The 56668-nt window shown below is 45.1% G+C and carries 63 protein-coding genes and 3 tRNA genes (2 of these 66 running past the window's edge); 28 read left to right on the forward strand and 38 right to left on the reverse strand.

All coding sequences use genetic code 11. The annotated features are described in order from the left end of the window. A protein-coding gene (locus ICN15_RS08345) for a bifunctional aconitate hydratase 2/2-methylisocitrate dehydratase (RefSeq protein ID WP_216202242.1) crosses the window boundary here: on the reverse strand, positions 1–2211 show its 5' portion. The gene continues 375 nt to the left of window position 1, outside the view; the window shows 2211 of its 2586 coding nt (coding positions 1–2211); it begins with the start codon at positions 2209–2211; its stop codon lies beyond the left edge, outside the window. A 364-nt stretch (positions 2212–2575) separates the two neighbouring features. Here ICN15_RS08345 and ICN15_RS08350 point away from each other — a divergent pair, with 364 nt between their 5' ends. From ICN15_RS08350 to ftsB, 4 genes are read left to right on the forward strand one after another with little or no spacing between them, the layout of a single operon-like run. Beyond that, a complete protein-coding gene (locus tag ICN15_RS08350; RefSeq protein WP_216202243.1) occupies positions 2576–4237 on the forward strand; it encodes a CTP synthase in 1662 nt (553 codons plus the stop codon). A 9-nt stretch (positions 4238–4246) separates the two neighbouring features. Then, positions 4247–5110 carry a 3-deoxy-8-phosphooctulonate synthase gene (gene kdsA, locus ICN15_RS08355; RefSeq protein WP_216202244.1) on the forward strand — a complete coding sequence of 288 codons (864 nt, stop codon included), beginning with the start codon at positions 4247–4249 and terminating at the stop codon, positions 5108–5110. Between the two features lie 33 nt (positions 5111–5143). Continuing rightward, positions 5144–6430, forward strand: a complete 1287-nt coding sequence (eno, locus tag ICN15_RS08360) for a phosphopyruvate hydratase (RefSeq protein ID WP_216202245.1) — start codon at positions 5144–5146, stop codon at positions 6428–6430. Between the two features lie 21 nt (positions 6431–6451). Next, on the forward strand, positions 6452–6775 hold the full coding sequence (gene ftsB, locus ICN15_RS08365; RefSeq protein ID WP_216202246.1) for a cell division protein FtsB: 324 nt from the start codon (positions 6452–6454) through the stop codon (positions 6773–6775). A 36-nt stretch (positions 6776–6811) separates the two neighbouring features. Here ftsB and ICN15_RS08370 read toward each other — a convergent pair whose 3' ends face one another. Further along, on the reverse strand, positions 6812–7777 hold the full coding sequence (locus ICN15_RS08370; RefSeq protein WP_216202247.1) for an Hsp33 family molecular chaperone HslO: 966 nt from the start codon (positions 7775–7777) through the stop codon (positions 6812–6814). 68 nt (positions 7778–7845) lie between these two features. On the opposite strand from ICN15_RS08370, the gene gltX reads away from it, so the two are divergent. The 7 genes from gltX to ICN15_RS08405 all read left to right on the forward strand — a co-directional run bounded on the left by gltX (position 7846) and on the right by ICN15_RS08405 (position 12041). Further along, a complete protein-coding gene (gene gltX / locus ICN15_RS08375) occupies positions 7846–9249 on the forward strand; it encodes a glutamate--tRNA ligase (protein WP_216202248.1) in 1404 nt (467 codons plus the stop codon). Between the two features lie 81 nt (positions 9250–9330). Then, positions 9331–9406 (forward strand) — tRNA-Ala (locus ICN15_RS08380). Between the two features lie 38 nt (positions 9407–9444). Further along, positions 9445–9520: transfer RNA gene (locus tag ICN15_RS08385), tRNA-Glu, on the forward strand. Positions 9521–9577: 57 nt separating this feature from the next. Beyond that, positions 9578–9654: transfer RNA gene (locus tag ICN15_RS08390), tRNA-Asp, on the forward strand. A 212-nt stretch (positions 9655–9866) separates the two neighbouring features. Then, positions 9867–10199 carry a multidrug efflux SMR transporter gene (locus ICN15_RS08395; RefSeq protein WP_216202249.1) on the forward strand — a complete coding sequence of 111 codons (333 nt, stop codon included), beginning with the start codon at positions 9867–9869 and terminating at the stop codon, positions 10197–10199. Positions 10200–10318: 119 nt separating this feature from the next. Further along, positions 10319–11434 carry an SDR family oxidoreductase gene (locus tag ICN15_RS08400; protein ID WP_216202250.1) on the forward strand — a complete coding sequence of 372 codons (1116 nt, stop codon included), beginning with the start codon at positions 10319–10321 and terminating at the stop codon, positions 11432–11434. Positions 11435–11486: 52 nt separating this feature from the next. Further along, positions 11487–12041 carry an outer membrane protein gene (locus ICN15_RS08405; RefSeq protein ID WP_216202251.1) on the forward strand — a complete coding sequence of 185 codons (555 nt, stop codon included), beginning with the start codon at positions 11487–11489 and terminating at the stop codon, positions 12039–12041. A gap of 69 nt (positions 12042–12110) precedes the next feature. On the opposite strand, the gene ICN15_RS08410 is transcribed toward ICN15_RS08405, so the two are convergent. Both ICN15_RS08410 and ICN15_RS08415 read right to left on the reverse strand, forming a co-directional pair. After that, positions 12111–12950: a M48 family metallopeptidase gene (locus ICN15_RS08410; RefSeq protein WP_216202252.1), complete on the reverse strand. Its 840-nt coding sequence runs from the start codon at positions 12948–12950 to the stop codon at positions 12111–12113. Between the two features lie 21 nt (positions 12951–12971). Next, on the reverse strand, positions 12972–13571 hold the full coding sequence (locus ICN15_RS08415; protein WP_216202253.1) for a hypothetical protein: 600 nt from the start codon (positions 13569–13571) through the stop codon (positions 12972–12974). A gap of 148 nt (positions 13572–13719) precedes the next feature. Between ICN15_RS08415 and hyi the strand changes: the two genes are divergently transcribed. The 4 genes from hyi to ICN15_RS08435 all read left to right on the forward strand — a co-directional run bounded on the left by hyi (position 13720) and on the right by ICN15_RS08435 (position 17103). Continuing rightward, on the forward strand, positions 13720–14502 hold the full coding sequence (gene hyi, locus ICN15_RS08420; RefSeq protein WP_216202254.1) for a hydroxypyruvate isomerase: 783 nt from the start codon (positions 13720–13722) through the stop codon (positions 14500–14502). Positions 14503–14582: 80 nt separating this feature from the next. Then, positions 14583–15479, forward strand: coding sequence for a 2-hydroxy-3-oxopropionate reductase (gene glxR, locus ICN15_RS08425; RefSeq protein ID WP_216202255.1), 897 nt, complete (start codon positions 14583–14585; stop codon positions 15477–15479). Positions 15480–15488: 9 nt separating this feature from the next. Continuing rightward, positions 15489–16076: a YqiA/YcfP family alpha/beta fold hydrolase gene (locus tag ICN15_RS08430; protein ID WP_216202256.1), complete on the forward strand. Its 588-nt coding sequence runs from the start codon at positions 15489–15491 to the stop codon at positions 16074–16076. 34 nt (positions 16077–16110) lie between these two features. Continuing rightward, positions 16111–17103, forward strand: coding sequence for a DUF3108 domain-containing protein (locus tag ICN15_RS08435; RefSeq protein ID WP_216202257.1), 993 nt, complete (start codon positions 16111–16113; stop codon positions 17101–17103). A 24-nt stretch (positions 17104–17127) separates the two neighbouring features. Here the strand turns inward: ICN15_RS08435 and ICN15_RS08440 are convergent, their stop codons facing one another. The 6 genes from ICN15_RS08440 to mltG all read right to left on the reverse strand — a co-directional run bounded on the left by ICN15_RS08440 (position 17128) and on the right by mltG (position 22164). Next, positions 17128–17670 carry an ion channel gene (locus ICN15_RS08440; protein ID WP_216202258.1) on the reverse strand — a complete coding sequence of 181 codons (543 nt, stop codon included), beginning with the start codon at positions 17668–17670 and terminating at the stop codon, positions 17128–17130. An 84-nt stretch (positions 17671–17754) separates the two neighbouring features. Beyond that, positions 17755–18456, reverse strand: a complete 702-nt coding sequence (locus ICN15_RS08445; RefSeq protein ID WP_216202259.1) for an ankyrin repeat domain-containing protein — start codon at positions 18454–18456, stop codon at positions 17755–17757. Next, on the reverse strand, positions 18453–19241 hold the full coding sequence (locus tag ICN15_RS08450; protein WP_216202260.1) for a TatD family hydrolase: 789 nt from the start codon (positions 19239–19241) through the stop codon (positions 18453–18455). Before ICN15_RS08450 ends, ICN15_RS08445 begins: the two co-directional genes overlap by 4 nt. Before the next feature lie 33 nt (positions 19242–19274). Further along, a complete protein-coding gene (locus ICN15_RS08455; protein ID WP_216202261.1) occupies positions 19275–20420 on the reverse strand; it encodes a DNA polymerase III subunit delta' in 1146 nt (381 codons plus the stop codon). Further along, positions 20421–21083 (reverse strand): dTMP kinase, encoded by a 663-nt coding sequence (tmk, locus tag ICN15_RS08460; protein ID WP_216202262.1) that lies wholly within the window; start codon positions 21081–21083, stop codon positions 20421–20423. Positions 21084–21087: 4 nt separating this feature from the next. Continuing rightward, positions 21088–22164 (reverse strand): endolytic transglycosylase MltG, encoded by a 1077-nt coding sequence (gene mltG / locus ICN15_RS08465; protein ID WP_216202263.1) that lies wholly within the window; start codon positions 22162–22164, stop codon positions 21088–21090. A gap of 46 nt (positions 22165–22210) precedes the next feature. Here mltG and ICN15_RS08470 point away from each other — a divergent pair, with 46 nt between their 5' ends. Both ICN15_RS08470 and ICN15_RS08475 read left to right on the forward strand, forming a co-directional pair. Next, complete coding sequence (locus ICN15_RS08470; RefSeq protein WP_216202264.1) at positions 22211–23191, forward strand: folate-binding protein YgfZ; 981 nt, start codon at positions 22211–22213, stop codon at positions 23189–23191. A 26-nt stretch (positions 23192–23217) separates the two neighbouring features. Next, the gene (locus ICN15_RS08475) at positions 23218–24075 is read left to right on the forward strand and encodes an NRDE family protein (RefSeq protein ID WP_216202265.1); all 858 of its coding nucleotides are present in this window, start codon (positions 23218–23220) and stop codon (positions 24073–24075) included. A 15-nt stretch (positions 24076–24090) separates the two neighbouring features. On the opposite strand, the gene ICN15_RS08480 is transcribed toward ICN15_RS08475, so the two are convergent. Further along, a complete protein-coding gene (locus ICN15_RS08480) occupies positions 24091–24573 on the reverse strand; it encodes a PaaI family thioesterase (RefSeq protein WP_216202266.1) in 483 nt (160 codons plus the stop codon). 55 nt (positions 24574–24628) lie between these two features. Here ICN15_RS08480 and ICN15_RS08485 point away from each other — a divergent pair, with 55 nt between their 5' ends. The 8 genes from ICN15_RS08485 to ICN15_RS08520 all read left to right on the forward strand — a co-directional run bounded on the left by ICN15_RS08485 (position 24629) and on the right by ICN15_RS08520 (position 30144). Next, entirely contained in the window at positions 24629–26095 is a 1467-nt protein-coding gene (locus tag ICN15_RS08485; RefSeq protein ID WP_216202267.1) for a YdiU family protein, read from the forward strand. Between the two features lie 18 nt (positions 26096–26113). After that, complete coding sequence (gene msrB, locus ICN15_RS08490; RefSeq protein WP_370625434.1) at positions 26114–26527, forward strand: peptide-methionine (R)-S-oxide reductase MsrB; 414 nt, start codon at positions 26114–26116, stop codon at positions 26525–26527. Between the two features lie 26 nt (positions 26528–26553). Beyond that, complete coding sequence (locus tag ICN15_RS08495; RefSeq protein ID WP_216202269.1) at positions 26554–27102, forward strand: septation protein A; 549 nt, start codon at positions 26554–26556, stop codon at positions 27100–27102. Continuing rightward, on the forward strand, positions 27099–27386 hold the full coding sequence (locus ICN15_RS08500) for a BolA family transcriptional regulator (protein ID WP_216202270.1): 288 nt from the start codon (positions 27099–27101) through the stop codon (positions 27384–27386). The genes ICN15_RS08495 and ICN15_RS08500 overlap by 4 nt, the downstream gene beginning before the upstream one ends. Before the next feature lie 45 nt (positions 27387–27431). Next, positions 27432–28226 (forward strand): peptidylprolyl isomerase, encoded by a 795-nt coding sequence (locus ICN15_RS08505; protein WP_216202271.1) that lies wholly within the window; start codon positions 27432–27434, stop codon positions 28224–28226. 88 nt (positions 28227–28314) lie between these two features. Continuing rightward, a complete protein-coding gene (gloA, locus tag ICN15_RS08510) occupies positions 28315–28701 on the forward strand; it encodes a lactoylglutathione lyase (RefSeq protein ID WP_216202272.1) in 387 nt (128 codons plus the stop codon). 16 nt (positions 28702–28717) lie between these two features. After that, positions 28718–29890 (forward strand): GNAT family N-acetyltransferase, encoded by a 1173-nt coding sequence (locus ICN15_RS08515; protein ID WP_216202273.1) that lies wholly within the window; start codon positions 28718–28720, stop codon positions 29888–29890. Then, complete coding sequence (locus ICN15_RS08520; RefSeq protein WP_216202274.1) at positions 29887–30144, forward strand: DUF1289 domain-containing protein; 258 nt, start codon at positions 29887–29889, stop codon at positions 30142–30144. Before ICN15_RS08515 ends, ICN15_RS08520 begins: the two co-directional genes overlap by 4 nt. Here ICN15_RS08520 and ICN15_RS08525 read toward each other — a convergent pair. After that, a complete protein-coding gene (locus tag ICN15_RS08525) occupies positions 30141–31748 on the reverse strand; it encodes an ABC-F family ATPase (protein WP_216202275.1) in 1608 nt (535 codons plus the stop codon). The two genes, ICN15_RS08520 and ICN15_RS08525, sit on opposite strands and share 4 nt — an antisense overlap. Before the next feature lie 245 nt (positions 31749–31993). Here ICN15_RS08525 and ICN15_RS08530 point away from each other — a divergent pair, with 245 nt between their 5' ends. Next, positions 31994–33172 carry an acyl-CoA dehydrogenase gene (locus tag ICN15_RS08530; protein WP_216202276.1) on the forward strand — a complete coding sequence of 393 codons (1179 nt, stop codon included), beginning with the start codon at positions 31994–31996 and terminating at the stop codon, positions 33170–33172. Here the strand turns inward: ICN15_RS08530 and mnmH are convergent. From mnmH to ICN15_RS08615, 17 genes are all read right to left on the reverse strand, one after another. Then, a complete protein-coding gene (gene mnmH, locus ICN15_RS08535) occupies positions 33169–34242 on the reverse strand; it encodes a tRNA 2-selenouridine(34) synthase MnmH (protein ID WP_216202277.1) in 1074 nt (357 codons plus the stop codon). The genes ICN15_RS08530 and mnmH overlap by 4 nt on opposite strands. A gap of 8 nt (positions 34243–34250) precedes the next feature. After that, positions 34251–34670 (reverse strand): thioesterase family protein, encoded by a 420-nt coding sequence (locus tag ICN15_RS08540; RefSeq protein ID WP_216202278.1) that lies wholly within the window; start codon positions 34668–34670, stop codon positions 34251–34253. Positions 34671–34687: 17 nt separating this feature from the next. After that, a complete protein-coding gene (locus tag ICN15_RS08545) occupies positions 34688–35032 on the reverse strand; it encodes a TIGR01244 family sulfur transferase (protein WP_216202279.1) in 345 nt (114 codons plus the stop codon). Between the two features lie 52 nt (positions 35033–35084). Further along, positions 35085–35522 (reverse strand): YeeE/YedE family protein, encoded by a 438-nt coding sequence (locus ICN15_RS08550; protein WP_216202280.1) that lies wholly within the window; start codon positions 35520–35522, stop codon positions 35085–35087. Between the two features lie 3 nt (positions 35523–35525). Then, on the reverse strand, positions 35526–35963 hold the full coding sequence (locus ICN15_RS08555; protein WP_216202281.1) for a YeeE/YedE family protein: 438 nt from the start codon (positions 35961–35963) through the stop codon (positions 35526–35528). A gap of 17 nt (positions 35964–35980) precedes the next feature. Beyond that, positions 35981–37102 carry a YeeE/YedE family protein gene (locus tag ICN15_RS08560; RefSeq protein WP_216202282.1) on the reverse strand — a complete coding sequence of 374 codons (1122 nt, stop codon included), beginning with the start codon at positions 37100–37102 and terminating at the stop codon, positions 35981–35983. Positions 37103–37124: 22 nt separating this feature from the next. Continuing rightward, complete coding sequence (locus ICN15_RS08565) at positions 37125–37400, reverse strand: hypothetical protein (RefSeq protein ID WP_216202283.1); 276 nt, start codon at positions 37398–37400, stop codon at positions 37125–37127. A 99-nt stretch (positions 37401–37499) separates the two neighbouring features. Then, complete coding sequence (locus ICN15_RS08570) at positions 37500–38471, reverse strand: MBL fold metallo-hydrolase (protein WP_216202284.1); 972 nt, start codon at positions 38469–38471, stop codon at positions 37500–37502. Between the two features lie 15 nt (positions 38472–38486). Then, on the reverse strand, positions 38487–38888 hold the full coding sequence (locus tag ICN15_RS08575) for a DsrE family protein (RefSeq protein WP_255532946.1): 402 nt from the start codon (positions 38886–38888) through the stop codon (positions 38487–38489). A gap of 80 nt (positions 38889–38968) precedes the next feature. Next, positions 38969–40702 (reverse strand): thiosulfohydrolase SoxB, encoded by a 1734-nt coding sequence (gene soxB / locus ICN15_RS08580; RefSeq protein WP_216202286.1) that lies wholly within the window; start codon positions 40700–40702, stop codon positions 38969–38971. Positions 40703–40749: 47 nt separating this feature from the next. Then, positions 40750–41388, reverse strand: coding sequence for a sulfur oxidation c-type cytochrome SoxX (gene soxX / locus ICN15_RS08585; protein WP_216202287.1), 639 nt, complete (start codon positions 41386–41388; stop codon positions 40750–40752). A 19-nt stretch (positions 41389–41407) separates the two neighbouring features. Then, positions 41408–42223: a sulfur oxidation c-type cytochrome SoxA gene (gene soxA / locus ICN15_RS08590; protein WP_216202288.1), complete on the reverse strand. Its 816-nt coding sequence runs from the start codon at positions 42221–42223 to the stop codon at positions 41408–41410. Positions 42224–42275: 52 nt separating this feature from the next. After that, on the reverse strand, positions 42276–42584 hold the full coding sequence (gene soxZ, locus ICN15_RS08595; RefSeq protein WP_216202289.1) for a thiosulfate oxidation carrier complex protein SoxZ: 309 nt from the start codon (positions 42582–42584) through the stop codon (positions 42276–42278). Between the two features lie 55 nt (positions 42585–42639). Then, entirely contained in the window at positions 42640–43092 is a 453-nt protein-coding gene (gene soxY, locus ICN15_RS08600; RefSeq protein WP_216202290.1) for a thiosulfate oxidation carrier protein SoxY, read from the reverse strand. 84 nt (positions 43093–43176) lie between these two features. Beyond that, positions 43177–44262, reverse strand: a complete 1086-nt coding sequence (locus ICN15_RS08605; RefSeq protein ID WP_216202291.1) for a c-type cytochrome — start codon at positions 44260–44262, stop codon at positions 43177–43179. Continuing rightward, on the reverse strand, positions 44246–45601 hold the full coding sequence (soxC, locus tag ICN15_RS08610; RefSeq protein WP_370625437.1) for a sulfite dehydrogenase: 1356 nt from the start codon (positions 45599–45601) through the stop codon (positions 44246–44248). Before soxC ends, ICN15_RS08605 begins: the two co-directional genes overlap by 17 nt. 79 nt (positions 45602–45680) lie before the next feature. Next, complete coding sequence (locus ICN15_RS08615; protein ID WP_216202293.1) at positions 45681–46052, reverse strand: metalloregulator ArsR/SmtB family transcription factor; 372 nt, start codon at positions 46050–46052, stop codon at positions 45681–45683. Between the two features lie 72 nt (positions 46053–46124). Between ICN15_RS08615 and modB the strand changes: the two genes are divergently transcribed. Together modB and ICN15_RS08625 are read left to right on the forward strand one after the other, a co-directional pair. Then, positions 46125–46778 (forward strand): molybdate ABC transporter permease subunit, encoded by a 654-nt coding sequence (modB, locus tag ICN15_RS08620; protein ID WP_216202294.1) that lies wholly within the window; start codon positions 46125–46127, stop codon positions 46776–46778. Then, the gene (locus ICN15_RS08625; RefSeq protein ID WP_216202295.1) at positions 46778–47890 is read left to right on the forward strand and encodes an ABC transporter ATP-binding protein; all 1113 of its coding nucleotides are present in this window, start codon (positions 46778–46780) and stop codon (positions 47888–47890) included. Before modB ends, ICN15_RS08625 begins: the two co-directional genes overlap by 1 nt. A 5-nt stretch (positions 47891–47895) precedes the next feature. Here the strand turns inward: ICN15_RS08625 and ICN15_RS08630 are convergent, their stop codons facing one another. The 9 genes from ICN15_RS08630 to trpB form a co-directional block, all read right to left on the reverse strand. Continuing rightward, entirely contained in the window at positions 47896–48516 is a 621-nt protein-coding gene (locus ICN15_RS08630; protein ID WP_216202296.1) for a bifunctional 2-polyprenyl-6-hydroxyphenol methylase/3-demethylubiquinol 3-O-methyltransferase UbiG, read from the reverse strand. Further along, on the reverse strand, positions 48517–49725 hold the full coding sequence (locus ICN15_RS08635; protein ID WP_216202297.1) for an O-succinylhomoserine sulfhydrylase: 1209 nt from the start codon (positions 49723–49725) through the stop codon (positions 48517–48519). A gap of 69 nt (positions 49726–49794) precedes the next feature. Further along, the gene (purF, locus tag ICN15_RS08640; RefSeq protein ID WP_216202298.1) at positions 49795–51333 is read right to left on the reverse strand and encodes an amidophosphoribosyltransferase; all 1539 of its coding nucleotides are present in this window, start codon (positions 51331–51333) and stop codon (positions 49795–49797) included. 4 nt (positions 51334–51337) lie between these two features. After that, the gene (locus tag ICN15_RS08645; RefSeq protein ID WP_216202299.1) at positions 51338–51904 is read right to left on the reverse strand and encodes a CvpA family protein; all 567 of its coding nucleotides are present in this window, start codon (positions 51902–51904) and stop codon (positions 51338–51340) included. After that, complete coding sequence (locus ICN15_RS08650; protein WP_216202300.1) at positions 51904–52674, reverse strand: SPOR domain-containing protein; 771 nt, start codon at positions 52672–52674, stop codon at positions 51904–51906. Before ICN15_RS08650 ends, ICN15_RS08645 begins: the two co-directional genes overlap by 1 nt. 3 nt (positions 52675–52677) lie before the next feature. Continuing rightward, positions 52678–54003 (reverse strand): bifunctional tetrahydrofolate synthase/dihydrofolate synthase, encoded by a 1326-nt coding sequence (folC, locus tag ICN15_RS08655; protein WP_216202301.1) that lies wholly within the window; start codon positions 54001–54003, stop codon positions 52678–52680. Positions 54004–54008: 5 nt separating this feature from the next. Continuing rightward, entirely contained in the window at positions 54009–54896 is an 888-nt protein-coding gene (gene accD, locus ICN15_RS08660) for an acetyl-CoA carboxylase, carboxyltransferase subunit beta (protein WP_216202302.1), read from the reverse strand. 22 nt (positions 54897–54918) lie between these two features. Next, a complete protein-coding gene (trpA, locus tag ICN15_RS08665; RefSeq protein WP_216202303.1) occupies positions 54919–55716 on the reverse strand; it encodes a tryptophan synthase subunit alpha in 798 nt (265 codons plus the stop codon). A gap of 37 nt (positions 55717–55753) precedes the next feature. Further along, positions 55754–56668: the 3' portion of a tryptophan synthase subunit beta gene (gene trpB, locus ICN15_RS08670; protein WP_216202304.1), read on the reverse strand. 279 nt of this gene lie beyond the right edge of the window; only the last 915 of its 1194 coding nucleotides appear in the window; its start codon lies off the right edge, out of view; it ends in the stop codon at positions 55754–55756.

Below are 56668 nucleotides of genomic sequence, written 5' to 3' on the forward strand. Positions count from 1 at the left end.
AATCCACAGGCGAGTAGGCATATCCTTTTTACCTTGAAGTACTTGACCTGCTGCACGGAAGTGGCCAATGTTTGTCATGCAAGAGCCAATAAAGACTTCATCAATTTTTTCACCAGAAACTTCAGATAAGAACTTCACATCATCTGGATCGTTAGGGCAGGCTAAGATTGGTTCTTTAATATCAGTCATATCGATATCAATAATCTCTGCATAGTCTGCATTGGCATCTGGTTGGAGTAACTCCGGTTTAGCAATCCAAGCCTCCATTGCTTTGATACGACGGCCTAATGTACGTTTATCTTCATAGCCGTTTGCAATCATCCACTTCATCAAAGTAATATTGGAACGCATGTACTCAATGATGGGTTCTTTATTGAGGTGAACAGTACATCCGCCTGCAGAACGCTCTGCAGAGGCATCTGACAACTCAAATGCTTGTTCAACTTTAAGATCAGGCAGGCCTTCGATCTCGAGAATGCGACCTGAGAAGATATTTTTCTTGCCTTGTTTCTCTACAGTCAACAAACCTTTTTTAATTGCATACAAAGGAATCGCATTCACCAAGTCCCGCAAAGTAATACCGGGTTGCATCTTGCCTTTGAAGCGGATCAATACCGACTCAGGCATATCCAAGGGCATGACACCAGTTGCGGCAGCAAACGCAACTAATCCAGAGCCCGCAGGGAAAGAAATACCAATCGGAAAGCGCGTATGGCTATCGCCACCAGTGCCGCAGGTATCAGGAAGAAGTAAACGATTTAACCAGCTATGAATTACGCCATCCCCTGGACGCAATGACACACCTCCACGGTTCGTCATGAATGGTGGTAATTCGTGTTGAGTGCGAATATCAACAGGCTTTGGATAGGCTGATGTGTGGCAAAACGATTGCATCACCAGATCGGAAGAGAATCCAAGGCATGCTAAATCCTTTAATTCATCGCGTGTCATCGGGCCAGTGGTATCTTGGGATCCCACCGTTGTCATGCGTGGTTCGCAATAGGTGCCTGGACGAACGCCTTGACCTTCTGGCAAACCGCAAGCGCGACCCACCATTTTTTGAGCCAGACTAAAACCTTTTTTACTGTCAGGAGGGCTCACCGGCACGCGGAACTCAGTAGATGCTGGCAGGCCCAGTGCTGCACGGGCTTTAGCAGTTAAGCCACGACCAACGATGAGCGGAATGCGGCCACCAGCTCGGACCTCATCCAGAATGACGGGTGACTTCAGGGCAAAAGAGGCAATTTCTTTACCATCTTTGAATGCCTTGCCTTCATAGGGGCGTAATTCAATCACATCACCCATATGCATTTGTGAAACATCTAATTCAATTGGAAGGGCGCCAGAGTCTTCCATTGTATTAAAGAAGATGGGGGCAATATTGGTACCGAGACAAACGCCGCCAAATCGTTTATTGGGTACGAAGGGAATATCTTGACCCGTCCACCACAATACGGAGTTGGTGGCTGATTTACGTGAAGAGCCCGTACCTACAACATCGCCAACATAAGCAATTTGATTACCTTTTTTCTGCAGCGCTTCAATTTGCTTCATTGGGCCACGAACGCCCGTCTCGTCTGGCTCTATGCCTGGACGAGGGTTCTTCAACATAATCGTTGCATGCAAGGGGATATCTGGTCGGCTCCATGCATCAGGAGCTGGTGATAGATCATCCGTATTAGTTTCACCAGTGACTTTGAATACAGTGAGCTTCATGCTCTCTGGAACAGCAGTCCGACTAGTAAACCACTCTGCAGCTGCCCAACTTTGCAGAACTGCTTTTGCTTGAGCATTGCCTTTTTCGGCCAATTCTTGAACATCATGAAAGTAATCGAACATCAAGAGAGTTTTTTTCAGTGCAGCTGCTGCAGTATCTGCACATTCGGCATCAGAGAGTAATTCCACTAATGGCTTAATGTTGTAACCACCCAGCATGGTTCCTAAGAGATCGGTTGCTTGAATACGTGAAATTAATGGCGTTTTCTCGTTACCTTTGGCAACAGCATCTAAAAACTCTGCCTTAATTTTGGCTGCTTCATCAACCCCGGCAGGGACACGATTAGTAATAAGCTCAAGCAACTCGGCTTCGGTGCCTTTGGGAGGATTTTTCAGTAAACCGATTAGTTCAGCCGTTTGATCCTTGGTCAGGGGGAGGGCTGGAATTCCCAGCGCTGCGCGTTCGGCAACCTGGTGGTTGTAGGCTTCTAGCATGGTGTTTCCTATTGGGATAAAAATGGTCAATTCAAATGCTTGTAGAGAATTTTCTCCTGATTTACATGATTATAGTGGCAAATTTAAGTCTTATATAAGACTTTAAATCCGAAAGCTTGATTATTTGAAGGCATGTAGGCCTAAATTCGATTGAAAAGCACTTTTGACCCTGTGAATAGTCAAAAATTACTGAAAAAGAAGCGCTTTTATCTATGACACGATCAAGCGTGGATCCTGCCAAGAAAAAGTGACTAGATTGTGGCTGAGAATGGATTGCTAGCCAACTATTACAACGTTTTATGTCATTCCTGAATACTTGGTCGACGCTATCGTTATAATTGATATTTCCAACAGAGCTTAAGCGATGACCAAATACGTTTTTGTCACTGGTGGTGTGGTTTCTTCTCTAGGAAAAGGAATCGCAGCCGCCTCGCTTGCCGCGATTCTCGAATCCCGCGGCCTGAAAGTCACCCTCCTAAAATTAGACCCTTATATCAACGTCGATCCGGGGACTATGAGTCCCCTGCAGCATGGCGAAGTCTTTGTTACTGAGGATGGCGCGGAAACTGACCTTGACCTAGGTCACTACGAACGCTTTGTTTCTGCAAAAATGCGCAGAAGTAACAACTTCACGACTGGTCAAATTTATGAGTCAGTAATTAGTAAAGAACGGCGGGGCGAGTATCTTGGTAAAACTGTCCAGGTCATTCCTCATATTACGAATGAAATCCAGGCTTTTGTAGAGCGGGGTGCTAAGGCAAGCCACGATGGCCATGCTGATATTGCTATTTGTGAAATTGGTGGAACGGTCGGTGATATTGAATCCCTCCCGTTCTTAGAAGCGGCACGCCAAATGAGTATTCGCCTGCCCAAACATAGTTGTGCCTTCGTGCACTTGACCCTCGTACCTTATATTGCCAGCGCGGGAGAGCTTAAAACCAAGCCAACTCAGCATTCTGTCCAAAAGTTACGTGAAATCGGCATCATGCCAACGGTACTCTTGTGTCGAGCAGACCGCCCCATTCCAGATGATGAGCGAGCGAAGATCTCTCTGTTCTCTAACGTACGTGAAGAGGCTGTTATTTCGGTTTGGGATGTAGATACCATCTACAAAATTCCAGAGATGCTCCAGGCTCAAGGAATGGATGACTTAATTTGTCGCGAACTCGAGATTGAAGCGAAGCCGGCAGACTTATCTGTCTGGGCTAAATTAGTTTATGAATTAGCCAATCCGCAGCATGAAGTCACCATCGGCATGGTGGGTAAATATGTTGAGCTCACCGAATCTTATAAGTCGTTAATTGAGGCTTTGCGCCATGCGGGTATTCATAATCACACTAAGGTAAATATTAACTATATCGATTCAGAAGTGATTGAAAAAGACGGGATCGATTGCTTACAGAATTTAGATGCGATTTTGGTTCCGGGAGGCTTCGGTAAGCGTGGTACTGAGGGCAAAATTGCGGCTATTCGTTTTGCTCGTGAGAACCATATTCCTTATCTTGGAATTTGCCTGGGTATGCAATTGGCGGTGATTGAATTTGCGCGCCATGTTGCTAATATTGCTCATGCTAATAGTACCGAGTTTGATCCAGATACTGAGAGCCCTGTTGTTGCTCTCATTACCGAATGGGTTGATCGTGAAGGTCGCATTGAGAAGCGAAGCAATGAATCTGATCTTGGTGGCACCATGCGCCTCGGATCACAACGTTGTCCTGTAAAAGCAGGTACCTTAGCTCAAGAGATCTATGGCGCTGAAGTCAATGAGCGTCACCGCCATCGTTATGAAGTAAATAATATTTATGTACCCCGCCTTGAGAAATCCGGTTTAATAATTTCCGCTAGAACACCTAATGAGTCTTTACCTGAAATGATGGAGCTCCCCAAAGCAATGCATCCCTGGTTCTTTGGCGTACAGTTCCATCCAGAATTCACTTCGACCCCGCGTGATGGACACCCATTATTTTCCGCATTCATTAAAGCGTCATTGCTTCATCAAGCTGTCGCTGAAAAGCAAGTCGCCTAGGAGAGTGCTATGAGTGCATTTAAGTTATGTGGATTTGATGTGGGTTTACAGCACCGTTTCTTTTTGATTGCAGGAACTTGCGTGATTGAGTCAGAGCAATCAGCCTTAGACAATGCGGGTGCACTCAAAGAAATTACCAGTGCGCTTGGTATTCCATTCATTTATAAGTCCTCCTTTGATAAAGCCAACCGCTCTTCAGGCACCTCATTCCGGGGCTTGGGAATGGAGAAGGGTCTAGAGATTCTGGCTCGCGTCAAGCGTGAAATTGGCGTGCCAGTATTGACAGATATTCATGACATTAGCGAGATCGCACCCGTAGCCAAAGTAGTAGATGTTCTACAGACGCCCGCTTTTTTATGCAGACAAACCGACTTCATTCGAGCTTGCGCGCAAAGTGGTAAACCAGTGAATTTTAAGAAGGGTCAGTTTTTATCTCCCCATGAGATGCTCAATGTGATGGATAAGGCTCGCGCTGCGGCTAGCGAGGTAAATCTTCCGGATCAATTTATGGTTTGTGAGCGTGGTGCTTCATTTGGATACAACAACCTAGTTTCGGATATGCGCAGCTTAGCTATTTTGCGTGAGTCTCATGCTCCAGTCGTTTTTGATGCAACTCATTCAGTTCAACTTCCCGGCGGGCAGGGTAATTCAAGCGGCGGGCAACGTGAATTTGTGCCTGTATTAGCCCGCGCTGCTGTTGCAGTCGGTATTAGTGGTTTATTCATGGAGACCCATCCAGATCCATCTAAAGCACTTTCTGATGGTCCGAATGCAGTGCCACTTCATCTCATGAAAGAATTGCTTGAGTCTTTAGTGGCAATTGATTCAGTTGTAAAAAAATCAGGCTCTTTTTTAGAAGACAGTTTTAAGTAAACATCCCATTCATATTTATTGAGGAGAAGGTGCATGAGCGCCATTGTTGACATTATTGGTAGAGAAATTTTAGATTCACGTGGCAACCCTACGGTCGAGTGCGATGTCTTATTAGAATCTGGTGTCATGGGTCGTGCAGCCGTGCCCTCTGGTGCATCTACTGGTTCTCGTGAGGCAATCGAGCTTAGGGATGGCGATAAAGCGCGTTATTTAGGTAAGGGTGTTCTGAAAGCAGTTCAGAATATCAATATCGAAATTGCTGAATCCATTCTGGGGCTGGATGCGAGTGAACAAGCTTTCCTGGACCACACCTTGAATGAGCTGGATGGCACTCACAATAAAGCACGTTTAGGGGCCAATGCCACGCTAGCAGTTTCGATGGCTGTAGCTCGTGCTGCCGCTGAAGAAGCCGGCCTGCCTTTGTATCGCTACTTTGGTGGATCAGGCGGAATGCAATTACCAGTTCCCATGATGAACATCGTCAACGGCGGTGCACATGCGAACAACAGTTTGGATATTCAAGAGTTTATGGTGATGCCCGTAGGAGCCCAAAGCTTCCGCGAAGCATTGCGATGTGGCGCTGAGATCTTTCATGAACTCAAGAAAATTTTGGGTGCCCAAGGCATGCCTACGACCGTTGGTGATGAAGGTGGCTTTGCCCCTAATTTCAAGAGCAATCAAGAGTGCTTGCAGACCATCATGAAGGCGATTGAGGGTGCTGGTTATCAAGCAGGTGAAGATGTCTTGCTCGCTTTAGATTGTGCTGCTAGTGAATTTTATAAAGACGGTAAATATCATCTTTCCGGCGAGAGCTTGCAACTCACCTCTGGTGAATTCTCTGATTATCTCGGTAATTTAGCTGATCAATTCCCTATAGTCTCGATCGAAGATGGCATGCATGAGAGTGATTGGGACGGCTGGGCTGACATTACTCAAAAATTGGGCAAAAAAATCCAATTAGTTGGCGACGATCTATTTGTAACCAACACCCGCATTCTTAAAGAAGGTATTGAGAAGGGCGTTGCTAACTCCATTCTCATTAAGATTAATCAAATTGGCACTTTGACTGAGACCTTTGCAGCTATTGAAATGGCTAAGCGCGCTAATTACACAGCCGTGATTTCTCATCGTTCTGGTGAAACTGAAGACAGCACAATTGCCGACATTGCTGTTGGTACCAATGCAGGTCAAATTAAAACGGGTTCTTTATCTCGCTCTGATCGTATTGCAAAATACAATCAATTACTGCGTATTGAGGAAGGCTTAGGTGATGTTGCCACTTATCCAGGAAAGTCTGTTTTCTATAACTTAACACGATAGATATTAAAAGGCTCATAAGCTATGCGGATCGTCATTTACTCTATGCTGCTATTGCTCATCGCAATACAGTACCCACTTTGGTTGGGTAAGGGTGGATGGCTGAAAGTTTATGAGATGGAAAAGCAACTTGAACTACAGCAAGCCAAGAATAGCCTGCTGAGCTTGCGTAATGCCAAACTCACTGGAGATGTTAATGATTTAAAGGATGGCACTCGAGCCAGTGAAGAGCGTGCCCGGGTTGAGCATGGCATGATTAAGGAAGGCGAATTCTTTGTGCAGATTTTGCCCGCTGAAAAAGCATCTGCCAGCCAGATGGATGGCGTAAAGCCAGCAACTACTAAATAGCAATTAGTAGCTTCTGAGTAACTACGTAGTAAATACTTAGTGGCCTCTAGACGGAGGTCTTGTAGCATCAGTCAATAAATCAGTTTTAAAGACTTGCCTGCAATCGACTGCATCAAATTGATAGACCTTGGCACAGAAATCACACTCCGTCTCAACTGCACCTTGCTCAGCCAGAATGCTTTCAACCTCTTCCTCGCCTAACATTCTGAGAACATCTGCAACCTTAGTACGCGAACATCTGCAGGAGAAATGAATAGGGCGAGCTGGAAAGCTACGAACGCCATTTTCTGCGGATTCTTCTAAAAAGAGGCGTCGCAAAATTGTTTCCGGGGGAAGAGTCAGCAGCTCTTCATCCGTAATCGTTTCACCCAAAATCTGAATACGTCTCCAGCCTTCTGCTGCTAGTTGTGGATCTAGATGTGCATGTCCTCCAGAATCGGGCAAGCGCTGCAAGAGCAGGCCACCTACATGCGTGTCATTAGATGCCAGCCAAATTCGAGTGTCGAGTTGCTCAGAGTTTTGCATATACAGGGCGATGGCTTCCGCTGCACTAGTGACCGGTTTAATTACTGTGCCATGGTGCTCCTGCAAGGCCACAATCCCTTGGTAAGGGGGTTGGCCAGGTTGACGATCGGCTGGGTCAAGGGTAATCACGAGACGACCCGTGTTCTCCGCATCCAATAACTCACTTAGAGAGGCATTTGGGTCAATAGTAGATGCGTCCAAAGACAACTTCACCGTTGCTCGCATTGTGAGGTCAGAATTACATTCCACAACGAGGAGCTGAATAGGCCCTTTGCTTTGCGCTTGAATAATCAAGGTGCCATTGAACTTTAGGCTAGCGCTTAACAGGGTGGCTGCACCAACAAAGTCACCCAGTATTCGCCGGACTACCGGTGGGTCATTACGGCGCTCTAAAACAGCCTGCCAGGCGCTGCTAATCGAAACAATCTCCCCGCGGACAGGGGCGCCATCACAGATAAAAACCAGTAATTCATTCATAGGTGAAAGTATCCCCTTTTTTGAGAATCTAGGTCGGATTTCGAGCAATTCAAAGCCGATCTGAGATAATGTCATTTATGCATATACGTACACGTTTCGCCCCTAGTCCAACGGGCTTCATTCATTTGGGCAACCTTCGCAGCGCCCTATATCCATGGGCATTTGCCCGCCACAACCAGGGCGACTTCATTTTACGAATTGAAGATACCGATTTAGAGCGCTCTACCCAGGAAGCGGTGGACGTCATTATTGAGGGTATGGCATGGCTCGGCTTGGATTTAGACGAAGGGCCAATCTACCAAATGCAACGGATCGATCGTTACCGTGAAGTCGTCAAGCAGATGCTTAGTGCGGGTCTTGCTTATCCCTGCTATATGAGCGAGGACGAGCTCAATCGGCTACGGGATCAACAAATGGCCAATAAAGAAAAGCCACGCTATAACGGTTTATGGCGACCCGAACCAGGCAAAACTCTCCCCCCAATACCAGAAGGTGTTTCACCAGTTATTCGCTTTAAGAATCCGATGGGTGAATCCGTTATTTGGAAGGATGCAGTTAAGGGACAAATTGAGATCAGCAATGATGAGTTAGATGATTTAGTCATTGCTCGTCCTGACGGGACGCCTACTTATAATTTTTGTGTAGTTGTCGATGATCTGGATATGAATATTACGCATGTCATTCGCGGCGATGATCACGTTAACAATACGCCACGCCAAATTAATATCATGAAGGCGCTTGGTGGTTCGCCACCAGTCTATGCCCATCTACCAACAGTACTCAATGAGTCTGGTGAAAAAATGAGTAAGCGTAATGGCGCCATGAGTGTGCGCGATTATCAAAAAGCAGGCTATCTACCAGAAGCAATTTTGAACTACCTAGCAAGGTTAGGGTGGTCACATGGGGATGCTGAGATTTTTACGAAAGAACAATTTGTAGATTGGTTTGACCTAGATAATCTCGGAAGATCTCCAGCCCAACACAATCCTGAAAAATTACTCTGGTTGAATCACCAATATATTCAGAATGCGGATCCCGCAGTGTTAGCAGAATCGACCACGCCCTTCGCACATGCACTAGGCATTGATACAGAGCAGGGGCCTCATTTTGTTGAGGTAGTTGCTTTGTTAAAAGATCGCGCGAACACCCTAATTGAAATTGCGGAAGGCGCTAAGCTGTTTTACCTACCAGCTCCTGAACATAGTAAAGAACACATCGCTGCAAATATTCCCAAAGAAATTGTTCCAGCGATGAAAGATTTAATCGCGGCCATCGGCAATGCTGAACATACGAAGGCGGCATATGGCTTAGCATTTAAAGAGGTGCTAGCAAAGCATCAGATCAAGATGCCAGCCTTAGCAATGCCTGTACGTTACGCTTTATTTGCCACAACCCAGACCCCGGCGATTGATTCTGTTTTGGTCGTATTGGGTAAGGACGAGGCTATACGCCGGCTTTCCAAGGTCGTCTAATCCAGAATTTGCGTCTTCCTGCAAAAATAGGATAAAATCTTGGATTGTTTTGAGTGTCTTGTAGATTTTTAGCGAGATTACGGGGGTATAGCTCAGCTGGGAGAGCGCTTGCATGGCATGCAAGAGGTCAGCGGTTCGATCCCGCTTATCTCCACCAAGCATTTGAAATAGCAGTATTCGTTTTTAGTGGTCCAGGTCCCCATCGTCTAGAGGCCTAGGACATCACCCTTTCACGGTGAGTACGGGGGTTCGAATCCCCCTGGGGACGCCAAGAATTTTGGCTAGTTGTGAGTTGAAGTAAGTGACACAAGTAGCATTCGTTGTAATTGGAGCGGTAGTTCAGTTGGTTAGAATATCGGCCTGTCACGCCGAGGGTCGCGGGTTCGAGTCCCGTCCGCTCCGCCAAATGTAATCAAAAAGCCCCTTTTTAAAGGGGCTTTTTTTATATCCTAAATCTTCCTAAGTCATCTCATCGGTTTAGTTGCTTCAAAAATAAAAGCCTATCAAAGACTCCCTTATATGACCTTTTATTCTTTAAAGTATTTAAATACAATTTATTCTTTTAAAGAGTTCCATCGCTAGAATCTATTATCGAAATATTGACAGGGGGATATCTTATGAATTACCTCATGCTTTTGGCAGCAATTATTGCTGAAGTTTCAGCCACTTCCGCCTTGAAGGCTTCGGATGGCTTTACCAAATTTTGGCCCTCCTTGATAGTAATCGTTGGATATGCTTCAGCCTTTTTCTTGCTCTCTCTTTTGGTGAAAGCAATACCCGTAGGCATTGTCTATGCAATTTGGTGCGGAGTGGGAATAGCGCTTATAGCAGTCGTGGGCTGGTTTTATTTAGACCAAAAACTCGATTTACCAGCAATCTTAGGAATTCTTCTGATCACTGCGGGTGTTGTAGTAATAAGCCTGTTCTCAAGCTCTATGCCGGATTCATGAAATAACGAATTTTTAGTTACTCAGTAAAAAGAGCGCTAAAACTGCCAATACGCTTATTAGGTGAATGATGGTTTATCCACTAAAATAGTGGAGTTTCCCTAAGGTACCCATTCTCCCCAATGTTATTCCAACCAAAATTATTAGTTACTGGAGCAAATGGCTTTATTGGCGGAGCTTTGACAGCGAAGCTATTTGCCAATGGTCAGTCTCGGGATGCCATTTTTTTAATTCGTTCAAGCACTCCCGAAGAGGGATTAATGAGGTTGGCAAAAACCTTAAGAGGACATGGCCTCACTACCAGCCAGTTACTGAATCTAAAACTTGATCAGATTTTGTGCGGAGATTTGAATGTAGTTAATCGCTGGATTGATGATCCCCGGCTCAAGTCTGTTGAAAATGTTGTGAGTTCTGCGGCAGTAGCATCTTTTGGAAATCATCCCTCTATCTGGCCCACTAATGTGGATGGAGTATTAAATATGGCTCATGGCTTGAGTCATATCTGTAAGTTGAAGCGATTTATTCATATTGGTACTGCAATGGCTTGCGGATTAGATTCTCCTAACCCGGTTCCCGAGGGTTATGACGGTGGTGCGCAAACTCACCATTTTTTAGAATATACCTACAGTAAATATGAGGTGGAGCGACGTTTAAAAGAAGAGTTGCCTAACTTACCTTTGATCATAGCGAGGCCATCCATTGTTGTTGGACATACTAAGTTAGGCTGCAAGGCATCTGGAAGTATCTTTTGGGTTTTCAGAATGGCTTTAGCACTGAAGGCATTCCCCTGTGCCTTGGAACAACGTATTGATGTTGTTCCTGTAGATTATTGTGCTGATGCGCTTTACATGCTTTTGACTAAACCAATTCTGAAGTACAGTTCGTACCATATATCGGCCGGGGAAAAGCATTCCTCCAGTTTTGCTGAAATTGAAGAATCCATTTCCGAAGCGACGGGCAAACCTAGGATGAAGAATTATCAGCAAAAGTCATATGAACAAATCCTGCAGATGAGAGATCAGTTTAAAAATCTTCTTGGGGAATGTAATCGTCGGATTGTTGCTAAAGCCATTAAAACCTACGGAAATTTTTCTACCCTTGAGCTTGCTTTTGATAACTCAAGATTGATTGAAGAGGGTATGGATTATCCCACTCCATTAGCAAAGTATGCGGGGCTGTGCGAGCTGACCAGTCAGGGTATTCTCATTTCTGAGCAAATGAAATTTGATTACAAATAATATAGTTGCGATATCATTTATCCATCTTGATAAAAATACTTATAAAGTTTATATGAAAAAGCTAGTTATCCTATTGCTAGTTTTGCTTAGCCCTGCAGCCCATGCCCAGTCACAAAATTTCGAAGGTTTTGGTTTATCTATTGACTACGCATTGAATGCTATTACGGATAAGTCTACGCCGGGAGACTCTGTTATCTCTAAAAGCGGTATACCTTCTATCACTGCTGATGCTTATAAGGCCATTTCAGATAGTTGGTTAGTGGGTGTGTATGGTAATTATGATCTTGGCACCACTGATACATCGGGAGGCGACCCAGATGCTCACAACCCTTTTGAATTCGGGGGGAAAGTTGGATATGCCATTACCGAAAAATGGATGGCATACGCCAAGCTGGGATGGTCGTGGTCTAAATATTCTTCACCTGGCTATTACCAGTGGATGAATGGGCCGAGCTACGGTATTGGCGCTGAATATCTTATAACCAAGAATCTGTTTGCCCGAGTTGAAGTGTCACAGCAAAACTATAAAACTCTTAACTGGGGTGATGGCTCTAGTGATAAGGTCAATATTAATTCTTATGGCGCTGGTTTGGGGTGGAGATTTTAGAAGTTAAGTAACTCCATTTCACACTATATTTTCAAACTTGACTGTAGTTATTAGCCCAAATAAACCTACTTATTTGGGCTTATTTTTTTGTGTTGCATTGTAAAGAGGTTCGACTGCCGGCATGAGACTTGTTAATTGCTCAATGCGAGTTTCGCCTGATGGATGTGTTGAGAGGAATTCTGGAGGATTTTTTCCTTTAGTGGCTTTGATCATTTTCTGCCAAACGCTTATTGCAGCCATGGGGTTGTATCCCGCTCTTGCTGCTAGTTCTAGCCCAATTGCATCGGCCTCGGATTCATTCTCTCTCGAGTTTGGCAAAATCAAAACATAATAGGCAGCTTGATTCGCAGCGCTGACTGCTGCACCGTAACCACCCGCTGCAGCCATGGCAACATTCACTACCAAATTCTGTGCCATCGCTTGTGATAGACGTTCTCTACCATGCTCTCTTAATGCATGAGCAATCTCATGACCCATGATGGCAGCGATTTCATCATCATTTAAATTAAGCTGCTCAATCATTCCCGTGTAGAAAGTAATCTTTCCTCCGGGTGCACACGTTGCATTTAAGACCGGAGCATCAATGAGTGTGAGACGCCAATCCCATTGTTTTGTGTCATCACGAAATGACTCCGCCTGAGGAATCAAGCGGTTCGCTATTACTTTTAGACGATCATATGTCTGCCCCGATGTAACTAATACATTCTTCTCTTTTGCTTTTTGATTCTGCTCGTTATAGCTTGCAGCTGAAAGACGATTGACCTCACTAGAGGAGATCATCATAAATTGGGAGCGATTCACCCCAACCGCTCCAGGGCGTGTGGTGTTCGCACACGCCGAGAGGAGGGCGGCAACAGCAAGAAATAAAACCAGTTTGATACTGAGCTGAGTACGGTTTAATTCTGGCATTTACAGCTTACTGCTTGATTATTATCTCTTCTTTGGGGGAGTAATTGATGCGGCCATGGCGTCGAAATAAATTACCTTAACCTGTTCACCAACATTCGCGTCATTCAAGAGTTGTGGGTTTTTTACGGTAACTACGGTTATCTTTCCACTAGGACCCTTAATGGAGACTAATTTCTTTGGACGATCTACCGCGACGATATCGGCAATAATCGTAGTGGTATTAGTGATATTGCGGGTTGGCTTCTCGCCAGCTCTAGACATTGTTTCAGAAGAGGTTTCCACTTTGCTACGAATGCCATCGCTTTTAGTTTTGATCAATTCAATCGCTACAGCAAGCTCATAAGTTACATTTAAAAGATCACCTTTTTTGATTTGATCAAAGTTTTTGATCTCCGGACCAGCAATGAACTTAGATTCACCCTCATTGTTTTGGAAGAAAATAGTGCGTGTTTTCTTATCAATCTTGCTTACTGTGCCTTCATATAACTGAAATATGTTGTCTGTAACGGCCGCATCAACTACAACGGCATTTGCTGCAGTAGAGGTTTGAGCCATTAATGATGGAGAGCTAGCTAGTAAAGTTGCAGCTACGATAGCGATTGGGGCGAATTTCATTTTCATAACTTTCCTTAATTTTAAGTACTTACTCTCAGATATTAGCGTATTTTCAGCCTTAATTTCGGTTTAAATGCTGCGTCTTCAATCTCAAGGTAACTTATCGGCTTCTTTGATAACATCAGATCTTTATAACCCCATTCCAAGGAACACGATGTCCCGTTTCGCCGCTAACCTCACTATGCTGTTTAATGAAGTACCGTTCTTAGAGCGTTTTGCTTTAGCGAAGACCGGTGGCTTTAAGGCGGTTGAATTCTTATTTCCCTATGCCTTTGATGTACAAGACATTCAAGCTGCCCTGAACCGCAATGCCCTAAAGCTTGTCTTGCATAACTTGCCAGCGGGAGACTGGGATGCGGGGGAGCGCGGCATTGCCTGTCTACCAGAGCGCGTTGCTGAGTTTCGCACTGGAGTGGCCAAAGCTATTGACTATGCTTGCGCCTTAGGCGTTCCACAGTTGAATTGCTTAGCCGGAAAGGTACCTGCTGGAGTGAATTCCCAGCTCTTGCATGATACCTTTGTGAGTAATTTGCAATACGCCGCTAGCGAACTTAAAAAGGCAGGTCTCAAACTCCTCATTGAGCCAATTAATACCTTTGATATCCCTGGGTTTTACCTTTCTAAAACAGAGCAGGGTATTGCGATCTTAGATGCCGTTGGCGCTGATAACGCCTTCTTACAATATGACATCTACCATGCTCAACGTATGGAAGGGGAGTTAGGCAATACCATTCAAAAATACTTTAGCCGTATTGGCCATATCCAGTTAGCGGATAATCCTGGGCGCAATGAGCCGGGTACCGGTGAAATCAACTACGCCTATCTCTTTGATCTCATCGATCGCTTGGGCTATGCTGGCTATATCGGTTGTGAATATAAGCCTTTCAAAACCACTGAAGCAGGTTTGGGGTGGATGGGTCATTACGATCAACATTAAATATCGCTTGATTCATTAATCGATTCACGATTAATGATCAATCAAACACTATTACATTAAATAATTAAAAGGATGCAGTCATGAGTCAATTAAAACTCGGTTTTGTCGGTCTAGGCATTATGGGCGCCCCTATGGCAGGCCATCTGGTAGCCGCCGGCCATCAGGTCTTTATTAATACGCGCAGCCAAGTACCGAAGGAGCTTGCGGATAGCGCAGCGATTACCTGCTCTAGCCCAGCGCAAGTAGCTGAGAAGGCCGATATCATCATCACGATGGTGCCCGACACACCCGATGTCGAAAAAGTTCTCTTTGGAGAACAGGGTATCGCCTCGGGTCTGACTAAAGGCAAGATCGTAATTGACATGAGCTCAATCTCTCCAATTGAGACTAAATTATTTGCCCAAAAGATTAATGCCTTAGGGTGCGAGTACTTAGATGCTCCAGTCTCTGGCGGACAACTCGGTGCTAAGGGCGCTACCCTCACCATCATGGTAGGCGGCAGTGAAGCCACCTTTGCAAAGGTCAAGCCAGTGTTTGAGCTAATGGGTAAAAACATTACCTTAGTCGGCGGGAATGGTGCCGGTCAGATTACTAAGGTCGCCAATCAAATCATCGTAGCTCTGAACATTGAAGCTGTTGCGGAAGCCCTAGTCTTTGCTTCTAAAGCAGGAGCTGATCCCGCTAAGGTTCGCGAAGCCTTGATGGGAGGATTTGCGAGTTCAAAGATTTTAGAAGTCCATGGCGAGCGCATGATCAAGCGCACCTTTGATCCAGGCTTTAGGATTGAGCTCCACCAAAAGGATCTCAATTTAGCTTTAAGTAGTGCCAAGGCCTTGGGTGTCTCTTTACCCAATACTGCCACCGCCCAAGAGTTACTGAACTCCTGTAGCGCCCATGGTGGTAAGGCCTGGGATCACTCCGCTATGGTTAAGGCTTTAGAGAAAATGGCGAATTTTGAAATTGGGCAGAAGGAATAAAAGAATCTGATGACAACAACACTGCTGGTTTATCTTCACGGTTTTCGTTCGTCTCCTAACTCAAGTAAAGCAGTCATGACTAAAGAGGCGGTGAGGGCGCTCTCATCGTCTGCCCGTACCTATGAATGGTATTGTCCGCAGCTACTGGCCTCGCCCAAAGAAAGTATGGCTATGGTGATGAATCATATTGATCAATCTTCTGCTGACCGAGTTGTAATAATCGGCTCCTCCTTAGGGGGCTTCTATACAAACTACCTAGCGGAAAAATATCAATGCAAAGGTGTTGCTCTAAACCCAGCAGTTTATGCTGCTAGAGAATTAGAGCCGCATGTCGGCATGATGACCGCCTATGATAGTGATGAGCCGTTTGACTTCAAGGCAGAATATATTGACGAATTACGGGCTTTACAGGTAAACACAATTTCCGATGCTAAGCGTTATTTTTTGATAGCGGCAAAAGGGGATGAGCTACTCGACTGGAAAGAAATGGTGGCATTTTATTCTGGTGCTAAGCAATTAGTTTTAGAAGGTAGTGATCATGGTATTACTGACTATGCCGATCACTTATCAGCAGTGATCGACTTTATCAAACAGTGATCTCTTGACTGATTCACCTCCCAATTTCCTTCAAATGATCCGCAAAAGATCATTATGGATTTTGGTTGCCGCTATCTTTCTATCCATTATTGGACATCTCATTTTATTTTTTGGGATTCCATTTATTTCATTTTCTAGTGCACCACCTATTGCTGAAGATCTGATTATCAAGACAGAGCTTCGCGTGGAGCCTCCTCAAAAAATTCAATTAACGACTGCGCCAAAGAAAAAAGTACAGCCTAAACAAGTCAACAGTGTCTCTTCTGAGCCATTAGCAGATGCTGCAACTGATGGTCAGGGTGAGCAAGGCGCCTTAGGAAAACAGAAGGGTCAAGCGTTTCGTCTTCCTCAATCGGGAACTTATTATTTTGATGCCTTTCTTGATGGGCAACTGTTACAAACGGCACAGCTCGACTGGATCACCGAGGGAAATAATTATCGGCTTTACATTAATATCCCCTATGCCGTTGTTGGGCCTTTTGTATTTGAATCGCGCGGCACGGTTGATGCCTATGGCATAGCACCAGCTATCTATTGGACCCAAAGAGGGACTAAGCCGCCACGGTTTTCCCGTTTTGATCGAGATGCCAGCGGAGGAGGGAAGATGTTCTTCTCCGAGAAGCCAGAATTTACGCCCGATTTACTACCTGGAACTCAAGACCGGTTCAGCCTGATGTTTCAACTCGCATCTCAGCTTAATGGCAGCGATAAGATCGATGAAGCAGGCAGTATTCGGGGTATCCCCGTGGTTGATTACGATACCCTGGAGATGTGGCAATTTAAAAGCTATGGTGAGCAAGATTCAGATGCCATTCCGAGTCTCGGCAAGTCGATTAATCGCCATTACGCACTCATGCAGCGAGAAAGCAGCCCCTTCAAGCGCCAAGTGGACATTTGGCTGGCCAAGGATCTGGATTGGCTTCCTGGCAGAATGCGCTCCCTAGAGTCCAGTGGACGCGTATTGGAGCTAATCTTTAAGCAACGAGCGCCAATCGACAAATCAAAGCTCACGAATACTGCTAGCTAAGCCAAAGGGCCTGAAGCGCTCTATCTACAGTTTTGGGTCAGATTTAGGCTTTTGGTTAGATCGATTCAACAAAGCCCCTAACATCGTATACAAAGCTGCTCCAGACATGGAGACTGAAAAGATGCCTGAAAAAGAGATGATGATGGGAAGGATTCTCCAGCGCTCGGCTAGGATGTAATTTCCATAACCAACGGTGGTATACATTTCGCCTGCAAAGTAAAAGGTCTGAGGGTTGCCAGGGAACACCTGTAGTGCCATGCAGACATAGCACCAGGTAATAATTTCAAATAAATGACTAACAATGATTAAGAGGATCGCAATGAAATAGGATACAAAATTGGCGCCATAGACCCTTTTATTTTCTAATTTATTACTAAGCCAGTGAAAAGTTCCCGCAATCATCAGCACAACGATTCCATGAATTGCTAACAAGAGGCAAGCCACTACCAATAGCATCCAAATATCACTGTTTCCCATATCAGAATTGATTTGAGAAAACAGGGTGTTTAGGCTGGGTAGATTCTCGATATCGGGATAATGAGAAATGAAATCGCTGAATATGTTCATTTGGGGTGTAGTGGTGATATCAGCTTTAACTAAGATTTCTTATTTGACATAATAATGATTATACGCAGTAATAAGATAGTTCATTCAAGTAGGAGTCTTCTTGGGACCGCCTGAATATGGCTGTTTGTAGAGCTTAAGCCAGCGCGACATTAATCCCGTGCTCACTTCATCTCTATTAAAAAGCACGGCAACATCAATCGCTGAATAACCTTCATGATTGCGCATACTCAGATCAGCTCCGTTGTCCAAAAGAAACTTAATCAGAAGTTCATTACCAGAGCTAACGGCCATCATGAGCGGCGTTGTGTCGCTCGGACTCAATGCATTCACTTTGGCTCCATTGGCCACTAAGAATTCTGCAACGCTCAATTTACCGGCACTGCAGGCGTAATGCAAAGCAGTCCAGCCTGATTTATTAACCAGAGCCTTATTTTTGAGCACCATGGTCTCAACTAAAGGCAGCTCACCCTCAATTGAAGCCATCATAAGCGGGTTTTCACCGCTCTTATTGGTTAAATTCACATCAATAGCCTGATTCGCAAGGAGCAAATCTGACACTTTGAAGGATTTATCGCGAATAGCCACAATCAACATTGGATTGCCTTTTGGGTCTAGCGTATTTGGGCTAACATTGGCTTTCAATAAGGCCCGAACCTCTGAAACATCATCAAACTTCGCCGCCTTTGTAAAATCGGCAATTTGATCCGCTGTCTGACCAAAAGTCAGCTGCGATAGACAAAATAGAGTGGTGAAAACAGCAAGATTTAAATTAATCTTATTTATCATGAAAAATCTCTATTTATATGAAAACATTGAAAAAAATTATTAGAAGTTTGTTCTGCTAGTTGCTCAATAGAAACCCCCTTTAAATCAGCGACATACTCACCGACTTTAGAAACCCAAGCTGGCTCATTCGTTTTGCCACGGTATGGAATGGGCGCCAAGTAGGGAGAATCTGTTTCTATCAACATCCGATCTAAAGGCACCTGCTTACAAGTTTCTTGCAAATCTTTGGCGCTCTTGAATGTGACAATTCCAGAAAAAGAGATGAAAAAGCCCATATCAATGGCCGCCCTAGCTACTTCGGTGGTTTCGGTAAAGCAGTGCATTACCCCGCCAACGCGATCAGCACCCTCCTCTTTGAGGATTCTGAGGGTATCTGCAGAGGATGAGCGGGTATGAATGATTAAAGGCTTCTGAGTGGCAATGGATGCCCGAATGTGGGTTCTAAAACGCGCTCTTTGCCATTCCATAGACTCGTAGCTCCGATCTCCCATACGGAAGTAATCCAAGCCAGTCTCACCAATAGCAATGACTTTGGGGTGTTTGGCTTCCTTGACTAGGAATTCAAAGGTAGGTTCTGTAGTTTCTTCGTAATCTGGGTGAACGCCAACCGATGCATAAAGGTGGGGATGATCCTCCGCTAATTGACGGACCTTGGGAAAGTCAGGAATATCCACCGATACGCAAAGCGCATGACTAACCTTACAGGCAGCCATATTGGCCAACACTTCGGGCAAGCGGGCTTGGAACTCAGGAAAATCGAGATGACAATGTGAGTCTATGAACATAACTTGCCATTTTAGTCTTCATTTAGCCTTCTTTTAGCCTTCAAATACCTGCTGGTATTGAGAGAGCAAGGCTTCCAATTGAATACGGTTAGCCAAGGGATGGTTTTCATGGCGACGCGCCTGAATTAAGGACTGCCAGAAACGAATGAGCTTAGGTAGCCTTGCTTGTTGAGCTAAGCTCTGAATGCTAGGCTCATGCTTGGGGTAATACCGCGGACTACCTCTTTGTGCGGCACTTTGTAAGTCTGAGACCCAGCGCTGTATGGTGGCTAACAATATGGAGTAGCGGGCTTTTTGTATTTTTTCGGCTGCATCCAACCAATTGATACGACCACCCTGTGACAGGGCTTGCAATAAATATCTCGAGGCCTGAATAGCGATTGTGAGCTCGTCCTTATCGTCTTGATTGTGGCGCGCTACCAGAGAATCTAAAACGGCATAAGGTGCCCCGCCCTGCTCGTCATAAATGGACTCAATGTCACCATCATTCACTTTTAAGCCGGGGATCAGATTCAATTGATTGCGTAGCCACTGCAATCCAGTGGGCCGATCTGGCCTTGGTGCTGATAACAAGCGGCAGCGAGAGCGGATAGTGGGCAATACCCGATCAAGACGATCTGCCAGCAATATAAAAATCGTATTGTTTGGTGGCTCTTCAAGTGACTTTAATAAAGTGTTTGCTGAGTCTGCCCTCAGCATCTCCAGTGGATAAACCAGAATGATCCGATTACCCCCACGATGAGAACCAATAGAAAGTCCTTCTATGGCGCTACGAGCATCTTCAATTGAAATACTTTTCTTCTCTTTTTTCTCTGGCGCATCGCTATCTCCATCAGCTTGACTGAGCTTCGATTTTTTAGGCGTGTCTAGGTCAGCATCAAAATCCCCGTGGGGAAGAAATTTACGATGCGTTTCAGGTACGAGCGCAATAAAGTCTGGATGATTGCCAGAGTCAAACCATCGGCAAGCTTCGCACTGATTACAGGGCTTCACAGCCGCTGGAGACTCACATAAAAGCGCTTTTGCAAGTTCAATCGAGAATTCAAATTTTCCAATCCCTGATTGGCCATAAATCAGTGCCGCACTAGGAAATGCCGCAAAGTTCATATCATGCCAAAGCGAGTCTAGCCAGGGTGCGATTTTTTTTGCAGATACCTCAGGCAGCACCAAATCATCCATTTATAGTGTGATCTCTAATGACTGGAGGTCATTCCAGATTGAGCTTGGAGTTTGGGTCGCATCTATTAAATAGAATCGTCTTGGGTCCGCTTTTGCTCTGCGTAAATATTCTTGCCGTACTTTTTCAAAGAAGTTCAAATCCATCTGCTCAAACTTATCTGGGGCGCGGACTTTAGATCTTCTAGCTTCAGCAATTGAACCCGGTAAATCAAATAAAAAGGTCAAGTCGGGTTGTAGCAAGGAACCATTAGAACGGCCCTGAACCCATCTTTCTAATTCATTGAGTTTTTCAAGACTCAAGCCGCGACCGCCGCCTTGATAAGCAAAACTAGCATCTGTAAAACGATCAGAGATCACAATCTTGCCAGCCAATAATGCCGGCTCTATTACTTGCGCAATATGTTCACGACGTGCTGCAAACATGAGTAATGCTTCGGTTTCTAAATTCATGGGGGCAGCAAGCAATAAAGCACGCAATTGTTCGCCTAATGGGGTGCCGCCCGGCTCCCGAGTCATCACCACCTCACGATCTGGGTAGCGATCTTTCATGAGCTTGCCAAACGATTCAATGTGCGTACTCTTCCCGGCTCCATCAATTCCTTCAAAGCTAATAAAATATCCGGGAAATTGAGCTGCGAAGTGAGCTGGAAAGTGAGACGTCATAGCATTACTGTGAATTCGTTTTAGAAGAAGAGCTACGTTTACGCTGAAACTGATCTACTGCATTTTCATGCTCTCTTAACGTTTTAGAAAAATGACTGCTGCCATCGCCACGAGCCACGAAAAAAACTGCATCACTTTTCGCTGGATGAATTACCGCCTGGAGCGACTCCTTGCTGGGCATGGCAATCGGCGTTGGTGGTAAACCTTTATGCATATAAGTATTGTAGGGACTGTCCTTACGAAGGTCCGCTTTTCGAAGATTTCCATCAAATTTAGGGCCGATGCCATAAATCACTGTTGGATCAGTTTGTAATGGCATATTTAAATTTAGGCGGTTAACAAAAACGGCGGCCACTAGAGAGCGATCGCTTGAGCGCCCCGTCTCCTTCTCGACGATTGAAGCTAGCACGAGGAGTTCATACGGGGTTTTTAAAGGCAAGCCAATCTCTTTTTGCCCCCAAGCCGCAGTCAGCTGCTTTTGCATGGCTTGAGAAGCGCGCCTATAAATTGCAATATCGGCATCATCGGGGTCAAAAATATAGGTATCAGGGTAAAAGAGTCCTTCATCTCCAGGATAGGAAAGACCCAAGGCTTGCATGAGGGCTGTAGAGCTCATTCCCTTCGTTTGATGTATCAATGCAGGATGACTATCTATGAGCGCCCTCAGCTGCCAGATCGTCATGCCAGGGATGATCGCAATACTCTCCCTCACCCGATCGCCACGGGCAATTTGCAACAAGACATTCCCCAGGCTGGCTCGAGGAGTCAGTAAGTACGTTCCTGGCTTGAGTTTTGAGCCCACAAAAAGCGCTCTTGCAGCTAGTTGAAAAGTCACCGCATTGGTTGAAATGCCCTGCCCGGATAACTGTTCTGCAATTGCAGTTAATCCCGATTGGGGTGCTATCTTTACTTTATAGGCGCCACTCTCTTTAATATTCGATTCGGCAGGAACTACCGGCCAAAGAAAAGTGATGCCATAGAATAGTGTTAAGAGGGCAAGTAGATAGAACGCAAAGGATCTCCAAGAGCCCACTTTCGATGGCTTAATAAAAAGAGATCTTCCCTGAAATTTTCTATTCATACGGCTATGATAAAAGCTCTTGATACTGAGCCCAGAAAATACCCTCATGACTAATGCCCACCAAACCAATGGATTTACTCCCCTCTCTGATTGGGGCCTGATCCTTGTGGAGGGTCAAGATGCTGCATCTCTCCTGCAAAATCAACTAAGTAATTCTGTTTTAGGTCTTAAGCGCACTATTGCTGGTGAGATTGCACGGGATTCTGACTCCGTCCGTCTAGTGGGTTATTGCAGCCCCAAGGGGCGACTTTTAGCTAGTTCCTGGCTTGGCTTATTTCCAGAATCTACTGAATCAGATGATCGCTTCGCCCTATTTATTTCGAGAGATATTGCTGCGAATATAGCGAAACGACTTTCGATGTATGTGTTGAGATCAAAAGTGAAAGTAATAGATGCCTCGAATGATTGGGGAATCTATGGTGCGTATCAATCTGCAGAAACTCAAGGCAATATTTCTATTCCCTCCCACTCTCTAGCATTGCGTATGCCGGATGTCTTAATTAGTGACACATCATTTCAACGCGTGCTCATAGCCCAAAAGAGAAATTCAGCACAAGAACCAGATAATGATAATGCTGCACTAGCCCACTGGAACTCGTTAGAGGTATTGAGTGCGATCCCCCGGATTGTGTTGGCCACTCAAGAACAATTTGTTCCGCAAATGATTAACTTTGAATCCGTTGCAGGAGTCGATTTCAAAAAGGGATGCTATCCAGGCCAAGAGATTGTGGCTCGTAGTCAATACCGTGGCGTTGTTAAGAGAAGGCTTCAACTAGCACATACTGCATCGAATCCATCCATCCTAGAAATGGCCAAACCTGGAGTGGAGCTATTTTATCAAGGCGAGGCTACACAGCCCTGCGGAATGGTGGTCCTTGCCGCATCTAACCCAGACTATCCTGATCGTATTGACTTTCAGGCAGAGTGCAAACTCGATGCAATGGAGGCTGGAGAAATTCATTTAGGCAATAGTGATGGCCCTGTGTTAAAAATGGATTTACTCCCCTACCCTTTAATAGAAATTTAATTCAACTACTTTACCGTTCATTTTTTATGTGCCTCATTCTCTTCGCCTGGAAATCTCATCCGGACTACCCACTGGTAGTGGCTGCAAATCGAGACGAATTTTATGAGCGTGATACTGAGCCGATGGGATGGTGGCCAGAACACCCTTATCTATTGGCAGGTAAAGACCGCGCTGATGTCCTAGGTAGCCCGGGTACTTGGCTTGGTTTTACTAAAACTGGTCGTTTTGCTGCATTAACCAATGTCAGATCGCCTAGCGAAAAAAATCCCGATGCGAGAACCCGAGGTGAGATTAGTTTGAACTATCTCGCTGGCCAACATAAGCCTCATGCCTTTATTCAAGAAAATACCAAACGATTTGAGCAATACAACGGCTTTAATTTGCTCATGGCAGATTTAAGTGACCCAGAAAACGCAGAAATGCATTGGGTGAGCAATCGTCTGATGATGGGGCAGAATATTCGCCCACGAAAAGTCTTTCCTGAGCAAGCGTTAAGTCCTGGCGTATACGGCTTATCGAATGCGATGCTCGATACCCCGTGGCCAAAAGTCAATCATCGGGTTGCCGCATTTGCTCAAATTTTGGCAATGGATAGTGGTCGACTCAAAAATACAGATCACTATTTACGTTTGCTGGCAGATACTCATGAAGCGAGCCCCCAAGAACTACCCAATACTGGGATTAACAAAGACTGGGAAAAAGCGCTCTCCGCAACCTTCATTAAAACGCCTTCGTACGGCACCCGATCCAGTACCATTTTGCGCGTTCGTAAGGATGGCCAATTTGAGATGGTAGAAAGACGCTTTGATGCCAATGGCACCGTAGGTCATGATGTTGTTACTGGGGAGCTCAGTGCCGCCCCCGGATCCAATCTTTCCGTCTAGCTGAATAAAGAATCTTTATTGCTGACGCAAGTCCTCGTTGATGACGCGCTCACCTTTCTCATTTTTGCTTGCTAGGCGTTTTACATATTGGAACGTACCCGTTGCCATACAACAGATTTCACCTTGATCGTTGTACAGTTTTGCTTCACAGAACGCCATTGTTGCAGTACGTCGGACGGTATCTGCTTTTACCCGCAGAATGCCTTTTGCGGCTTGCATAAAATTATTTTTCATCTCAATAGTGACTACGCTTCGGTCGCTAGGGTCTCCAGACCGGGCCGCCACAGCCATCGCTACATCCATTAGGGTCAGTAATACTCCCCCATGGGCTACATCCCAAGTATTGGTATGCTCAGGCTTCAAGGCTAAAAGGATCTCGCCTTTACCCATTTCAGCACTGAGAAAACGAACCCCTAATAATTTCAAAAAGGGAACATTGAGCTCTTCGCCAAGGTTACCAAGCTGAGTTGCCGCATTCAGTTGTACTTTATTTGTCATTGGAATATTTTAAAGGCTTCTGCGGCTGTTGTGAATTACCCCTAGAATACAAAATATGCCTTTTACCCTCCGCGGCAATGATGCTTGCCAAGCTACCTTACCCACATCGATCTCAAAGCCATATTGGGTTGCTTTTTCACCTTCTGTAGCTCGTTTACTCAATCTGAAATTGGGATCTAATGGCTTACCAAGCAATCCTGACTGGCTTGAAGTACTAGCGGGTAATCAGCTGAAAGCGGATGAAATAGAATTTGTTGAGCCGATTGCTTCCGTCTATAGCGGCCATCAGTTTGGGGTTTGGGCTGGTCAACTAGGTGATGGCCGCGCCATTTTGCTTGGGGATATGAATGGCCTTGAACTCCAATTAAAAGGGGCAGGTAAAACGCCTTACTCCCGAATGGGAGACGGTAGAGCGGTCTTGAGATCGTCGATTCGTGAGTTTCTATGCAGCGAGGCTATGCATGCCTTAGGCATTCCGACTAGTCGTGCTCTTGCCGTGGTTGGCTCTAAGCAAACAGTTTTGCGTGAAACCATGGAAACAGCGGCGGTGTGCGCGCGTGTTGCACCAAGCTTTATACGCATCGGTCATTTTGAGCATTTTGCCTCCCTGCAAAGCAATGCTCGCTTAAAAGAATTGGCGGATCTGATGCTTGCCTATTTTTATCCAGAATGCAGTGCGGACCAAGATCCCTACTTGAGTTTATTCAAGGCAATCTCTGCTCGCAACGCCAAGTTAACAGCCCAATGGCAATCAGTCGGTTTTTGTCATGGCGTTCTCAATAGTGACAACATTAGCGCTTTAGGCCTCACCATTGACTATGGCCCATTTGGCTTTTTAGATTCTTTTGAAATTGATCATATTTGCAATCATAGTGATCACGGTGGTCGATATGCGTATCACCGACAACCTCAGATCATGCATTGGAATATGGCTTGCCTCGCTAGTGCAATGTTGCCCCTACTCGAGCTGAATCACTCCGACGAAGAGTCCCAAGCTCTTTTGCGCTCTGCCCTAGAAGAGTTTCCATTGAACTATGCGAGGGAATGGTTGCATTTATTTCGCTCTAAATTAGGGCTGCAAATAGAACAAGAAGGTGATGTTCAGTTAATTAAACGTCTTTTACAAGCGATGCATGACTCAAGAGTAGATTTCACCAGCTTTTTCCGAGGTCTGGGCAATATTAAAAAAGATTCTTTGCTGACTGATCTCTTGCAAAGGAATGAATTTGTCGACCGAGAAAATATAGATCAATGGTTTAACGACTATCTCAATAGACTTCAATTGGAGGCTCTGAGCGATCAATCTAGGAAAGAAATGATGAATCGTATTAATCCAAAATTTATTCTCAGAAATTATTTAGCCCAAACTGCTATTGAAAAAGCACAGCAGGATGATTTTTCAGAAGTGGAAAGATTGCTACAGATTCTGAGCAATCCTTTTGATGAACAAAAAGATTTTGAAAGTTATTCACAACCGCCCCCCGTTGATATGCAGCACATTGCAGTCAGCTGCTCTTCCTAAACCTAGCCAATGACCATCATGACTAAAAAAACAGATCAAGAATACAAAAAATCATTAAGCGATATTCAATATCGAGTAACTCGAGAGGCTGCAACCGAAAGACCTTTCACAGGTGAATACTGGGATCATTGGGGAGATGGTCGCTATAGTTGCATTTGCTGTGGTACCGCCCTATTCCAATCTGCTACTAAGTTTGATGCTGGTTGTGGATGGCCAAGTTATAACGCCCCAGAAGATGAAAAAGCAATCACTGAAATCCGCGATGCATCGCATGGAATGGTTCGTACTGAAGTACGTTGCACCAAGTGCGACGCCCATTTAGGCCATGTTTTTGATGATGGTCCGAAACCCACTGGCCTGCGCTACTGCATCAACTCCGCCTCCCTCAGCTTCGAGCCCTCTGAGAACGCCATATCCAGAAAAACGGAATAATTTAGAAATAGCTGGATAATCACCCTATGAAATTTTTATTTGACCTATTTCCGATCATTCTCTTTTTTATCGCCTTTAAGTTTGGTGATATTTATACGGCTACCATCGTTGCCATGGTCGCAACTATAGGTCAAATTCTGTGGGTGTATTACCGTCATCGTAAGATTGATGCAATGCAATGGGTCAGCCTGGTAATGATCTTAGTCTTTGGTAGTCTGACTATTTTTTTGCATGACAAGACCTTTATTCAGATGAAGCCAACCGCGCTCTACTGGCTGTTCTCAGGCGCTTTATTTGTGAGCGCTCAATTTTTTCAAAAGAACTGGATTCAGGTTCTGATGGCTAAGCAGATCACACTTAAAGAGCCCAATGCCAAATCGGTTTGGCATCAAGTCAATATGGCTTGGGCCACTTTCTTCTTTTTCATGGGCGCCCTAAACCTTTATATCGCTTTTGAGTACTCCGAAGAAACTTGGGTTAACTTCAAGTTATTTGGTAGCACAGGTTTATTAGTCGTATTTGTAATTCTTCAGGGTATGTGGTTAAGCCGACATATGGAGCATCCAGCCGAATGAGCATTAACCAAAACCGTATTACCAATTTCGATGCCGATTTAAGGTCTGCCTTTAAAGTAAGCTCTTTGAATATTGAAGATGAAAGTCATCTGCATGCAGGACATGCTGGCGCTGCTACTGGCGGAGGGCATTTCAAATTGACAATCGTAGCGCCAGAATTTGAGGGTATGAGCAAAGTATCCCGTCACAGAGCCATTTATGCAGCCCTAAACAAGCACTTCCCTACTGAAATTCATGCTCTCACTATCTTAGCTTTCACGCCTAGTGAAAGCACTAATGCGTAGCCTCCTTTAATATTCTTATTTAATCCCTTTTCTAATCTCTAGCTTATGTTGAACACACGCCACATTTTGACCATCAGCGCGTTGAGCGCCTCAATACTCTCAACAACCGTCCTCGCTCAAAACGCCGTGATTGTGAATGGCAAGCCCATTTCAAAAGCGCAATTGGATAAATTGGTACAAAAAACCAATCAACCAGACAGCCCCCAAGTACGTGATCAAGCCAGAGAAATGCTGGTAACGCGTGAGTTGATTTTGCAAGAAGCCAATAACCGCGGCTTAACCCAGAAGGAATCTGTTCGGGAACAACTAGAACAATCCAAAATGGGTGTTTTAGTCGCCGCTGTATTTGAAGACTTTGTGGAAAGAGAAGGCGTTACAGAATCCGAACTTAAATCAGCCTATGAACAAGTGAAGAGTCAATACACCGGCAAGGAATATCACGTCGAGCACATCCTGGTAGAAAAAGAGGCGGACGCGAAGGCCATCACTGCCCAAATTAAAGCAGGCGGTAATTTTGAGCAGATTGCGAAGGAAAAGTCTAAAGACCCTGGTTCTGCTCCCAATGGTGGCGATCTTGGTTGGGTCAGTGATAAAGCCTTAGTTCCTGAGTTTTCAAAGGCCATGGTTCAGTTGAAAAAAAGTCAGATTACTGACAAGCCTGTGAAGACGCAATTCGGCTGGCATATTATTAAATTGGATGATGTTCGTGATGTGAAAGCGCCCAGCATGGACGAAATCAAAGATCAACTCAAGCAAATGATTACTGCCGATCAAAACTGGCAAAAAGCAAAATTCTCCGAGCTCATGCAAAAGCTCCGCGCTAAGGCAAAGATCCAATAATTCTGATTACGCCATTCTAAAACCCAGGCCAAAATCCTGGGTTTTTCTTTTTCAACGAGATTCTCAATTTAGATTTATATTGGAATAAATGATGATCCTTCACACCATGCTTAGAGTCGGGAATCTGACTCGCTCTATTGATTTTTATACCAAAGTTCTCGGCATGAATCTCTTACGAACTACTGAACGTCCAGACCAAAAATATTCTCTGGCGTTTGTTGGATTTGGTCGTGGCAACCAGGATGGTCAATCCGAACTTGAATTGACCTTTAACCATGGGGTTGAGTCCTACCAATTAGGCAATGCCTATGGTCATATCGCCATTAGCGTTTCTGATGCTTACGCTGCTTGTGAAAAAATCAAGGCTGCCGGGGGAAATGTGACTCGTGAAGCGGGTCCAGTGATGGGTGGCAATACTGTAATTGCATTTGTTACGGATCCCGACGGATATAAAATCGAATTAATTCAAGTCTGATCTATTTTTCATCCCATTGAATCCAGATCCGTTTCAACTCCGAGTTCTCAAAAGTATTTCAGATGTTGAAGAGCATCAATGGAATGCCTTATTAAGTCCTGATTCGGGCCCATTTCTGAAATATGCATTTCTTCACACCCTTGAAAAAACGGGCTGCGTCGGCAGAAATACCGGATGGCAGGTTGCCCATCTGATTGTTGAGAATGCGCAAGCAGAGCTTATCGGAGCCATGCCCCTCTATCTGAAGCAACATTCCTACGGAGAATTTGTTTTCGATTGGGCTTGGGCGCAAGCGTATGAACAAAACAATCTGCCCTATTACCCGAAGGCCCTATCTGCCATTCCCTTTACTCCCGTTCGTGGAGCTAGGCTACTAGCTTCAGGTAGATATGATGAAGCCAGTATTCGAGAAGTCTTAGTAACCGGCTTAAAAACACTCGTCAACCAAAATCAACTTTCCTCGGCACATGTGCTATTTCCAGAACTAAGTGAACTAGAAGAACTTCAGAAGCAAGGCTTTATGCTGCGGGACTCGGTACAGTTTCATTGGCATAATCGGGACTATCAGGATTTTGAGCAATTTCTGAGTGCTTTAACGATGAAGCGCCGCAAAAATATTCGACGTGAACGTACAGAAGTAAGGAATAGTCAAATGGCTTATCGCCATATTCCTGGGTCTACGGCAAGTGCGGAGGATTGGTCATTCTTTTATCGCTGTTATGAAAATACTTACGCAGAGCATCATTCCAGTCCTTATCTAACAGAAGAGTGCTTTCAATTATTAGGTCAGGCAATGCCAGAAAATTTTCATCTGATTATTGCCAGTCGAAATGAAAAACCCGTTGCCTCATCACTTCTCGTCATTGACCGACTCACATCCAAGGCCTATGGACGCTACTGGGGTGCGATTGAATATATCCCTTGTCTACATTTTGAATTAGCTTATTACCAATCTATTGAATACTGCATTAAAGAAGGTATCCAGACGCTAGAGGGTGGCGCTCAGGGCGAGCATAAGATGGCCAGAGGCTTTCTACCCACCACCATTCAATCGGCTCACTGGATTGAAGATCCCGGCTTTTCAAAGGCGGTGAAGCGCTTTTTAGATCGAGAACATGAGGGCATGGCTGCTTATGTGGATGAGTTAGAGCAACACATTCCACTAAAATCGACTAAAGTACTGTCATGACATCTTCCAGCAATCCAGCAGCCGATCAAGACGGCGCAAATTCTTTAGCGGTGGGCGATGATGCCTCTGATTCTCCCTGTATTGGAGTATGCACTACACTTTACGATGATGTCTGTCAGGGCTGCGGCCGTACCTTAGGCGAGGTCAGCAACTGGGTTTTTTTTAGCCAAGAAGAGAAAGATACGGTATGGAAACGCATTCGGGCCGATGGCACTGCAATGCGCTTCCAGCGTCAAGCCAAGACGAGCAACTAACCCGTTAAAGCTTGGCTTCTTAAATATTCTTCGTAAGTTCCGGAGTAATCAGCAATCGTTCCATCCATCTTAACCTCTAGGATGCGGTTGGCCAACGCGGAGACAAACTCGCGATCGTGAGAAACGAAAATTAAAGTGCCTTCGTATTTCTCAAGAGCGATTTGTAAGCTCTCAATGGATTCCATATCCATGTGGTTGGTTGGTTCGTCCATTGCAAGTACGTTGTGCTTCTGAAGCATCAACTTACCCCAAATCATGCGACCCTTCTCTCCACCGGACAGCACCTTAACCGACTTACCAATATCATCGCCGGAAAATAAGAGGCGACCTAAGGTACCGCGAATAACTTGATCGTCATCACCGGTATTACGCCACTCATTCATCCAATCCATCAGGATTTCATCTTTAGCAAACAGCTCAGTGTTGTCCTGCGGCATTACACCAACGTTGGCATTCTCCGCCCATTTAACATCTCCGCTATCAGCCGAAAGACCGCTAAAGCGTTTGCTCAAAATCGTTTTTAATAGCGTTGTTTTACCTGCACCGTTTTGACCAATAATCGCAATCTTTTCGCCAGCACGAATACCGATCTTAAAGTTCTTGAAAATTGGTCGATCAAAGGCTTTAGAGAGTGCATTGCACTCCACCGCCATATTGTGGAGTTTCTTCTCAGAATCAAAACGGATAAAAGGATTTTGACGTGAGGAAGGTTTAATCTCGGTAATCTCAATTTTCTCAAGCTGCTTTTGACGAGATGTCGCTTGACGGGCTTTAGAAGCGTTGGCAGAGAAGCGGCTAACGAATGCCTGTAATTCAGCAATCTTTTCCTTGGCCTTATCGTTTGAGCTTAATTGTTGAGCGCGAGCTTGAACAGAAGCCAACATGTAAGAATCATAATTACCGGGATAAACTTTCAGGGTTCCGAAGTCCATATCGGCCATATGTGTGCACACTTCATTTAAGAAGTGACGATCATGAGAAATGATCACAATCGTACTTTTGATTTCATTCAGAATATCTTCTAACCAATGAATCGAATGAATATCCAAGTTATTGGTTGGCTCGTCTAAAAGCAAGACATCTGGATCGGAGAACAAGGCCTGCGCTAAGAGTACGCGCAATTTCCATCCAGGAGCAACATTACTCATTGGGCCATCATGCTGTTCAATTGGAATACCAATTCCCAGCAACAACTCCCCTGCTTTTGCCTCTGCTGTATAGCCACCGTACTCAGCATAACTACCTTCAAGCTCTGCAGCCTTCATGTAGTCTTCATCAGTAGCGTCTGGATTAGCGTAGATAGCATCGCGCTCTGCAGCCGCTTTCCACATCTCTTCATGACCCATCATCACCACATCTAAGACGCGCTGATCTTCGTAAGCAAATTGGTCCTGACGCAATTTACCCAAACGAATGCCTGGATCCAAGCTCACATTACCACTGCTAGGCTCGAGTTCGCCGCCCAGGATCTTCATGAAGGTGGACTTGCCGCAACCATTCGCGCCAATCAGGCCGTAACGATTTCCCCCGCCAAATTTGACAGAAATATTTTCAAACAGGGGTTTCGCCCCGAACTGCATAGTGATATTAGATGCTGACAACACGGATAGGTCTTACTTTCTGAAAGTCAAGGAACAATAAACAGCTGCCTAAATTACAGCATGGCTCTTATTTTAACGGCTACAGAGGGAACTACCTGAAATTTGGGCGGGCCCAAGATCAGATCCCTTAAATATCAGCACTTAAGCAGTTTTAAGGCGAAAAATGGATAATGTAGCCATAGCAAACCTGATTACACCTGCATCTGGGTTCATGCCTTTTCATCAGAAATTTAGGAGCCATAAAAAACATGAGTAAAGCCAGCTTTAATTGGGCAGATCCCCTACTTCTTGATACACAGCTGACTGAAGAAGAACGCATGGTACGTGATGCTGCCGCAGAATACGCTCAAGGGCGTCTCATGCCGCGTATTCATGATGCTTTTCGTAACGAGACTACCGACCCCACTATCTTCCGTGAAATGGGTGAGTTGGGTCTTTTAGGGATCACAATTCCTGAGCAATACGGTGGCGCTAATTTGAATTACGTTTCTTATGGCTTGATCGCCCGCGAGATTGAGCGGGTTGATTCTGGCTATCGCTCGATGATGAGTGTTCAATCCTCCCTAGTAATGGTTCCTATCAATGAATTTGGTAGTGAAGCGCAAAAACAAAAATACCTACCTAAATTAGCTAGTGGTGAATGGATTGGTTGCTTTGGATTAACTGAACCGAACTATGGCTCAGACGCAGGTGGCATGATTACCAGAGCCAAAAAAGTTCCAGGCGGATTTTCTTTAACGGGCTCCAAAATGTGGATCTCGAACTCCCCGATTGCTGATGTATTTGTGGTCTGGGCTAAGAATGATGAAGGTTTGATTAGAGGCTTCATCCTCGACAAAGGCATGAAGGGTTTATCTGCTCCAAAGATCAGTGGCAAGATGGGTTTAAGAGCCTCCATTACCGGGGAAATCGTTATGGATGAAGTCTTCGTTCCTGCTGAAAATGAATTCCCTGAAATCACTGGCCTCAAGGGCCCCTTTACTTGCTTAAACTCGGCGCGCTACGGCATTGCCTGGGGAACACTGGGCGCAGCGGAGTGGTGTTGGTATGCCGCTCGTCAATACACCATGGATCGCAAGCAATTTGATCGTCCCTTGGCCGCAAATCAACTCGTTCAAAAGAAATTGGCTGATATGCAAACCGAGATTACGCTAGGTCTACAAGGTTGCTTGCGCTTAGGTCGCATGAAAGACGAAGGTATTGCGGCACCAGAAATTACCTCCATCATGAAACGCAACTCTTGCGGAAAGTCATTAGATATCGCTCGCCTAGCGAGAGATATGCACGGTGGCAATGGCATATCGGATGAGTATGGTGTGATTCGTCATATGCTTAATCTGGAAGTAGTTAACACCTACGAAGGCACGCATGACATTCATGCTCTAATTTTGGGTCGTGCACAAACGGGCATTCAAGCCTTTAGCTAAACAGCCACTTTAGTAATGAGGTCTTTTGCAGCCAATGCAAAGGCTTCATCGCTATCATCCTTTAGTTCTACGAAATGATCTTCGCGATAAGCGGGAAAATTACGCACGATTGAAGACTGGTAGGATGGGTCGTAATGCATCACCAATAACTCTTCAACCAGACTAGCGAATTCCCCTGCCTCAATGGCATCATGCCATTTACCAATTTGCACTTTGCCATAGCGTGATGTCAGCAAACTGAGCTTTTGTTTAAAGCTTTCAGGATTTGATAAGAAATGGCGATACTCACGCAGTAACCAAGATACTCGGGTCTGAGTACTCGATCGCAGCTCAATACATTTACCATCACGAATACGATCCATTAGGGCATCAGGAATATGGGTGCCCCCTACTTTTTTACTTTCAGATTCAACAAAAACTAGCTTAGTAGGATCGAGTGAGCGTAAGGCATTCCATAAATTGGTTTCAAAGCCTTTTTGAGAGGGCTGCTCAATATTGGGTTCGCTACCCAATACCGAGCCACGGTGAATAGCTAAGCCCTCAAGATCTAAAATCTGCCCACCGAGAGTGCTAATTTCTTGAAGTAGGCGAGTTTTACCGCTACCCGTCATTCCGGCGATCACTTGAAATGAAAAATCCTTAGCCGCTTGCTCAAGACCATCAATCACGACTCGTCTAAAACCTTGATAGCCACTCTCCAATTGCATCGCTTTCCAGCCAATGCGATTCAAGATATGAGTAAATGCACCGCTCCGCTCACCGCCACGCCAACAATAAATGAGAGGTCGCCATTCCCTAGGAAAATCGATGAGACTATTTTCTAAATAGTGAGCGATATTACGAGAAACATATGCCGCTCCCAACTTCTTCGCTGCGAATGGAGAAACTTGTTTATAAAGCGTACCAATCTCAATACGCTCTTCATTATTTAAAACGGGTAGATTGATTGCTCTAGGAATATGGTCTAAAGCAAACTCTGCCGGTGAACGCACATCGATAATGGCATCAAACTCATGAAGCGATGCAGAAAGCTGATCAATATTCAGAATGTGAGGATTGCTCGATTGCAAACGGTGTCCTAGACCAGTTTACTTAGCAGATGATCGGGCCATGGCGCCGATTTGCCAGACTGCAGATCGACCCAAACCATCGTAGCGCCACCAACGGCAGCCATTGAATCTGGCTGGGTTGTCAGAGCCATCGTTGTGTAGACATCGACACTGGTGCGGCCAATAGCACCGATATAGGTTTTTAGAATGAGTTCACCCGGGTAAGCTAACTGCTGATGGAAATTACAGAAACCATTAATCATCAACATGGATGCATCACCAGGAGAAAGGCTATAACCCAGTGAAGCAATCCACTCTACCCTAGCTTGCTCCATGTAACGAAAGTACACGGTGTTATTAATGTGGCCAAAGGCATCCATATCTCCCCAACGAATCGGCATATTCATTTCATGAACAAACCGTTTCTCAGCTGGGATCTCAATACGCATCTAAATGTCTGTAAAGATCAGCGAACTTGCAATGCCATGTGATACAAATTAGTAGAGCGTGCTCCGGAGCGGCAGAAAGCCAAAATCGGCTCCGGCATCGTTTTCAATAAGCGCGCCATCTGAACCACTTGCTCGGGTGTAATTGCACCAGCAATCACCGGTAAATACGCATAGTTCAGACCTAGCGCTTCCGCCTGCGCTTGAATATCTACATTTCTTGGCTGATTTGGCCCTTCTTCAAAATCTGGGCGATTGTTGATTACGCTTTTGTAGCCCTGCTTTGCAATTTCAGCTAAGTGACTAGGGTCGATTTGGCCAAGCGTGCCAAATTCATTGGTGTGACAGGAAATAGGAAGGCTCATCTCAATCTCAAAATGTAATAGAAATATTCAAACTAGTAACTTACATTCTAAATCAGACTGAATGTGAATGGCCTGTAAAGAAGCGATTGCAAAGAACCATGCCTGCAAGCATTGCCAAAACGAAGACTACTGCTTTGATGTGACCTGCCCCAAGCGCAACTATAGCCGGGCCAGGACAAAATCCCGCAATGCCCCATCCCGCTCCAAAGATGAGGCTACCGATTACGAGGGGTCTGGAAATATCCCTTTTACTCGGAATATGAAGTGCACCATCAAAAAAAGATAACGCACGCTTAGAGGCAAAGTAAAAACCTCCTAAACCCACGATTACCGCACCACCCATTACAAAAATTAAGGATGGATCCCAATCGCCAGTGATATCCAGAAAATTAAGAATTTTTTGAGGATTACACATACCGGAAATGATCAGGCCCAGACCAAAAAGTACCCCGATAAAGTATTGGCTATAAAGATGAAAATATCTTCTCATGATTTAGAAGCCCAGTACGTGGCGAATGACAAATACCGTAAAGAAGCCGGCAGCCATAAACGTGAACGTGGCCACTAGAGATCTAGGGGATAGTCTGGATAGACCGCAGATCCCGTGGCCACTAGTGCAACCTGATCCATAGTTGGCCCCAAAGCCCACTAATACACCAGCAAGAATGATGGCAAACCAATCGGCATCAATCACCACTTCTGTGTGGAAATCAAATAAGATAGCAGCCCAGAATGGAGCGCTTAACATTCCCAGTAGCAAAATAAGGCGCCAATGAACATCACCAAATCTCGGTGAGAGCAGACCAGCAATAATTCCGCTGATGCCTAGAATCCGACCGTGCAATAGAATAAATAAAGAAGAAGCGATACCCAATATGATTCCGCCAAGCAGCGCTGGACCAGGAGTAAATGCTATCCAATTTATCTGCATCTGATTTACATCACGAGTTAGCTACAGGGATTTGGAGCCATGCGAACTTGAAGGTAGCGCATCGCTAAATAGGCGCCAAAAATAAATCCAGGCAAGGCAAGGATTGATCCAATGGCTAAAGTAGAAATTCCACTTAAGCCCTGACCAACAGTACAGCCAAGCGCAGTAACTCCACCAAACCCCATCAGAGTAGCGCCAACCAAGTGATTCGCAGTGTCCTCTGTATTGCGGAAACTTTCCCAACGAAAAGATTTGGTAATTAAGGCTATAAACGCCGAACCAGAAATCATGCCGATCACTGCAGCAATGCCAACAGTAATCACCTTAGAGGTATCGCTGTACATCATTAAGAAATCCAATGAATATGCATAAGGGGCAACAAAAGATAAGCTCTCCATTCGGCCAGAGTTAGTCAATAGAAAGACTTCTGCCAATGTGTTGGGATCTTCAGCCACATAGCCTAGACTTCCTGAGATCCACCAGATTGCACAGATCGCAAGGCCAACAAAAATACCGGCAAACAGATTTTCTAAGGTCCAAAATGCCTTGGTAGCCAGCGCATAAACAGTAAAGCCAAACCCGACAAACAAGCCAAGGGCAAGATGCAAATCATTGCGGGCAATGCCCATAACTGGACTCAAGATACTGGGTAAGTCTTGAGGCGTATTTAAGGCAATAAATACAGAATCAAGCGTATTAATGCGTATGACCCCAAGAAAACCTCTCATCGTCATGTAGGCAGATAGCCCTAGAACCAGAAATACAATAATCGATTTCAGATTCCCGCCGCCAATACGAACGAGTGTCTTGCTACCGCAACCAGATGCAAGCACCATTCCAAAACCAAAGAGTGTGCTCCCTACTATAGAAGAAAGCCATAATACTTTGCTGCCGGTATACATACTCTTGAGAGGATCAATCATTCCCATATAAGACATCAAAGCAAAGCCAATAATGGCAACGCCAATCGCCAGAAACCACTGCTTTAGACGGACCCAGCTAGACATAATAAAAATATCTGAAACAGCACCCATACTGCAAAAACCGGTCTTTTGCATGACGGCACCCAATAAAAATGTGACTGCAAAAGTGGCTAGTAAAACAGTCTTGCTAAGGGAGGAAATATCTACCGCATCCATATATCAAATTTCTCAGGAATATTTATTTAAATTTATAAAACTGTTTATTTAGGAAGGCCACTACATCTGCCTCGTCCTCAGGGAAAAGGTCCAGGCGCAATTCACTATTGCACCTCGCTACCATTGAATTTAAATTCTGCAAATTCTTTACTTTGCCGTCACTGCGCGTGTAAATCATATCCCCATTACTAAATCCGCTTTTCTTAGCATGGCAAGCGTAGCATTTCTGCTCATCAATTTTTTTTCCATTTGCAATATCAGGAGTGGCGTATACAGGTGGCTGCAGACCGAACAACATCGTGAAGGTTAGGAAGCACTTCAATAGTGGTAATTTCATTTGAAATCAATCATTTAGCAAAGTAATTGGCTATTTTAAAGCCCAGATGACAAAATTGCCTTATTCGGCCTGAATCGAGAGGTAAACGTTATAGGCATTCATACGATTGGCGGCCCTAAATAAGGGCATTCCTTCGTATTCAGACCAATCCGTCTGCTTATAGGCCTCCTCAAAAGAGTCCATATTGATAGCGGCGGTAGACATCGATTGACGTAAATACTGGAGATATGCCCGTGTAAAACGGATGTCCTCAACCGGGTTAGTAGAAACCGCCCCGTGACCAGGAATAACGATTTTGGACTTAAATCGATCAAAACGATCCAAGGAAGCCAGCCAGCCTTTGCTATCAGCATTACCAACATAAGGAATGCGACCTCTAAAAACAAGGTCACCTACAAAGAGGGCATGTTCAGTCGGCACATAAATAATCAGATCTTCTGGTGCATGTGCTGGCCCTACTCGACTGATTAGAAAATCAATACCGCCAACTGTTAACTTATATTCTCGATCGATCCAAATATCTGCCCCTTGAAGTCGAGTGTTTTCATCTATCCAAGGAGCAAAATCTACCCGTGAGGCAATCAGCCTTTGTTTGGCGGTTTCTGACGACAGGTAATTACGACCTTCATTCTGGGCATATATCTTGGCGCCAATCTTCTTAAACTCTTGTAGACCATAAATATGATCTGCATGATAGTGGGTCACAATCACGGCGACAATTTTTTGAGAGGTGACCTTTTGAATTTCTTTGATGAGATGCTTAGCTAATGTAGGCGAGCCCAAGGAGTCGATCACGACAACCCCTTTTGGAGTTACTACAAAACCAGCATTAGAAATGAAATTTTGATTTTGACTACTACCCATTTCTGCCAAGCCCTGAACAAAATAGGTATGGGGGGCAACTTGAACTGGTTTAAAGAGGATGCCTGATGAAACCGAAGTTTTTTTTAGGGCTTGAGCTTGCGCAAACCCAAGAGAAATCGCATGAATCAATAATGTGATTCCAATACGTCTGATTAGCTTCTGATGCATTGAGATCAAACGAAGTTACGGCTTAATATAAGCAAAACCATCTTTGTATTGCAAATCTGCAACCCGAACTACGCCAGATGGTACAAAGTCAGCATCAAGAATAAATTGATCTTTCTTCAAATTGCGATTGACCAAGGTAATTTCACACACCTCAAAACGTACGCCACGCGACTTCAGAGCACCAACCAGGGGCGCATACTCAGTATTATTCTTGGCATCTTTAGCGCCTTCCATTAACAAGTCCACGCCATTAGCATGTGTCACCACAATAATTTTTGTACCAGGCGATACATCTAGGTGATTACGAACATTACGCAGCCCTTTTAATCCTTGGACTTGAGCATCATCAATGTGATAAACCACCTTTGTGCCATCAGCAGCTATTGCCTGTTGATATCCAAGGGCGCTAAAAGCCATTAAAAGAGCGGTAGTGATGTGGATGAAAGTCTTCATGATTCATATTCCTAGACGTTGAGGATGAGTGTGACGCATAGATTTTATGTAAGCGGAACCATGCCTGGATTATTTTTAATTCCCTTAATCATAGGCTCATTCAGCTTAACTGCTTTAACTACTTTTACATCACGTAAATGTCGTTCGATGACATCCCAGATAGGCTCGCCACCAACATCCTTCGCCTCTTCGCTTACTGGAGCCCAACCAGCTACCTTATAAGTCTTGCTGGGATCAATGCTCTTGCCATTCAAACGCATATCACTGATGCGATTGCCGATTGTTGCAACTGGATCAATCGTATATTGCATACCGCCTACACGGACCATATCACCACCCTGCTGATAATAGGGGTCAGGATTAAACAAGTTATCGGCAACATCCTCCAGAATCGTTTTTATAGTGTCACCAGTCATATTGGTCAATGTGGTGTAGGGATAAGTAATGGCGGTTTGATCTAATAAGTTTTCACGAGTAATTGCTTGGCCAGGCAAAAGGCTGGTCCCCCAGCGGAAGCCAGGTGAGAATGCAATTTCAGCATTCTTCTGCGCCATGAGGCCATCCAAGATTAATTGGTCGAAGCTGCCATTGAAGTTACCACGGCGATACAAGAGGCTATCTGTCGTGGCTAATTTTTCATTAAGCTTGGTTTCGTAAGGAGCTCTCACTTTTGCAATCAACTGATTCATTGCCGGATCAGCTGGAATCATGTTTGAAAAGATTGGGAACAACTTGTAACGGAAATCAACCGGCTTACCGCTCTTCACATCAAAATCAAGCACACCCAAGAACTTGCTATTTGAGCCCGCATTGGTGACTAAAGTGACTCCTGCAGCATTTTTAACTTTCACGGGAATTGGCACACCGTCATGAGTATGGCCACCCATAATGGCATCCAGACCAGTGACCCGTGAAGCCATCTTCAAGTCTACATCCATACCATTGTGAGAAAGCAGGACGACCACTTTGGCTCCCTTCGCTTTCACCTCATTGATGGTCTTTTGTAAATTCTCTTCCTGAATTCCAAAAGTCCAGTCTGGAGTGAAGTAACGGGGATTGGCAATCGGCGTATACGGGAATGCTTGACCAATAACGGCAACCCGAATACCGTTTTGCACTTTCATGACATAGGGGTTGAATACAGAATCTCCGAAGTCTGCGGTCTGAATATTCTGCGCAACAAAAGACACCTTGCCTTTGAAATCGCCGTTGACGATCTCCATCACCCGCTTTTCACCAAGAGTCATCTCCCAATGCGCCGTCATGACGTCAACACCTAAGAGTAAAGCGGCATCAACCATATCTTGACCATTAGTCCAGAGCGCAGTACCTGAACCCTGCCATGTATCGCCACCATCCAAGACTAAGGAGCCTGGACGACTGGCTTTCAGCTGCTTGATGAGAGTTGCCATATGAGCAAAGCCACCCATCTTGCCGTAATTCTGGGCTGCAGCGACATAATCTAAGTAGGTAAATGCATGGGCATCACGCGTCCCCGCAATAATACCATTCGCTTTCAGGAAATATTCGCCCACTAAATGCGGAGTTTTACCTTCTTGAGAAGTGATGCCTATATTGACATTTGGCTCGCGAAAATAAATTGGCAAGAGCTGGGCGTGACAGTCGGTGAAGTGCAAGAAATGCACATTACCAAATTTCGGTAAATCATAAAATTTTTGCGCGGAAGTTTGTGCTCCAGCAAAATTGGATTGCAAACCCATTCCGCCAGCAGACGCGATGGCGAGGGCTTGCAAGAACTCACGGCGATTTAAAGACATACTGATTCCTCTTAAGAAAACAGGCCTTTCGGCCCGTTTTCAATACATTATTTATTTACGGGAGACTCTGGATCAAGCAGCAGTGCCATGACATCTTGCATTTGCTTCTCATTCAAAAGTTTAAAGTGTCCAAAGCGAGGCATATTGCTACAAGCGTTGTATGCCTTAGAGTTATTAATGCGATTCCAGGTATAGGTCACTACTTCCTGGGTATAGCCGCGAAGCTTAGCGTACCCAGTTAAAGAAGGGCCAATATTTCCATAAGAAATCTCCTTAGGATCGATTTGATGACAGTTGTAACATCCACCACCAATCACGGTATCGGCTTTATCTGTCCAAGTAGCACCACGGCCGCTTTGAGCAATACTCTCACCCCGCTTCCAGTCTCCGAGGTATTTGCCATCAGAAGGCTGTTTAATCGCATCCATATTGATTTTTTGAATCTTCACTCTCATCGCCTCACCCTGCTTGCTATTCGCAAACTGGGGGTCTGAACAAAACTTCTGAGTAGCATCTTGGTCAATGCGATCGAGACCCGCAATACCATCTGCTTTGAAGCTATCTTGAATCATCTTATTGAACTTAGGGTCATTTTTTTGCTGAGCGACTGCTACATTCTGCAGGAGGCTTGAAGCAAAAATAAATCCAGCAAGCGCTAAGAGTTTTTTGATATTTGTATTTTTCATGATCATCATCTCTTATGAATTAGCGCTTCAATCCAGGCGTTTCGACAGTACCGCCATTAGCCGTCTTAGCCATATACATAGATAAGGCTATGGTTACATCGGAACCATAAATAGGAAATGGAAAGCGCTGCTGGCGGAAGCAATCATTTAGACGTTGTTGCATTGTCCAAAATTGACCGCTGGATACTCGGTAGGCTGGCCAATACCCCCAGCCTAGCGCAGCGCCTTTTTGTTCCGTAATATTTGGCAGGTCTTGGAGGCGAATACGCTTACCGTTCTCTGCATGGCATGAGGCACATGAAAAGTCCATTGGACCACCCTGAAAAAAGAAGGCGCGTTTGCCCAAGTCATACATCTCTTTTTCCTTAGGATGGGCTGTGGTCACTTTGATCTTGTCACCTTTAGATAAGGTAACCACATATGCAACGATTGCCTCCATATCCTTTTTAGGGCCAATCTGAAAAGGGGCATCGATCATCTCTTGTGGATTACGCCCTTGCAATACCTGCATACAGGTCATCAAGCGGGATTCCAGATCCTGAACTTTGTTTGTATCTTTAAAGTAGCGTGGCAACTGCGCCGCAGCTCCTTTAACTACACCGGCACCTAAGCCCAAATCACACTTTTCTAGGGTTGCATTTTTAGGCCCAGCAGGTTTTTTCCATAAATCTTCACCTGCCGCCTCATAGAGTTCTGAAGGATTACCATCAGCAATCATCTCGCGATATTTTGCAATATCATCCGTGGCACTATTTTGCGCCCAAGATGAAGATGACATCGTGAATACGGTAGCCAATAAGCCAGTGGCTAGCCCTAATCTCAGTTTTCGTTGCATTTGCAACCCTTTCAAAACAAATTCATAAAGATCAAATCAAAAAACGGTGAAATTAAGAAGCGGTTGCTTCATCAGTACGTTTATCACCCTTGCTATCAATCCAAGTCACCACAATCTTGTCACCCTTAGCGCCTTTGTACTTAAAGTTCAAAAATGGGTCTTTAGAAACAGCAGGGCCAAATTGGCCATTAAACACATCTTTACCATTTGCAGTCACCTTGATGGTGCTAATAAACCAAGCCGGGACAGTTTTTCCAGCAGCATCTTTACGCTGACCTGACTCCATATCGTGCTTCATCAAAATTTTTACGTCTACAGTGCCACCGCTTTCGGCAGCTCTTACGCGCATCGGATCACCCATTTTGTTCCTCTTTTATTCTGTATTTAATTAATTGAAACTGTTGACGAGTTCAGCATTAACCGCCGCAACCACCTAAAGTAACCTTGACTTCTTTAACCGCCATCAACCATTTACCGTCAGCCTTGACTAAGCCATAGACATTTGATGTTTGACCCATTTTGATGCGGGTAGTCACGAATGCATCTGTTCCTGATGGGATAAAGAATTGCGCTGCCAAAGAGCTTGGATTCTTTTCAACCAAGATAGCCATTTGCTCTGCTTTTAAGCTTGTAATAATGCCCACCGGAACTACGGCACCGTTTTCAGCGATATCCGGCGCATTTAAAGTAACGGCGGATGATTTTTCTGGACTTCCGCTGCTCAGAATTTTAAAAACGTCATCCAAGCTTTTGCCTTCAAAGGCAGCTTTATTCCACTCTTGGGCTTGGGCTACGCTGATAAGACCGGATGAGGCCATTAAACTAAAAACCGCTGAATACTTTAAAAGACTACGTCGTTGCTGATTCATAAAAAACTCCTTTTAATCTTTGCTTTTTGTTAACTTATTAGCTATTTTGCATTAAAACTGACCATTTAATACGAAATTCACCCCCTACTTACCTTCAGATAGCATCCAAGTAACCAATGCCCTGCGGTCTTCATCGGAAAGTTGGGCTTGAGGAGGCATTGGAATAGCCCCCCAAACCCCTGCACCACCACTCTTAACCTTAGCCATCAATTTGTCCTGAGCATCGCTTTGCCCCTTGTATTTATTGGCTACATCCGTAATAGAGGGACCTACTAATTTGGTATTGGATGCGTGGCAAGCCGAGCAATTTTCGCTTTTAAATAGTGCAGCAGGACCTTTCGAGGCCAAAGAGGGAGTATTAACAGAAGGAGTTACTCCTGTACCTGCGGAAACAGGCAGCTGCTTTAATGGCGGCTTAGTCGTATCTGCACCTCGATAGGGTCCATACATTCGATTTTGATCTGCGATATTTTCATGGGCATTACGGGCAAAATCCGGCAAGGTAGAACCGATCTGGACAAAGGGAACGCAATTATTCATACAAGCGTTGCCATTCACATCCGGTTTGCCGTCCACACTCCAAAGCCCATGTTTCGTTGTCATGCCATTTCGATTGGGCATTTTGATATCGGCGATATTGTTATTACTCAGGACAAAATCATCCGGAACAATATCGCCTAAACTTAACGTGAAGGCCACCAAAGCATAAGTATCATCAGGCGTTAAAGATCGAGGTGCATTCCATGGCATGGCACGATAAATATAGTCCCATAAGGTTGAAACTGTTGCCACCTTCATTAAGGTAGTGCGTTGCGGTTGCTTCATATCGTTTAATGAAGCAACACGACCTGTCTTAATATCTTCTTTTGTAGTACCGCCGGCGATCGGAGTAAAGATTTCATTTGAATCCCCAAAGGTGCCGTGACAACTTGCACACTTCGCCTCCCAAATTTCCTGCCCTTTCGCTACTGAACCAGATCCCTTTGGCAAGCCCTTAAAGTCCGGTCTAACATCAATATCCCAAGCGGCAACTTCAGCAATAGTGGCATGACGGCCAATACCAGGGTACTTGACGGATGGGGTTTGAGATTGCGCAAAGGCGAAATTGGCTCCCAGTAAAATAGTCCCAACCGAAATAGCACACGAAATAAATTTATCCCACTTGCACATTACTGACCTCACCATTGGAATCTAATTTCCAAGATTGAATTGCATTATTGTGATAAATCGATCGTGTGCCGCGTAAGTTACGGAGTGTCTTGATGGAAGGCTGAATGTAACCCGTATCATCCACAGCTCTTGATTGCATAATGGCGGGCGAACCATCCCAAATCCAATCAATATTAAATCGAGTTATAGACTTGGTGAGGATAGGCGTTTCCAAACGGGCTGTACGCCAGTTATTGCCGCCATCAAAGGAAACATCGACACGTTTAATCTTGCCGCGGCCAGACCAAGCCATGCCACTGACGTTATAGAAACCTTTGTCTAGTAGTTGTTGGCCACCAGATGGTGTAGTGATAACCGATTTACATTCTTGGATCGAGGTGTATTGACGATGCTCACCATTTGGCATGAGATCAATATAGTGAATCGCTTCGTCTTTTGAATTCCAAGGCATGTCGCCTACCTCTAGGCGCCGCAGCCATTTGACCCAGCTAACCCCCTGCACACCTGGCACAACCAGGCGCAATGGAAAGCCGTTTTCAGGGCGTAACATCTCGCCATTCATACCCCATGCAACAATCGCATCCTGAAGATTGCTTTCTAGGTTAATGGTTCGAGTCATGCCAGAGCCGTCACCACCCTCGGCAAGCATGTACTTCCCTTTCTTCAAATCAGCACCACACTCTTCAAGCAATACTTTAAGAGGTACACCTGTGAACTCACAACAGGACAGCATGCCGTGGGTGTACTGAACCGTTGGTACAGCAACGTTACCCCACTCAAGACCAGTGTTCGCACCGCACTCAATAAAGTGTGTACGTGAAACTGAAGGTAAACGCATTAAATCATTCATCGTAAATACACGTGGGTTTTTTACTAGACCATTCACCATCAAACGATGGGTTTCTGGGTTGAGGTTATACCAACCCTGATGGTGCCGCTCAAAATGCAAACCATTCGGTGTAATGGTTCCAAATAAACCTTGTAGTGGCGTAAATGCAACTGAAGAGGCTGAAACACGCGTTAAGCCAGGAGACTGACGACGTATTAAGTTTGACTCATAGATAGACGGGACACCATAAGGCATAGTTGCTACGTTCTTGCCTAAAGTCGTTTGCCATTCTTGTTTTTCTAGAATCGCAGGATCGCCCTCGCCTGCAGCCATAGCCAGAGGTGCTGATAGTCCAGCGGCAACACCACCTAATGCAGACATAAAACCTTTACGCAAAAAACCACGACGATTTTCATCCAAGCCATTGCTATTAATTTCGGCAATCAGATCCTGTGAAATAAAATGCTCTGGCGCCTTAACTAGACGAGCTCTGTGGCTCAACCTTTCGATTGTGTCGACATCTTCTGCGCTAATCTCTATTTGTTTATTTGTCATGTAATTTCTAATTTAAGGAACAGCTGCTAATCAATTAATGCAAACTCTCGGCAATCTTTGCGCATACCGTTTGACACATCTCAACGGTTGCGTTGTCAGCAATTGAATAAAAAACGGTGGTTCCTTCTTTGCGCCTTAACAAGATTCCAGCTTTATGCAACATTGCGAGATGACGTGACACATTCGCCTGGCTAGAGCCACATAACTGGATGACCTCAGAAACCGACTTTTCACCGCTACAGACCGCGTACATGATGCGCAGGCGCGCTGGCTCAGACAGTACATCGAAGTATTGGGCAACGCGTTCGAATACCTTCTCCATCAAAGCCGGAGATAGGTTACTGGTTGCTTTTTTGAGCTTAGCCTTATTATTCATTAATTTATTGTTGTATGCGTATATATGCATATATTAAACTCTTACATCCAACAGAACCATATAGAGAGATACCCTTACTAGAACAGCCAATACAATGGCAGCATGGATACCGATGCAATCCTTCTCTCCCTCAAGCTCGCCTTCTGGACATTAGCACTCATACTGCCATTTGGTATTTGGGTCGCTCATCGACTCATGAGCTTAAATAAAAGTCGCCCCTGGATTGAGGCGGCTTTAGCTCTGCCTCTCGTATTACCCCCTACTGTATTGGGCTACTATTTTTTAGTGGGCTTGAGCGAACAATCTATTTTTGGATTCCCTTTGGTTTTCTCGTTTTACGGCATTCTCATTGCCTCATTAATCGTGAATCTACCCTTTGCTATACAGCCAATACAAAGGGCCTTTGAGGCCATCAATCCAGAAATTCGAGAGGCAGCTCAAGTCAGCGGACTTAGTCAATGGCAAATATTTCGACTGATTGAGTTGCCATTAGCCTGGCGTGGGATTACCAGCGCAGCTGTTATCACATTTGCTCATACGCTGGGTGAGTTTGGAGTGGTCCTCATGGTTGGGGGCGCAATACCTGGCGAAACGAAGACTGTTTCTATTGCAATCTATGACAAAGTTCAAAATTTTGACACTGCTGGTGCAGGAGCTCTTTCTCTATTTTTATTAGCAACTTCCTTGATTGCAATCGCAATCTCTTACGGGATCTTTGCCCGCACTTCTGCCCAGCCGTATAGAGGTGCTACCTAATGTTAAAACTCAGGCTATCCCAACGTCTGCCGATGCCAATAGAAGTGAATCTGGAATGTGCAGCCGGTGAAATGCATGCCTTAGTTGGCCCATCTGGAAGTGGAAAAACGACTGTACTCAGAACCATTGCAGGCTTACGACATGCTAGTAGCGGAAGAATTGAATGCAACTCCGAAGTTTGGTTTGAGAGCGATGATTTAACTAGTACTCCAAAATTAATGACGGCTGCCCAACGGTCTTGCGGCTTTCTCTTTCAACAGTACGCCCTCTTTCCTCACTTAAACGCAATTGAAAATGTTTGCATACCACTGCAAAATTCAGGACTTAGCACTAGTGAACGTAAAGTGATTGCTTTAGACTGGCTAGAAAGAATGGGTATTGCTGAGCTTGCCCAACGCATGCCGGATCAACTGTCAGGTGGACAACAGCAGCGTATAGCCCTGGCAAGAGCATTGGCTAGAAAACCAAAAATCCTGCTGCTGGATGAGCCCTTTTCTGCAGTGGATGCTCCAACTCGTCAAAGCCTCTACAAAACCCTGGCAGATCTGCGTCAAGACCTCAACATCCCAATCCTACTCGTCACTCATGATTTGCGGGAGGCAAGTTTGCTGGCTGATCGGATCACGGTATTAGAGGAAGGCATTAGTCTGCAGACAGCAGCCCCACAAATATTATTTCAAAAACCACGAAACTCTCGTGTTGCTGAGTTAGTCGGGATTAGTAATCGGTTTCATGGGGTATTTAATGCTGGTAGTCTTACATGGGATGGGTGTGATCAAACATTTGCAGTAGCCGATAAAGGCAAGATCCCAGCTAATACAAAAGTAGCTTGGGTCATTCCACAAAGCGGATTAAGTGCACACAATCATTCCTCTTCTATAACAATGCCCGCTATTGTTAAAAAAGTGAGTAGCTTAGGTCAAATTTCAGTCATTCAGTTCTGTATTCAACAGAGCGAGAATACGATCGAATGGGAAGCCTCAGCAGCAGAAGTAAAGCGACTCAATATTGAAGTTGGCGCTCTCATGCATCTGGAATTAGATGGCAGTCAAATTCATATCATGCCCTTAAGATCCATTAATGATCCCAGAAGATTTCTAGAGTCTATGTAGCTGCATCACCGTTTTTTAGAGACTAAGCCCAGCAATGCCGACATGCCTGTATGCCTAGGACCTTCTGATAATTCTTTTTCATAACAGCACAAATCTAGAATTTCGAATCCATGGCTTAGCTCACGAATCATCTCTTCGGTATAGAGATGCTCAATCAGAGATGGGCCACCCGTTTTATATTCCAACTGTTTTGGCGTATAGCCCTGCAGAATGAATATCCCACTAGGCTTTAATGTTTGTTTAATCTGTTGGAAGATTCTAGAGCGCATCTGAGGATCTGCAAACTGAATAAAGATTCCAACTACCGCATCATATGAGTTGGGTGACCAATCAAATCCATCCGTATCAGAAAGGCTATAGTTAATATTGACTTGATTTTCCTCTGCAAATTGCCTAGCCTTAGCAAGCGCAATATCAGAAACATCAAAGCCAGTAACTTGCATTCCCTGCTTTGCTAACCACACTCCATTACGACCCTCACCATCTGAAATGCAAAGAATGGAGTTACCTTGTTTTAGATACCGGGTAGATTGCTTAACAAGAAATTCATTGGGCTCTTTACCGAAGATAAACTCTGCTTTATCAAATCGCTCATTCCAAAACTGGGTTGCATTACTAAACCCCATTTATTTTTTCAAGCCACCAATCAGGTCATTCTTTAGATCGGCTACATTCTCGAGCCCAACAGCAATGCGAACTAATCCATCGGTAATGCCAGCTGCCTTGCGAGCTTCCGGGCTCACTCTACAATGGGTCGTGGTTGCTGGATTAGTGATGGTCGTCCGGGTGTCTCCCAAATTAGCAGTAATAGAACAGAGCTTAGTTTGATTGATTAATTTGAATGCCGCCCTCTTCCCGCCCTTCAGCGTAAAAGAGAGAATCGCGCCACCCGCTTTTTGTTGGCGCTTGGCCAGCGCATGTTGTGGATGGGATTTTAGTCCAGGGTGATATACACGCTCTACGCCAGGCTGCTTTTCTAACCACTGAGCAATTTCCAAAGCATTTTGACTCTGTTGCTTCATGCGCAACTCCAGAGTCTCTAAACCTTTGAGAAAAACCCAAGCATTAAATGCAGACAGGGTTGGACCAGCTGTTCTCACATAGGGAAATACTTTTCCCATAATGAAATCATTACTACCGACAATCGCGCCACCAACAACTCGACCTTGACCATCTAGATACTTGGTGGCTGAATGAATAATTACATCAGCCCCTAACAAAAGTGGTCTTTGTAATGCAGGTGTGCAGAAACAGTTATCTACTGCAAAAAGTGCTTTTGCTTTCTTAGCAATTTTAGAGATTGCTTTGATATCAGCAATCTCGGTTAAAGGATTAGATGGTGTTTCTAAATAAAACAGTTTGGTGTTTGCTTGGACGGCATCTTGCCAAGCCTGGGTATTTGATAAATCTACATAGGTAGTCGTAATACCAAAGCGTCCAAGGATATTGCTAAACAGTTGAATCGTTGCACCAAAGACAGAGCGAGAGCATATTACGTGGTCTCCTGCTTGCAGATGGGACATCGCCATTGTCAAAATCGCAGCCATTCCTGAAGAGGTGGCTATACAAGCTTCACCACCTTCTAATGCAGCAAGTCGATCTTGAAACATACTAACTGTGGGATTGGTAAAGCGCGAATAAATAAAACCCTGATCGGCATGGGCAAATCCATCAGCCGCTTGTTCAGCACTGTCAAAGCAAAAACTGGAGGTCAGGAACATTGCCTCAGAGTGTTCTTGATATTCAGCAGTGCGGCGAGTACCCGCGCGAACCGCCAAGGTTTCCAACGCCAGCTTTGAGAAATCAGGTTTTTTGCGAGGTGTTTTACTCTTCATACCGCTATTTTGACACCGAATGACTAAATTGCCTCAGACACCAGCATCTGAGGAACTAGATCGTTGTTTTTAGTCTTCGGTAGCTAAGTGTAGGTGTAGTTGTGAACGGGCAAAGTCACTAGAATCGCGTTGACGATCGGCCTGTGCTTCTGAAGTATTCCGAGCGGCTTCCAAAGCATCCAGATAAGAATCATTAATATCACCCGTGACATAATGCCCATCAAAACAAGAAGCTTCGAAGTGCTCGATCTTGGGGTTGATGTCCCTAACTGCTTGCTTCATATCCTCGACACTTTGATAAATGAGTTGATCTGCCCCAATCATTTTGTTGATCTCCTCATCTGTTCGCCCATATGCCACTAACTCACTGCGAGTTGGCATATCGATACCATAGACATTGGGAAAGCGAACAGGCGGTGCAGCGGAAGCAAAAATCACTTTCTTAGCACCAGATTCACGAGCCATTTGCACGATCTCAAACGAAGTTGTACCACGCACAATGGAGTCGTCCACAATTAAGACCGTCTTATCTTTAAACTCAATTCTCATGGCATTGAGTTTTTGACGTACCGATTTTTTGCGCACTTCCTGCCCCGGCATGATGAAAGTTCTGCCGATATAACGGTTTTTGAAGAAACCTTCACGGTAATCCACACCCAAACGCTTGGCAACTTGCATTGCTGCTGGACGACTCGAGTCTGGGATTGGCATGACTACATCAATCTCACCTGGAATCGTTTCTTGACGAATCTTTTCGGCAAGGTAATCACCCATTCGCATCCGTACGTTGTAAACAATAACACCGTCAATCGTTGAATCTGGACGAGCCATGTAAACATATTCAAAAATACATGGAGTCAACACCGCATCGGCTACACATTGTCGAGAAAAGAAGTTACCGTCTAAATCAATATAGATTGCTTCACCAGGATTTACGTCCCGAACAAATGTGAAGCCCAAGCCATCAAGCGCGACCGACTCAGAAGCAACCATCCACTCAGGGCCCTTTGGCGTATCAATGCGACCAATGCATAAAGGACGGATACCAAATGGATCACGAAAAGCCAATAAGCCATACCCAGCAATCAAAGAAACAACGGCATAAGATCCCTTTACACGCTTAGTAACCTGAGTCACAGCATTAAACATTGCCCCCTCATCCAAAGTAACGCTATTTGTTTCTTTTTGTAATTCATCAGCTAATACGTTAAGTAGGACTTCTGTATCAGAGCTGGTATTAATATGACGACGATCACGATACGCCATTTCTACGCGCAGGCTAGGCGCATTAGTCAAATTTCCGTTATGCGCCAGAATAATGCCGTAAGGGGCACTTACATAAAACGGCTGCGCCTCTTCTTCGCTACTCGCAGAGCCGGCAGTGGGATAGCGCACTTGGCCTATGCCAGCATTACCTACCAGGCTACGCATATTTCGAGTTCGAAACACATCTCGCACCAAACCATTAGCCTTGTGCATAGTGAATGAATTTCCATTCATCGTAGCCATACCGGCCGCATCTTGACCTCGATGTTGCAAAAGCAACAATGCGTCGTATATCAATTGATTAACTGGGGAGTGGGAAACTGTTCCAACGACGCCGCACATAAGCCTAGATCCCTATTGTTAGTGAAGGGGTTACGGTGGGTGTAATTTTAGGCATTGCATCACCTAATTGTTTAGCCCAATCAGCCGGTAACCATCCTTTGATTAAACCAGTCGCCATATCTACAGCAGGGCGAGTTATGGCTTTTTGCCATGCTATGCTTTGCGGTATTGGTGTGAGCGCCGCTAATGTAGCCAATACAACGATCACTATACCTCCGCGAGCCAAGCCAAAAACCAAGCCAAGGAAACGATCGGTCACAGTTAAGCCTGCCGACAAAATAATTTTTTGTATCAGATTTCCAACCAATCCACAAATAATCAAAGTCAAGATAAATAAGATCAGAAAACTGATACCCAGACTCAAGAGCTCATCCATATGGAAAGTGGATAGCCATTCCACAGAAAGATAGTTAGTGTAGTGATAGGCAACCCATGCAGCGATGAACCAAGAAGCTAATGCCAACAATTCTTTAAATAAGCCTCTAGAAATACCGACCAGAGCAGAGACCAGCAACACAACCAGGGTGAAGTAATCCACCGGGGTTAATTTCAGGGTGGATAAGTATTCCATTAAGGGGAACCAAGCTCAACAAGTCTGGGCGTTAAGCCCATGGCCTTCACTTTTTTCTCGGCAGCCTCAGCGACATCTTTATCGAGAAAAGGTCCCGCTCTTAGAACATAGAGTTTGGTGCCATCGGCGCTTGTTTTATTTAAAACGTAGTTGGGAATCTTTTGGTCCTTCATTTTAGAAATCCAACCTTTAGCCCGATCTTCGGATGCGAAGGCACCAATCTGAATCAAGTACTTTCCAGACCCCGCTTTTTTTGAAGTCTCTTCTGTTTTGGCAGCAGGGTTTGCTGAAGCAACTACTTCCTCTCCAGCAGCTAAGCCAATGGAACTGGCTTTATTTAATGATGGGGCTGATTTAGCATCAGATTTCATTTCAGATTTAATCTCGGGTACCGAGATGATCTCCCTCTCCTTGAGCGGAAGATCTTCTGATGCCTTAATCTTTTCTTCGTTAGCGGGGACAGCAACATTAGGCGCTGGGAGACTAGAAACAATATTGATAGCAATGTCATTATTCACTGCTTTTGGCTTGCTATCTAAAATTCGTGGGAGCCCCACTACTGCAATGAGTACCAATACGGCTGCACCAATCAGGCGATGACGAGCGCGCTGCTGCTCAGGATCTTCATTAAACGCAAGCTCTTCGCTTTCTTGAGCCCTTTGAAAGCTCCGCGGAGCTAATTTATTGACAGTGCGGCGGCCTCTCACAGAATCTCGATCGAGATATTCAGTATCAGAGTTTCGCTTAAAAAGCTTCGGTAAACGAATCATGGATCAATGCGCCTGGTTATTTCGATATGCCATTACGCCGGCAACGGTATAGAAGGATCCGAAGATGACAATTCTATCACCCTCACCTGCTTTAGAAAGGGCTTTTTGATACGCTGCAGCAGGATCTGAGAAGCATTCAATGCCCCCATCAGCACTATTTTGAATAACAACCCCAAGCTCCGCCAACTTCTCTGCTAAAACCCGCGCACTAGAGGCCCGTGGGGTAGGCAAATCGGTGCAAAACCAGAAATCCACACTACCTAACAAGGGCTTCATCACGCCAGCAATATCTTTATCTGCCATGGCTCCAAAGATGGCATAGGTGTAGGGGTGATAACCCATCTTGTCCAAACCTTGGCCAAGTGTCGCAGAAGCATGCGGATTATGAGCAACATCGAGGATCACGGTGGGCTGACCTGGTAGCACCTGAAAGCGGCCTGGCAACTCGACCAAGGCAAATCCATTGCGAATATCTTGAGCACTGACAGGTAAGCGCTGATGTAAAGCCATTAAGGCGGCAATGACAGCGGATGCATTCAGAATTTGGTTGGCACCGCGTAAAGCGGGATAACCTAAACCACTAAAACGTTTTTGACGCCCTGCCCAACCCCATTGTTGCTTATCGCCTTGAAAATTAAAGTCTCTCCCTTGCAGCCATAAATCACAACCCAGCTCTTCAGCTTGATCAATTAAAGATTGTGGGGGCACTGGATCTCCGCAAACGGCAATAGCGCCTGATCGAAAAATACCTGCTTTTTCACGTGCAATAGCTTCACGTGTATCGCCTAAAAAATCTGAATGATCAATGTCAATGCTAGTGACGATTGCGCAATCAGCATCAACAATATTGACGGCATCTAAGCGACCGCCCATTCCGACTTCTAGTATGACGGCATCTAAGCTTGCCTTAGAGAATAGATGCATGATTGCAAGAGTCGTAAATTCAAAATAAGTTAAGGTTGGTGGATCCAGTAGACTCACGCGAGCTTTTTCAACTAAAGCAAAATGCTCTAGCAATACGACATCCGCTACTTCCTCACCATTCACGCGAGCACGTTCATTGAACGAGAGTAAATGGGGCGACATGTGGCAACCCACTTTATATCCCGATGCCAGCAGGATACTTTCCAAGTAGGCACAGGTTGATCCCTTGCCATTAGTGCCGGCAACCGTAATGACAGGGCAATTAAAATGAAGGCCTAGTGACTCCTTGACGCGATTAATCCGGTCAAGCCCCATATCGATACCGACGGGGTGAGCAGTTTCAAGGTGGCTAAGCCAGGCCGCTAGGCTAGAAAAAAGAATGGGGGCTTGGTATGAAGTGCTCAAGCGCTTTATACAGCCGAGCTGCCTACAGTCGCAGGCTCAGGAAGTTGTTGAAGTAAGGCCAATAAGCGAGCAATCTCACCACGCATTTGGCGACGATCCACAATCATGTCGATGCCACCCTTCTGCATCAAAAATTCAGCACGCTGAAACCCTTCCGGTAGTTTTTCACGCACAGTCTGCTCGATCACTCGAGGTCCAGCAAAACCAATCAAAGCCTTAGGCTCAGCAATGACTACATCACCCATAAAGGCAAAGCTAGCAGAAATTCCGCCCATCGTTGGGTCGGTCAAAACACTGATATAGGGTAATTTCTTTTTAGACAATAAAGTCAACATCGAGTTGGTTTTTGCCATCTGAAAAAGGGATAGCAGGCTTTCTTGCATGCGCGCACCCCCAGTAGCGGTCACGCAGATAAAGGCACACTTCTTGGCAATCGCCTCTTGGACACCGCGAGCAAAACGCTCACCGACAACTGAGCCCATAGAGCCACCCATAAACTGGAACTCAAAGCAGGCCGCTACAACGGGGATACTTTCGATTTTCCCGCCAAGAACAATCAAGGCTTCAGATTCGCCAGAGGCATCGCTGGCTTCTTTCAGGCGATCGGGGTACTTTTTAGAATCTTTAAATTTCAGCGGATCAATTGGGAAAATGTCAGCACCAATCTCATAACGACCCTTAGGATCTACCAGGCTATCGAGTCGCTGGCGGGCGCCGATGCGCATGTGATGACTACATTTCGGACAAACAGAAAGATTGGCTTCGATATCAGTACTGTAAAGAACAGTTTCACAGCTGGGGCACTTAACCCAAAGACCCTCCGGAACAGATTTGCGATTTGCAGGATCCGTATGTTGGATTTGTGGGGGTAATAATTTATCGATCCAGCTCATTAGTTTTTGACTATCCAGTGCATTAACTATCTAAAGCAACGCGAATTTCTCGTATGAAGTTCACAAGTGATTGTACTGCCTGCTCCGGGGCTGAATCCTCTAAAAGACGGATTATTCGACTACCAATAACTACCGCATCCGCTGTTTTTGAAACCGCACGCGCACTCTCTGGATCGTTGATACCAAAACCGACTGCAATGGGGATTGACGTAGCATCACGAATTTTGGGAATATTGCTCGCCACATCCTGGGTATTCAAGTGAGATGCACCTGTAACCCCTCGCATAGAGACGTAATAGATATAACCAGAAGCAATTTTAGCGGCCTCTTTAATGCGATCTGACGATGAAGTAGGTGCTAATAAGAAAATAGGGTCTACTCCAGCCGCTCGCATACGCGCTGCAAAATCAACACACTCTTCTGGTGGGTAATCGACTATGAGCACGCCATCGACACCAGCAGACTTTGCTTCATTGGCAAAACGCTCCGCACCCATCTGCTCAACCGGGTTGGCATAGCCCATTAATACTACTGGTGTATTCGTATCGACCTGACGAAACTCTTTGACCATCTCTAGGCAACTATGTAAGGTCACACCTTGAGATAGAGCTCTTTCTGAGGAACGCTGAATAACTGGCCCATCAGCCATCGGGTCAGAGAATGGCACGCCCAACTCAATTAAATTGGCACCTCCACGAACTAAGGCATGCATCAACTCGACCGTCAGTTGCGGATGGGGATCACCTGCAGTGATGAATGGAATCAGCCCTTTTTTTCCAGAGGCTTTTAAGTCGTTGAAGAGTGTATTAATTTTTGACATAACAGTTCGTATCTGATTTTTTCTTATTACTTCGGAGTTAACCTTCAGAACCGGTAGCTTGAGCAACAGTATGCATGTCTTTATCACCACGACCAGATAGATTGACCAAAATGGTTTTATCTTTAGATAGCGTTGGCGCTAACTTGCAAGCATAAGCAATGGCATGTGCTGACTCAAGCGCAGGAATGATGCCTTCTATTTGGCAACAATCATGGAATGCTTTCAGCGCCTCTTCGTCTGTGATTGCGACGTATTCAGCACGACCAGAATCTTTGAGCCATGCATGCTCAGGACCAACGCCCGGGTAATCCATGCCGGCAGAAACAGAATGGGTTTCAGAAATCTGACCATTCTCATCTTGTAAAAGATAAGTGCGATTGCCATGCAACACTCCTGGCTTACCTACGCACAAGGCCGCAGAATGAAGGCCACTATTTAAGCCATGTCCCGCTGCCTCAACACCAATGAGTTTAACTTCAGGATATTCAATATATGGATAAAAAATGCCCATCGCATTAGAGCCACCACCAACACAGGCCATGACAAAATCAGGCTGACGTCCAGTGAGCTCTGGCATCTGCACTTTGCACTCTTCACCAATCACACTCTGGAAATCTCTGACCATCATGGGGTATGGATGAGGGCCGGCAACAGTGCCAATAATGTAGAAGGTATCTTCAACATTGGTTACCCAATCTCGCATCGCCTCATTGAGGGCATCTTTAAGCGTTTTAGTACCAGATTCAACGGGAACAACCTTCGCCCCGAGCAATTTCATTCGGAACACATTTTGAGCTTGCCGAGCAACGTCAACAGATCCTTGATATACCGTGCAATCTAAACCAAAGCGAGCGCAGATGGTTGCTGTAGCAACACCATGCTGTCCTGCCCCTGTCTCAGCAATAATGCGTGGCTTCCCCATCCGCTTAGCCAACATTGCCTGACCAATCAC

This window comes from Polynucleobacter sp. CS-Odin-A6, from assembly GCF_018882095.1.
Lineage (GTDB): Bacteria > Pseudomonadota > Gammaproteobacteria > Burkholderiales > Burkholderiaceae > Polynucleobacter.

Bases quoted from the DNA above. Each gene is read 5' to 3' on its own strand.
- ICN15_RS08350 (WP_216202243.1), top strand. From the start codon at position 2,576: ATGACCAAATACGTTTTTGTCACTGGTGGTGTGGTTTCTTCTCTAGGA.
- kdsA (WP_216202244.1), top strand. From the start codon at position 4,247: ATGAGTGCATTTAAGTTATGTGGATTTGATGTGGGTTTACAGCACCGT.
- eno (WP_216202245.1), top strand. From the start codon at position 5,144: ATGAGCGCCATTGTTGACATTATTGGTAGAGAAATTTTAGATTCACGT.
- ftsB (WP_216202246.1), top strand. From the start codon at position 6,452: ATGCGGATCGTCATTTACTCTATGCTGCTATTGCTCATCGCAATACAG.
- ICN15_RS08370 (WP_216202247.1), bottom strand. From the start codon at position 7,777: ATGAATGAATTACTGGTTTTTATCTGTGATGGCGCCCCTGTCCGCGGG.
- gltX (WP_216202248.1), top strand. From the start codon at position 7,846: ATGTCATTTATGCATATACGTACACGTTTCGCCCCTAGTCCAACGGGC.
- ICN15_RS08395 (WP_216202249.1), top strand. From the start codon at position 9,867: ATGAATTACCTCATGCTTTTGGCAGCAATTATTGCTGAAGTTTCAGCC.
- ICN15_RS08400 (WP_216202250.1), top strand. From the start codon at position 10,319: ATGTTATTCCAACCAAAATTATTAGTTACTGGAGCAAATGGCTTTATT.
- ICN15_RS08405 (WP_216202251.1), top strand. From the start codon at position 11,487: ATGAAAAAGCTAGTTATCCTATTGCTAGTTTTGCTTAGCCCTGCAGCC.
- ICN15_RS08410 (WP_216202252.1), bottom strand. From the start codon at position 12,950: ATGCCAGAATTAAACCGTACTCAGCTCAGTATCAAACTGGTTTTATTT.
- ICN15_RS08415 (WP_216202253.1), bottom strand. From the start codon at position 13,571: ATGAAAATGAAATTCGCCCCAATCGCTATCGTAGCTGCAACTTTACTA.
- hyi (WP_216202254.1), top strand. From the start codon at position 13,720: ATGTCCCGTTTCGCCGCTAACCTCACTATGCTGTTTAATGAAGTACCG.
- glxR (WP_216202255.1), top strand. From the start codon at position 14,583: ATGAGTCAATTAAAACTCGGTTTTGTCGGTCTAGGCATTATGGGCGCC.
- ICN15_RS08430 (WP_216202256.1), top strand. From the start codon at position 15,489: ATGACAACAACACTGCTGGTTTATCTTCACGGTTTTCGTTCGTCTCCT.
- ICN15_RS08435 (WP_216202257.1), top strand. From the start codon at position 16,111: ATGATCCGCAAAAGATCATTATGGATTTTGGTTGCCGCTATCTTTCTA.
- ICN15_RS08440 (WP_216202258.1), bottom strand. From the start codon at position 17,670: ATGAACATATTCAGCGATTTCATTTCTCATTATCCCGATATCGAGAAT.
- ICN15_RS08445 (WP_216202259.1), bottom strand. From the start codon at position 18,456: ATGATAAATAAGATTAATTTAAATCTTGCTGTTTTCACCACTCTATTT.
- ICN15_RS08450 (WP_216202260.1), bottom strand. From the start codon at position 19,241: ATGTTCATAGACTCACATTGTCATCTCGATTTTCCTGAGTTCCAAGCC.
- ICN15_RS08455 (WP_216202261.1), bottom strand. From the start codon at position 20,420: ATGGATGATTTGGTGCTGCCTGAGGTATCTGCAAAAAAAATCGCACCC.
- tmk (WP_216202262.1), bottom strand. From the start codon at position 21,083: ATGACGTCTCACTTTCCAGCTCACTTCGCAGCTCAATTTCCCGGATAT.
- mltG (WP_216202263.1), bottom strand. From the start codon at position 22,164: ATGAATAGAAAATTTCAGGGAAGATCTCTTTTTATTAAGCCATCGAAA.
- ICN15_RS08470 (WP_216202264.1), top strand. From the start codon at position 22,211: ATGACTAATGCCCACCAAACCAATGGATTTACTCCCCTCTCTGATTGG.
- ICN15_RS08475 (WP_216202265.1), top strand. From the start codon at position 23,218: ATGTGCCTCATTCTCTTCGCCTGGAAATCTCATCCGGACTACCCACTG.
- ICN15_RS08480 (WP_216202266.1), bottom strand. From the start codon at position 24,573: ATGACAAATAAAGTACAACTGAATGCGGCAACTCAGCTTGGTAACCTT.
- ICN15_RS08485 (WP_216202267.1), top strand. From the start codon at position 24,629: ATGCCTTTTACCCTCCGCGGCAATGATGCTTGCCAAGCTACCTTACCC.
- msrB (WP_370625434.1), top strand. From the start codon at position 26,114: ATGACTAAAAAAACAGATCAAGAATACAAAAAATCATTAAGCGATATT.
- ICN15_RS08495 (WP_216202269.1), top strand. From the start codon at position 26,554: ATGAAATTTTTATTTGACCTATTTCCGATCATTCTCTTTTTTATCGCC.
- ICN15_RS08500 (WP_216202270.1), top strand. From the start codon at position 27,099: ATGAGCATTAACCAAAACCGTATTACCAATTTCGATGCCGATTTAAGG.
- ICN15_RS08505 (WP_216202271.1), top strand. From the start codon at position 27,432: ATGTTGAACACACGCCACATTTTGACCATCAGCGCGTTGAGCGCCTCA.
- gloA (WP_216202272.1), top strand. From the start codon at position 28,315: ATGATGATCCTTCACACCATGCTTAGAGTCGGGAATCTGACTCGCTCT.
- ICN15_RS08520 (WP_216202274.1), top strand. From the start codon at position 29,887: ATGACATCTTCCAGCAATCCAGCAGCCGATCAAGACGGCGCAAATTCT.
- ICN15_RS08530 (WP_216202276.1), top strand. From the start codon at position 31,994: ATGAGTAAAGCCAGCTTTAATTGGGCAGATCCCCTACTTCTTGATACA.
- ICN15_RS08540 (WP_216202278.1), bottom strand. From the start codon at position 34,670: ATGCGTATTGAGATCCCAGCTGAGAAACGGTTTGTTCATGAAATGAAT.
- ICN15_RS08545 (WP_216202279.1), bottom strand. From the start codon at position 35,032: ATGAGCCTTCCTATTTCCTGTCACACCAATGAATTTGGCACGCTTGGC.
- ICN15_RS08550 (WP_216202280.1), bottom strand. From the start codon at position 35,522: ATGAGAAGATATTTTCATCTTTATAGCCAATACTTTATCGGGGTACTT.
- ICN15_RS08555 (WP_216202281.1), bottom strand. From the start codon at position 35,963: ATGCAGATAAATTGGATAGCATTTACTCCTGGTCCAGCGCTGCTTGGC.
- ICN15_RS08560 (WP_216202282.1), bottom strand. From the start codon at position 37,102: ATGGATGCGGTAGATATTTCCTCCCTTAGCAAGACTGTTTTACTAGCC.
- ICN15_RS08565 (WP_216202283.1), bottom strand. From the start codon at position 37,400: ATGTTGTTCGGTCTGCAGCCACCTGTATACGCCACTCCTGATATTGCA.
- ICN15_RS08570 (WP_216202284.1), bottom strand. From the start codon at position 38,471: ATGCATCAGAAGCTAATCAGACGTATTGGAATCACATTATTGATTCAT.
- ICN15_RS08575 (WP_255532946.1), bottom strand. From the start codon at position 38,888: ATGGCTTTTAGCGCCCTTGGATATCAACAGGCAATAGCTGCTGATGGC.
- soxB (WP_216202286.1), bottom strand. From the start codon at position 40,702: ATGTCTTTAAATCGCCGTGAGTTCTTGCAAGCCCTCGCCATCGCGTCT.
- soxX (WP_216202287.1), bottom strand. From the start codon at position 41,388: ATGAAAAATACAAATATCAAAAAACTCTTAGCGCTTGCTGGATTTATT.
- soxA (WP_216202288.1), bottom strand. From the start codon at position 42,223: ATGCAACGAAAACTGAGATTAGGGCTAGCCACTGGCTTATTGGCTACC.
- soxZ (WP_216202289.1), bottom strand. From the start codon at position 42,584: ATGGGTGATCCGATGCGCGTAAGAGCTGCCGAAAGCGGTGGCACTGTA.
- soxY (WP_216202290.1), bottom strand. From the start codon at position 43,092: ATGAATCAGCAACGACGTAGTCTTTTAAAGTATTCAGCGGTTTTTAGT.
- ICN15_RS08605 (WP_216202291.1), bottom strand. From the start codon at position 44,262: ATGTGCAAGTGGGATAAATTTATTTCGTGTGCTATTTCGGTTGGGACT.
- ICN15_RS08615 (WP_216202293.1), bottom strand. From the start codon at position 46,052: ATGCATATATACGCATACAACAATAAATTAATGAATAATAAGGCTAAG.
- modB (WP_216202294.1), top strand. From the start codon at position 46,125: ATGGATACCGATGCAATCCTTCTCTCCCTCAAGCTCGCCTTCTGGACA.
- ICN15_RS08625 (WP_216202295.1), top strand. From the start codon at position 46,778: ATGTTAAAACTCAGGCTATCCCAACGTCTGCCGATGCCAATAGAAGTG.
- ICN15_RS08630 (WP_216202296.1), bottom strand. From the start codon at position 48,516: ATGGGGTTTAGTAATGCAACCCAGTTTTGGAATGAGCGATTTGATAAA.
- ICN15_RS08635 (WP_216202297.1), bottom strand. From the start codon at position 49,725: ATGAAGAGTAAAACACCTCGCAAAAAACCTGATTTCTCAAAGCTGGCG.
- purF (WP_216202298.1), bottom strand. From the start codon at position 51,333: ATGTGCGGCGTCGTTGGAACAGTTTCCCACTCCCCAGTTAATCAATTG.
- ICN15_RS08645 (WP_216202299.1), bottom strand. From the start codon at position 51,904: ATGGAATACTTATCCACCCTGAAATTAACCCCGGTGGATTACTTCACC.
- ICN15_RS08650 (WP_216202300.1), bottom strand. From the start codon at position 52,674: ATGATTCGTTTACCGAAGCTTTTTAAGCGAAACTCTGATACTGAATAT.
- accD (WP_216202302.1), bottom strand. From the start codon at position 54,896: ATGAGCTGGATCGATAAATTATTACCCCCACAAATCCAACATACGGAT.
- trpA (WP_216202303.1), bottom strand. From the start codon at position 55,716: ATGTCAAAAATTAATACACTCTTCAACGACTTAAAAGCCTCTGGAAAA.